Origin of the sequence: Clavibacter michiganensis (assembly GCF_002151125.1) — a bacterium.
GTDB lineage: Bacteria > Actinomycetota > Actinomycetes > Actinomycetales > Microbacteriaceae > Clavibacter > Clavibacter michiganensis_C.
Genome location: NZ_MDJZ01000016.1, coordinates 1 through 56406 on the forward strand (window position 1 = coordinate 1; position 56406 = coordinate 56406).

The following is a 56406-nucleotide window of genomic DNA, read 5'->3' on the forward strand; positions in this document are numbered from 1 at the left end:
CGGCGCGGCGGCGGCGGGCGCGGCGCGATGTCGGGGCATCAGGCCGGCCCGCCGGTGGTGCGGGCCGGGTCGGCGGGGGAGTCCGCGGCGGAGGCCTCGGCGGAGTCCGCCGCGACCTCGACCGGGCGCGGCGGACGACGCCAGATGACGGTCAGCAGCCAGATGGTGCCGGCCGCGCCGACGGCCGCGAACGCGACCATGCGCGTGACGGGGTCGCCGAGCCAGACGAACGGCCAGCCGAGGAGGGGGACGACGGAGGTCCGCTCCCACACGGCGTCGTCGCCGATGGTGACGATCCACGGATCGCCCGAGGGGTTGTTGTCGCCCTTGGTCTGCATGGCGAGGCGGTCGGGCGACCAGCCGTCGAGCCGCTCGGCGTCCTCCGGGCCGAAGACGTGGGTGACGCGGTGGATCACGCGCACGCGCGGGCCCATCGGGGCCGTGAAGACGACGACGTCGCCGGTCGCCACGTCCGTGCGGGGCGTCGGGGCGGTGATCGCCAGCGAGCCCACGGGCATCCCGGGCGCCATCGAGTTCGAGAGGACGGGGACGAAGCGGGTGACGCCGAGCGCGGAGAGGGCGATGACGGCCACGACGGCCAGCGCGACGGCGGCCGTCACGAGCCCGCCGAGGAGGCCGAGGGCGCGGCGGGCCGGGCTGCGACGGCTCGGCGCAAGGCGCCCGGGGGCGGTGTCGGCGGCGCGGGCCCGGGTCACGACGCGGTCCCGGGGGTCGCGGCGGCGGCGCGTCGGCGACGGCGGCGGCCGGCGAGGAGCAGGATCCCGCCGCCGAGGAGGGCGAGGAGGGCGCCGGCCAGGGCGGACGCGATGTCGCGGCCGGTGACGGGGAGCAGGTCGCGCGGGGCGTCGGCGGCCGGGGCGGATCCGGCGGGCGCGGATCCGGCGGGCGAGGTGCCGGCGCCGGGGGCCGTCCCGCTGCCGGGGGACGGATCCGGCCCGGTGCCCGCGTCGTCGACGAGGGCGAAGCCGATGCGGACCATGCCGGCGGTGGACTGCATCCTGTTGTCGGCGAGGGCGGGGAACCGGACGCGCACGGAGACGCCCACGGTCTCGCCCGCGCCCAGCGGGGTGCGCGTGACGACGCTGTCGAGGGTGGCGGCGGGGCCGGATCCGAGCGGCTCGACGGGACCGCGGCAACGGATGGGCGCCGTCAGCGTCTCGAAGCCGCCCTCGCAGAGCCGGACGCTCAGCTGGATGCCGCCCTCGGCATCCCCCGTGAGGGCCATCGAGCGCATGGAGTCGAGGCGGACGGAGAGCGGCGACGCGTCGCCGGAGACGTTGGTGACCTGGGCGGCCCAGTCGACGGTGTCGCCGGGGGCCAGGTCGTCGAGCGGGATGTCGGGGCCGGTGAGCTCGCGGATCTCGAGCGAGGTCGGATCGTCGACGGCGGCGCTGGCCGGGAGCGCCGCACCCGAGGCGGCCAGCGCCAGGCACAGCGCGGCGGCGGCGATGCTGCCGGTGCCGCGGTGTGCGCGCATGGTCGGGTCCTCCGGGGTCGGGACGGTGCTGGTCGGGGGGGCGTGCGGTGGTGCGGGGTGGTGCAGGCGACGCGCGGACGCGACGCCGGTCGACCGGGCCCCGGCGCGTGCCGGGGCCCGGTCGGGGCGATCAGCGCTGGACGCCGTCGCGCTGGATCGCGGCTGCGGTGAACGTCAGCGAGGCGGCCGCGTTCTCGTAGTCGTTGTCCGCGGTGTCGGGCAGCTGCAGGACCATCAGGGTGTTGAGCACCACGTCGGCGGTGTCGCTCGGGAAGGTGCCGTCCGCCGTCGGCGTGACGCCGAAGTCCGCCGGCGTCAGCGTGGTGGAGTTGCCGTCGCCGGTGATGGAGGCGAGGGTGCCCGCGCCGGTCTGCTGCACGGTGCCGGAGCACGTGTACGCACCCACGGGAGCGGTCGCCGAGGTCCACTCGCCGCCGACGCAGGTCTGCAGCGAGTAGGTGAGGCCGTCGGCCCCGGTGACGAGGGACTCGCCGTCACCCGCGAGCGCCGGGTCGTTCGTGCCCGCGGTCTCGGCCGTCACGGCGTAGGACAGCTGGACGGACTCGACGAGGTCGCCGTCGTTGGTGGCGTCCGGCAGCTCGAGCAGGATCGGCCGCTGGACGGTGTCCCCGGGCGCGATGTCCGAGACCGTGTAGTCGCCCGTGGCGATGATGTCGAGCTGACCCGCGTCGGCCTGGAGCGTCGCCGTGTCGGAGTCGGTGAAGATGGCGAACGCTCCGCCGGTGACGATCGTGCCCACGGCGAGGACCGCGCCGGTGGCGACGATCTTCTTCCAGGGGCGGCGACGCTGGGGTGCCTGGGTGGTGCTCATGGTGGTTCCTCTCGATGTGTGACGCGGTGCGCGGTGCGCGCGGGTGGTGCTGGTGCTGTTCCTGCTGGTGCGGTGATGGGCGTGCGGGCGGGGGTGGGGCGCCGCATCCGGGGGCGGATGCGGCCTGGGGGGTCTGGGGGCGGGCATCAGCAGCCCACCGCGGAGACGGCCGCCGGCTGGGCGACGGCGATGGAGGGCGCGCTCGCGACGCCGACCCAGCGGTGCAGGTCGGGACGGACGCGCCACTGGTAGGAGCGGGACTCGCCGACCCGGTCGTCCGAGAACGACGTGGCGGTGCCGGCGAGGCGGGCGACCGTGATCCACGCGCCGGGTGTCGTGCCCGCGACGCGACGCTCGACGAGCTGGTCGGTGGCGCCCGGGACCTGGGCCCAGGAGATCGCCGTGACGGGGCGGCCGGCGACGCAGCTCGCGGTCGCCGCGGTGACGGTCGTCGTGCTCGTCCAGCTGCCGGTCGAGGCGCCGAGGCCGGCGTCGTCCCGGTGCGTGAAGCCGCGGGGGACGAGCGGCGCGGGATCCAGGAACACCGTGACGGTGGAGGACGCCGCGATCCCGGTGCCGGGCGCGGCGGGGCGGTCGGTGATCGCGTAGGCGACGACGAAGGATCCCGTCGGGCCCGTGGCCGGCGGCCGGTAGGTGCAGAGCGCGGCCGCGCAGCTGAAGGACCCCGGCAGCCCGGCGGGCGGGGTGGCGCCCGTGACCGCGAGCGCGTCGCCGTCCACGTCGGTGTCGTTCGCGCGCGGGTCGATCGTGACCTCCGGGCCGCCGATCGTCGCGACCAGCCGGTCGGCCCGTGCCACGGCGGCGCGGTTGACGGGCGTGACCGTGACGGTGACGCGCACGTTCCACGTGCCCGCGCCGCTCTGCAGCGCGTAGTCGAAGACGTCGACCCCGGTGAACCCGGCGGCGGATCGGTAGGTGCAGCGGCCGCGGTCCGTGCCGCTCGCCGCGCACGTCGCGCTGCCGGAGGTCGGCGACGCGGGCACGGGACCCGCGGCGCCGCCGACGAGCGTCGGCGTCGCGGAGAGCTGGGCACGGCTGAGCGTCGCGCCCGTCGCGGCGGGCCCGTCGTTGGCGAGCACGTCGATCACCACGGGCACGCCCTGCGGCGTCGTCGCGGAGTCGGGCAGCGGATCCGGCACGGCCAGCACGGTCGCCGTCGCGGTGCGGCTGACGGGACCGGTCGGCGCGGTGGCTGTGGCCGTCGCGGTGTTCACGATGGATCCGGCCTGCACGTCCGCGGTCGTGGCCGTGTACGTGGCGGTGGCCGTCACGACCTGGCCGGGCGCGAGCGTGCCCGCGGTCCCCGGCCACGTGTACGCGAGGGCGGAGACGCCGGCCCGCGGATCCGCGATGGAGACGCCCGTGAGCGTGGTCGACCCGGTGTTCTGCAGCCGGAACGCGTACGTCACGATGCCGCCCGCCGCGGGCACGTTGCCCGGCGTCGCGGTCTTGGTGAAGGCCAGGGTCGCGGTGCGGTCGAGCGTCACGGTGCGGGTGGCGGTCGCCTGCGCCTGCACGCCGCCGGAGCTCGTGCCGCGCACGGTCGCCGTGTTCGCGATCTGCCCCGCGTCGACGTCGGCCTGCCGCACCGTGTAGCTGGCGGTGGCCGTCGCGGTCGCGCCGGGGGCGAGGGTGCCCGCGGTGCCCGGCCACGCGTAGGTCACGGCCGACAGCCCGGGGAGCGGATCCGTGAGCGCCACCCCGGTCAGCGGCACGGAGCCGGTGTTCCGGATGGAGAAGGAGTACTCGACCGTGGCGCCCGCCGTGGACCCGCCCGTGAGCGTGGCGCCCTTGGTGAGGCTGAGGGCCGCCGCCCCGTTGACGGGCGTGCTCGTGGAGGAGCTCGCGGTCGGCGCGGCCACCCCGGCGAGGGTCCGGCCGGAGACGGTGGCCGTGTTCACGAGCGGCGTCGCGGCATCGACGTCGGCCTGGGTGACGGTGTACGCGGTGGACGTGAAGGTCCGCGATGCGCCGGGCGCGAGGGTCGTGGAGGCGGGGCTGATGCCGGTGACGCGCGGATCGGCCACCGCCACCTGCTGCAGCGTCACGTTCCCGCTGTTGCGCGCCACGAACGAGTACGCGATCCGCTCGCCGACGTCCGCCCGGCCGTTGCCGTTCGTGTCCGTCAGCGCGCCGGTCTTCGTGAGCGCCAGCGCGGGAGCGGGCGTCGCGATCTGCGCGGTCGCCGTGCTCGAGTTGCTCGTCGTGGGGAAGAGCAGCGTGTTGAATCCCCGCGCGGACGCGGTGTTGACGAGCGTGCCGGACATCGCCTCCGTGGGCGTCACGACGTGCTCGCCCGTGCAGGTGACCGTCGCGCCGACGAGGAACACGCTGAGCCCGAGCAGGCCGCCGGGACAGGAGACGGAGGGCACCAGGGGATCGTTGACCGTCACGTTCGAGAGGGTCACCCCGCTGTTCGTGAGCACGAACTGGTACGGGATCGACTGCCCCTCGGCGTAGGCCGCCGGCTGCGGCTTCGTCCGGTCGATCTGCTTCACGAGATTGAGGGCGCTGAGGTCGTCGATGCTCGAGACGCTCACCTCGCGGATCAGGTGCGTGTCGGTGAAGCCGCCCGTGGAGGCGAGGTAGCCGAGCTTGTAGGAGGAGGGGGCGGGGGTCGTCATCGTGTACCGCAGGACCTGCGTGAGGGAGGAGGTGGCGGCGCCGGCCGTCGCGCCCACGTAGACGGTGACCACGGGGAGCCGCGCGGACGAGACCGTGATGCGGATCGTGCGGCCGAGGTCGGCGGTCGGCGTGCTCAGCGTGGTGGTGGCGCGCAGGCTCGACGCCGGCGATGCGCCCGTCAGGTAGCAGTAGCCGGTCGTGCCCTGGCCGGGTCCGCGCAGCGCGATCGTGTTCGGACGCTGGCCGACGCCCGCGTTCGCGCAGCCCGTGCCGCGGCCCTCGGTGGGGCTCGAGAAGTTGCCGAAGGCGTCGAGGCCGACGCCGAGGTAGCCGCCAGCGACGCCCGGCGAGCTGGTGGTCTGGGCGTAGCCGAGGGATCCGCCGGCCGGGCCCGCGGAGGTCAGCGGCACGGATCCGTCGGTGAGGAAGAAGCCGATGCCGTCGGCGCCGCCGGAGGACGTGCCGTACTGGTACTGGTCGAACTTGATGTCGAGCCCGCCGCTCGCCGGGATCGCGTTGTCGTAGACGACGCCGCCGACCGCGCTGGCCCGGTTGTCGGTGAGCTGGAGGGCACCGGGGTTCGCGCTCGCGGGCGGCGACTGGGTGCGGCTCGAGCACACGCCGAGCGTCGAGCCGCTGCTCGGGGTCGAGGTGGCGCGGGTCAGGCACGCGCTGCCGAGCGGCTTCCACGCGGCGTCGGCCACGCTCGTCCCGGTGAACGACTCGGTGATCAGCTGCGATGCCGCGGTCGCGGTCTGCGCGGGCAGCGCCACGAGGAGCGCGGCCCCGAGGGCGGTGGCGACGAGCGCGGAGAGACGGCGGATCCCGGGTCGGGATCGCGGACCGAGGGCGTCGCGGGACGGCTCGGCGGCATGGCGCGCACGCGTACCCACCACCTCGACCACCCCCTGGAGATCACGTCCCCGTCCGGGCCGCCGAGAGGCCCCCCGGCCTCGCGTCGGCAACGGTAGATCAGCAGATCACGCCGCCATAAGGGCCCCAGTAGCGATCTAGGTGTACCAGTAGCCCCCATCTCGGCCCTCCGGCCCCCCGGCCGGGGCACATCGGCCCCGCGGGCGCCGATCGCGGGCCGTGGATCCTGTGAGTTGAGCCGACATCGCTCAACTCCTGCGCTCGCGACTTGACGCTCGCCGAGGCTCCGTTAGAGTTGAGTCATCGCGGCTCAAGTAGCACGCCGCTGACGAAGCGGCACCGCGAGCGAGACTCCGCGGGACACCCGCGTCACCACACGAAGCGACCCCGTGATCCGGGCGCCGCGGCAACAGAAGGAGAACACCCCATGGCTCGTGCAGTAGGAATCGACCTGGGTACCACCAACTCGGTGGTCTCGGTCCTGGAGGGCGGGGAGCCCACCGTCATCGCCAACGCCGAGGGCGCGCGCACCACGCCGTCCGTCGTCGCGTTCACCAAGGACGGCGAGGTGCTGGTCGGCGAGACCGCCAAGCGCCAGAACGTCACCAACGTCGACCGCACCATCTCGTCGGTCAAGCGCCACATGGGCACCGACTGGACCGTCGGCATCGACGACAGGAAGTACACGTCGCAGGAGCTGTCCGCCCGCATCCTCGGCAAGCTCAAGCGCGACGCCGAGCAGTACCTGGGCGACTCGGTGACCGACGCGGTCATCACCGTCCCCGCGTACTTCAACGACGCCGAGCGCCAGGCCACGAAGGAGGCCGGCGAGATCGCGGGCCTCAACGTGCTCCGCATCATCAACGAGCCCACCGCGGCCGCCCTCGCCTACGGCCTCGACCGGGGCAAGGAGGACGAGCTCATCCTCGTCTTCGACCTCGGCGGCGGCACGTTCGACGTCTCCCTCCTCGAGGTGGGCAAGGACGACGACTTCAGCACCATCCAGGTCCGCTCCACCGCGGGCGACAACCGCCTCGGCGGCGACGACTGGGACCAGCGCATCGTCGACCACCTCGTCAAGCGCTTCAAGGAGTCGACGGGCGTCGACGTCTCGAACGACAAGATCGCCAAGCAGCGCCTCAAGGAGGCCGCGGAGCAGGCGAAGAAGGAGCTCAGCTCCTCCACCAGCACGAGCATCCAGCTGCCCTACCTCTCCCTCACGGAGAACGGCCCGGCGAACCTCGACGAGACGCTCACCCGCGCCAAGTTCGAGGAGCTCACGAACGACCTGCTCGAGCGCACCCGCAAGCCCTTCGAGGACGTCATCCGCGAGGCCGGCGTCTCGGTGGCGGACGTGGCCCACGTGGTCCTCGTCGGCGGATCCACCCGCATGCCCGCCGTCGTCGACCTCGTGAAGAAGCTCACGGGCGGCAAGGAGCCCAACAAGGGCGTCAACCCGGACGAGGTCGTCGCCGTCGGCGCCGCGCTCCAGGCCGGCGTGCTGAAGGGCGAGCGCAAGGACGTCCTGCTCATCGACGTCACCCCCCTGAGCCTCGGCATCGAGACCAAGGGCGGCATCATGACCAAGCTCATCGAGCGCAACACGGCCATCCCGACCAAGCGCAGCGAGACCTTCACCACCGCCGACGACAACCAGCCGTCCGTGGCCATCCAGGTCTTCCAGGGCGAGCGCGAGTTCACCCGCGACAACAAGAACCTCGGCACCTTCGAGCTCACCGGCATCGCGCCGGCGCCCCGCGGGATCCCGCAGGTCGAGGTCACCTTCGACATCGACGCCAACGGCATCGTGCACGTGTCCGCCAAGGACAAGGGCACCGGCAAGGAGCAGTCGATGACCATCACGGGCGGATCCTCGCTCGGCAAGGAGGACATCGAGCGCATGGTGCGCGAGGCCGAGGAGCACGCGGCGGAGGACAAGACGCGCCGCGAGCAGGCCGAGGTCCGCAACAACGCGGAGCAGCTCGCCTACTCGATCGACAAGCTCATCAAGGAGAACGACGACAAGCTCCCCGAGGACGTCAAGTCCGAGGTCCAGGGCGACGTCGACGGCCTGAAGAGCGCCCTCGCGGGCGACGACGAGACGGCCGTGAAGACCGCGTTCGACAAGCTCTCCGCGAGCCAGACCAAGCTCGGCGAGGCCATCTACGCGCAGGGCCAGCAGGAGCAGGCCGCGGGCGAGACCCCCGAGGGCGCGTCCGAGGCGAAGAAGGACGACGAGGACATCGTCGACGCCGAGGTCGTGGACGAGGACGACGAGGACAAGAAGACCGACCGATGACCGAGGACACCGCGAACGGCGAGGGCCGCGTGCCCGAGGACGAGGGAGCCGAGCAGTCGGCCCCCGCGTCCCCGGCCGGGCCTGACGCCACGGCGGACCAGGCGGCCGACGCGGCCTCGGTCCCCGGCGAGGACGGCGCGTTCGTCGAGGCCGAGGGCCCCGACGTCGAGACGACCGACCCGATGGACGAGGAGCTGCAGGACCTCATCGAGCAGACCCGGAACGAGCCCGTCGAGGGCGACTCCGAGCACCTCGCGGACCTGAAGCGCGTCACCGCCGAGTACGCCAACTACCGCAAGCGCACCGAGGCCAACCGCGAGATCGAGCGCCAGCGCGCGGTCGGCGACGTGGTCAAGGGCATCCTCCCGGTGCTCGACGACCTCGACCGCGCCGAGAAGCACGGCGACCTCGCGGAGGGCGGACCGCTCACCGCGATCGTGGCGAAGTTGCGGACGAACGTCGAGCGCATCGGGCTGGTCAAGGTCGGCGCCGTCGGCGACGCCTTCGACCCGCAGGTGCACGAGGCGATCTTCCAGAAGCCGAACCCCGAGGTCCAGGTGGACACCGTGGCGGACGTCGTCGAGAGTGGCTACTACATCGGCGAGACGCTGCTGCGGGCCGCGAAGGTCGTCGTCGACAAGCCGGAGTAGCGCCATCAACCGCAGCATCGATCCGGCTGCACCCACCCCGGTCCGGGCGTCCGCACGCGCGGGCGCCCGGACCGGGTCGTGCGGCCCCCACCACGAGAAGAAGAAGGGAGGCGTCTGATGGCCAGCCAGGACTGGTTCGACAAGGACTTCTACAAGGTCCTCGGAGTGTCCAAGGACGTCTCGGAGGCCGACCTCAAGAAGGCCTACCGCAAGCTCGCGCGGCAGTACCACCCGGACAGCAACCCGGATCCGTCGGCCGAGGCGCGCTTCAAGGAGATCAGCGAGGCGCACGCCGTGCTGGCCGACAAGGAGCAGCGCCGCGAGTACGACCAGATGCGCGCCATGGGATCCGGCGCGCGCTTCACCGCACCCGGCGCCGGCGGCGGCCAGGCGGGCGGGTTCGAGGACGTCTTCGGCGGCATGTTCGGCCAGCAGGCCGGCGGCCGCGGGCGGCGCGCAGCCGGGTTCGGATCCGGCCAGCCCCAGTACAGCCAGGGCGGGTTCGAGGACATCCTCGGCGGCATGTTCGGCAACGGCGGCTTCGGCCAGTCGTCCGGCGGCTACCGCGGGTACGGCGCGCCCACCAAGGGGCGCGACGTCACGGCGTCCACCACGATCGACTTCCTCACCGCGGTGCAGGGCGACGTCGTGCGCCTGCAGGACTCCGACGGGCGGCCCCTCACGGTGCGCGTGCCGGCCGGGGTCACCGACGGGCAGAAGATCCGCCTCGCCGGCAAGGGCGAGCCGTCGGGCGACGGCGGCGCGTCGGGCGACATCATCCTCACCGTGCACGTGCGGCCGCACCCCGTGTTCGAGCGCGACGGGCTGAACCTCCGGGTCAACGTGCCCGTCACGTTCCCCGAGGCCGCGCTCGGCGCGACCATCGAGGTGCCCACGCTCGGCGGCGACCCGGTGCGGCTGAAGGTCGCGCCCGGCACGTCCAGCGGCAAGGTGCTGCGCGTCAAGGGCCGCGGCGTCACGACCCCGAAGGGCACGGGCGACCTGCTCGCGCGCATCGAGGTCGCGGTGCCGTCGCGGCTCACCGACGCCCAGCGCGTGGCGCTCGACGCCTTCGCGAGCTCCGGCCCCGCCGAGGACCCGCGTCGCGAGCTCATCGAGCGGGCCAGGAGCTGACGTGGATCCCCGCGACGCGATGGACGAGGACGCCCCCGTCTTCGTGATCTCGGTGGCGGCCGAGCTGTCGGGCATGCACCCGCAGACGCTCCGGCAGTACGACCGCCTCGGGCTCGTGTCGCCCACCCGCACGGCCGGGCGCTCCCGCCGCTACTCGATGCGCGACATCGTGCAGCTGCGGGAGGTCGCCCGGCTGGGCGCCGAGGGCGTGAGCCTGGAGGGCATCGCGCGGATCCTCGAGCTCGAGAACCAGGTGACCGAGCTCCGCGGGCGCGTGCGCCAGCTCGAGTCGGCGCTCGCCGACGAGCTGCTCTCCCGGCCCGGCCGCCGCGTGTTCGCGGCCCGCGGCGACGGCGACGTGGTGTCGCTGCGCGCGGGCGTGCGGCCCTCGCGGCCCACCGAGGTCGTGCTGTACCGCGCGGCGCTCACGTCGCCGGGCGACGACGGCGGGCGCGACGCGCGGTGAGCGACGCGCCCGATCCGTCCGCGTCGCCCGTCACCGCCGAGGACCTCCTCGACCTCGGCGCGCTCCGCCGCCGGCCGGACGTCGAGGCCGAGAACCTCTTCGCCGTGGACGCGGCCGACCGCCTGCTCCTCGACGAGCTGGTCGCGCTGCTCGCCGCCGCGTCGGACGCGGACCGTCCCGTGCGGCCCGAGGAGCTCGTCGTCATCGGCGACCAGTACGGCGCGCTCGCGCTCGGCGCGGCCGCGGCCCTGCGTCGTGCCGGGGCGGCGGATGCCGTGCGCATCCGCGTGCACCAGGACGCCCTCTCCTCCGAGACCGCGCTCGACCTCAACGCGCAGCTCGTCGGCGAGACCGCGGAGCTGATCCACCACGGGCTCGCCGGCGCCCTCGCCTCGGGTGCGCGCATCGTGCTCGCGCGCCTGCCCCGCAGCCTCGACGCGCTCGACGAGTGGGCAGGCATGGTCGCGCGCGGAGCCGCCGACGACGTCACCGTGCTCGCCGTCGGCCGGGTGAAGCACATGACCCCCGCGATGACCGACGTGCTCCGCCGCCGCTTCGGACAGGTCCATGCGACGCTCGCGCGGCAGAAGTCCCGGATCCTCGTGGCGCGCGAGCCCCTGCGCGCGGCCCCCGACGACGGTGCCGACGACTACCCCCGCCGCGAGTCCCACCCCGACCTCGGCCTCGAGGTGCGCGCGCACGGCGCCGCCTTCGCGGGCGCCCGCGTCGACATCGGCACGCGCTTCCTCCTCTCCTTCCTGCCCCACCTGCCCGCCGACGCCGCCACGGCGGTCGACCTCGGCTGCGGCACGGGCGTCATCGCGTCGGCCGTCGCGCTCGCCCGGCCGGACATCCACGTGATCGCGACCGACCAGTCGTGGGCGGCCGTCGACTCGGCGCGCGCGACCGTCGCCGCGAACGGGCTCGCGGGGCGGGTGACCGTGGTGCGCGACGACGCCGGATCCACCGTGCCCGACGGATCCGCCGACGTCGTGCTCCTGAACCCGCCGTTCCACACCGGCGCGACGGTGCACGCGGGCCTCGCGCCGCGCCTGTTCGCCGCGGCCGCCCGCATGCTCCGCCCGGGCGGACAGCTCTGGACCGTCTACAACAGCCCGCTCGGCTACCGGCCGCAGCTGACGCGCATCGTGGGCCCGACGCGCGAGGCGGGGCGGAACGCGAAGTTCACGGTCGCCGTCTCGACGAAGCCGGAGTCGTAGGGCCGGCCCGCGTGCGGCGTCAGGCCGTCGGGGGATCCAGCACCAGCAGGTCGCCGATCTCGCACTCGAGGGCGCGGCAGACCGCGACGAGGGTCGAGTAGCGGATCGCCCGGGCGCGGTCGTTCTTCAGCACCGAGAGGTTCACCTGGCTGACGCCCACGATGGCGCTCAGCCGCGTCAGCGTCATGCCGCGCGCGGCGAGCAGCTCGTCGAGGCGGCAGTGCACGCCGGTGGGGCCGTCGTCCTCGGATCCCATCAGACGAGGCCGCGGGTGTCGCGCTGCAGGGTCTCGCCGTGCTCGACCACGAGGCCCACGATCATGAGGGCGAAGCCGAGCGCGATGGTCGACGCGTCGACCTCCGCGACCACCGGCCAGAACCCCTCGAGCCCCGCGGCCGGGTCGTTGAGCTCGCCGCCCACGAGCCAGGCCACTGCCGTGCGCGCCCCGAGCGAGAGCAGCGCGGCGATCATCACGGTGCCGCCCGCGAGCGTGACCACCAGGCTGAGGCGGCGGGCGAGCGGATCCGGCCGGAGCAGCCGGCGGGCGAGGATCGCGACCGTGCCCGCGAGGGCGATGCCGACGGAGGCGTCGAGCGCGATGCGGGCGACGTGCACCGCGACGATGCCGCCGGAGAGCTCGCCGACCGCGACCTCGGCCGTACGGTAGGCGCCCGAGCGGAGGTCGGCGGGGCCGGCGTCGGCCTCGGCGGGCAGCGATCCGCGCATCTCGAGCGACGTCTGCACCACCCCGGTCCGCACGGTCTCGACCGCGCTCGCGACCGCCGCGACGGCCACGGCCAGCAGGACGAGCACGGCGACCACGAGGGCCGTCCACAGGACGCCGCGCGTGAGGTGCGCGGCGGACCCGGTTCGGGCGAGGGGGGTGCGGCTCATGGTGCGTCCTATCGATCATCGTTACAACGAATATCGATATGTTCGCACGTGCTCGGGCTCGGTGTCGAGGCCCGCGCGGATCACGCCGGGTGGGTGCGGAACCACTCCAGCAGCCAGCGGGCGCGGGAGGGCGCGTCGGGGCGGGCGGCCGCGGACGCCGGGCGGTCGAGGAAGTCGTCGTAGCCCCGGAGCTGGCGGAGGGTCGCGTCGTCGACGGTGCGGAAGCCCATCGACCAGCCGGGGAACTGGCGGGCCGGGATCTCCTCGTCGAGCAGCAGGCGCACGTCGGTGTGCCGCGGATCCGCCTCGATGGTCGAGAACACGGCCTCCACCGCGTCGTGCGGGCCCTCGAGCACCTGCATGAAGCGCCCGTCGCGGTGCAGGAGCAGGCCCGTGAGGCCGGTCTCCTCGTTGTTGCGGATGCACTGGCCGAGGAGCTCGGCGAGATCCTCGTCGGTCATGTGCCGTGTGGCGTCGCTCGTGTAGACGGTCGTGCGCATGGATCCCCCTCAGGCCGTCCTCCCATCCTGGCGTCTCGCGGCCGCCAGCGGGAGACGGGATGCGCGCGGGCCTCCCGGGCCGGACATCGACGAGGCGTCCCGTGCGGGCGGACGCACAAGAGCCCGGCGCGACCTCGGGAACGGCGCGCGCCGGGCTCCTGCTGCTGCCGTGTCCGTTCGGGTCGGAGCACGCAGGGATCTGATGAGCTGCCCGCTGGGCGGGGGACGCGGCGGGGGCTCTTCGGGTATCCATTCGCGCGACGGCATCGGGGGAACCCGCCGCGCTGAGGAGACTCTACGACCCCGGTCCTCATTTTGGAGGACATGGATGCGCGAGGAGCGGGTGATCCGAGGGTGAGGGGAGGGTGAGAGGCCCGGCCTGCCGCGGATCCGGGCCCCTCCGGGGCTATGACGAGGACGTGGCCGGGTGTCCGTCGGACTATCCGGCCAGCGTTCCGAGGGTCCAGGTGCGCACGTGCTCCCACGTGAGCGTCGTCCACCAGCGGCCGGACCAGTCCGGGCTGGCGGTGCGGTACATGACGACCGTGTGACCCGTGAACCCGGCCGGGACGGGCTCGTCGAGCTCGCGGATGAAGGCGCCGACCTCGTCGTGCAGGTCGGGGCGCACGGCGAGGTCGTGCGAGGCGAGCGAGAGGTGCGCGCGGAAGCGCGCGGGGTCGAACACGTGCAGCTCGGGGGAGCTCATCGGCCGGCGGAAGGGCGCGACGACGCGGTCGATGTCGGCCGCGAGGGACAGGAGGTCGGCGTTCCGGGATCCGTCCGGCAGGCGGTCGACGTCGTACACGAAGCCCAGGCCCTGCTCGCGGACGCCGGCGTTGTGCACCGGGAACGCGGGGCGGTCGGCGAGCAGCTCCGTCACGGCGTCCACGACGCGGTCCTCGTCGCGGCCGAACGGCTGGCTGCCGACGAGGGTCGCGTGCGGCGGGAACGCGCCCGCCGACACGAGCCCGTACTGGGCGCGGATCTGGTCGCAGACGACCGTGACGGCGCGGCAGGTGCGGGGGTCGGGTCGCAGGAAGATCCCGTAGCGGAAGGGGTCGCTGTCGTCCCGGGGGAGGGCGGACGGGTGCGGGCGGACGTCGACCCGGCTCGCCGCCGCGGGCGCGGTGTCGGGGTCGGCGAGCGCGTCGGCGGTCGGGTCGTCGTGGTCCATGCGGGATCCTCCAGGGCGTCGAACGGGTGCAGGGAACGTTCCCTGCATCGCGACGACCACCGTGGCACACGCCGGATCCGCAGTGGCGGCCTCGACGTGAACGGCGGGTGGACGGGCGGTGCGGTGCTGCGCGTGCGTCGGCGGGACCGGGGTGTCGCGCCGGTAGCCGTCAGGCGCGGAGGGGGGCGGCCGTGCGGCCCGGGATCAGGTCGCCGTCGACCGCCGTGTGGAACGTGCCCGTGACGGTGCCGTCGATGCGGTCGACCACGGCGTCGACCGCGAGGGCGCCGATGACGGGGATCGGCTGGCGCCAGGTGGTGAAGCCGAGGAGCCCGCTCGTGAAGGGCGGCAGGCCGTCGTACCCGGTGATGGAGACGCCGTCCGGGGCCGTGATGCCGCGGCGGCCGAGGCCGTCGAGGATCGCGAGGGCCCAGGTGTCGCTCGGGGCCATGACCGCGGTCACGCCGCCCGCGTCGACGATCTCCCGGGCGATGCCGTCGGCGCCGTCGAGATGGCCGGCGGCGTGCTCCTCGGCGCGCACGTGGACGACTTCGAGGCTCAGCGCGCGGAGGCGGTCGAGCATCGCGAAGGTGCGGGCCGACATGGTGAGGGAGATGGCCGGGGCGAGCGTGACGACGGCGACGCGGCGGTGGCCGAGCGACGCCACGTGGTCGGCGAGGCCGCGTCCGCCCGTCGTCTCGTCGCAGTAGACGCTGCTGAGCGACGCGTCCACCTCGGGCCGGCCGGCGACGACGGTGGGGATCCGCCGGGCGGACGGGAGGATGTCGGCGACCGGAAGCGCTCCGCTGCACACGACGAGCCCCTCGACCTGCAGCGAGACGAGGGTCTCGAGCGCCTTGCGCTCCTCCGTGACGTCGAAGGCGCCGAACCCCGTCGTCGTCACGACCCGGTACCCGCGCTCCGACGCGCGCTGCTGCAGCGCCGTGAGCAGGTGCCCGTAGAAGGGGGTGGACGCGTCGCGGACGAGCACGCCGAGCGTGTGGGTGCGGTGCGCGGACATCCCCCGCGCGTGGGCATTGGCGACGTAGCCGAGCGCGGCGGCGGCGTCGTGGACCGCCTGCTGCGTGGCCGCCGCGACGCCCGGGGCGCCCGAGAGCGCGCGGGAGACGACGGACTTGGAGACGCCCGCGCGCGCGGCGACGTCGTGGATGGTGGGGGCGGCGCCGGGGCGGCTCATGCGCGGATCCGCGGGGAGGGCGGCCCCGGGTCGGCGGCGGGTCGCGGGATCGGCGCGGGGTGCGGGGCGGCGGGGGGCACGAGTCCACGGTAGCGAGGCGGGGGCGCCGTGCGGGGCGCGGTCAGGGGCGGGAGGTCGCGGGATCCTCGTCCGGCGGCGGATGCGGGGTGCGCCGCGGTAAAGGGGTGCGCTGCGGTTCGGGGGTGCGCGGCGGTCCGGCCGTGGACGGCCCCTCGGCCACGGGCGGCAGGGGCAGGCCGGCCGCGCTGGCGCCGAGGCGGCGGAGGATCGCGCGGCGCACCGTGCGGCACGCCGTGCGGACCGGGCCCGGCCGACGCGACGCGGCGTCCCGGTCGGGGTCCGGAGCGCCGACCGCGCGCCGGGTCGCGCGGAGCGGGTCGTCGTCGGCCGGATCCCCGGGCCACGCGTCGTGCAGCGCGCGCAGGCGCTCCTGGAGGAGGTCGTCGTCGCGGTCGGGGCTGCTCAGCACGCGCCGCCTCCCCGGGGGATGCGGCGTGCGCGTCCGCGGTGCGCCGGGCCGGCGCCCGACGGCGTGCGGTGGTGCGGTGCGTGCGGCATGGGACCTCGGGCTGCGGCGGGGACGGGAGGGCCACGAGGCTACGGGCCGTGCGGATCCGCCGGCGCGACCCCTGCACATGCCGCGGCGCCGGTCAGCGGTACCACTCCTCGTCGACGGTCGCGAGACGCGACGGGTGCACCTCGGCGGTCAGCCCGTAGAAGCGCTGGAAGACCATGATCAGCGGGCGCCAGCGGTCGGGGTCGATCCGGCCCGCCCGCTCCCCGAGGATCGACGGGTGGACGTGCACCCTCGTGATCCGCACCTCGTGCGTGGCCGCGCCGCCCTCGTCGAGGGGATGGGACGCGATCACGCGGCCCTCCAGCGCCACGGGGCACTCGCGGACGCGCGGCGGCGCGACGGTCTCGGACGCGTGCGGCGTCAGCCCCGCGTGGGCGAAGCGATCGGCGACGTGCCGGTAGCCGACCTCGGCCTTGGCGGCGGGCACGGGGTCGCGCCCGGTCGTGAGCGCGAGCCGGTCCACCGCGTCGACCTGGTCCGCGGACGGCAGGTTGATCACCACCTCGCCGGTGTCGCGCAGGTTCGCCGCGGTCTGCGAGCGCGTGCCCATGCCGAGGACCGCCGTGCTGCCGAGCCAGAACAGCGACGACATGGGCGCGAGGTTCACCCGTCCGTCCGCGCCGACCGTGCTGAGCAGGGCGACGGGCGTGCCGAAGTAGAGGATGGCGGGGTCGATGCGCACGTGGGCGGCGTCCATGGTGATCCGATCGTCGAGGTGGGTGAGGCGACGGCCGCCTCCCCCGGGTAGACGCCGCAGGGCGGGCGGACGTGAGGTCCCCGGCGCGCTAGGTTCGGCGGGACCCGAGGGAGGCGCATGGACGACGAGGATCCCGGCGCCCGACGCGACGCGTCCGGCGGCGCGTGGCGCGTGCGGGAGCTGCGGCTCGACAGGATCCACCGGGAGGCCGCCGTGCGGATCGCCGGCGGCCGCGTCACGCTCGCCGACCCCGCCGAGGAGGTGCTCAGTCGGCTCGACCTGAGCGTCAGCGACGGCGTGGTCGACCGGCACGTGCACCTCGGGCTCGTCGACCACGCGGCGCTCGCCGGGTCGCCCGTCACGGCGGTGGTCGACCTCGGCTGGGATCCGGCGGAGATCGCCCGCATCGCCGCCCGGCCGCCCTCCGGCGTGGAGGTCCGCTTCGCGGGTCCGTTCCACACCACCCCGGGCGGTTACCCCTCGGATCGCGCCTGGGCGCCGGCGGCCGCCGTGCGCGTGGTGGCACGCGCGGAGGACGCGGGGGCGGCCGTCGCGGAGGCGCGGGCGGGCGGATCCGCCGCGGTGAAGATCGTGCTGCACGACGGCGGGCCGCTGCTCGCCGACGACGTGCTGGCCGCCCTCGTCGACGCCGCGCACGACGCCGGGCTGCCCGCGGCCGTGCACGCGGAGGGCCAGGGGCAGGCGGCGCGCGCGATCCGAGCCGGTGCCGACGTGCTCGTGCACGTGCCGTGGACCGAGCGGCTCGACGACGCCCTGCTGCGGGAGTCGGCGGCGCGCGACGTGCTCTGGATCTCGACCCTGGCGATCCACGACGGCGCCGACCTCGCGACGGCCCTCGACAACGCCCGCCGGTACGTCGCGCTCGGCGGCCGCGTCGCGTACGGCACCGACCTCGGCAACGGCGACCTGCCCGTGGGGCTGAACGCGCGCGAGGTGGAGCTGCTGGGCGAGGTCGGGCTGCGTGGCCCGGCGCTGCTCGACGCCGTGCTGGGCGGCGCGCCGGGCGGGATCGCGCACGCGCTGGCGAGCGCGGATCCGCTGCCGTCCGCCGCCGACGCCACGGCCGGGCAGCTGGTCGCGTGGCTGCGCGGCGCGCACCGGCTGGGCGCGTCGGACCTGCCCGGCGACATCCGCTGAGCGATCGGTCGGGCCCGATCGGGCGCACGTGGGCGCGGGCACCCAGGGCGCGCGCCTACGCTGGGGCATCCCCTGGACCTCGGGCCGCGCGGAGCACCGCCCCGCGCGCACGACGGAGAGCCCGCTCTCCGCGACCTTCCCCGCCCCGTGCGGGCCACCCTGGCCGGCGTCCCGGACCGGAGCGCCGGATCCGCCCGCTGCCCCAGGACACCCATGCCCCGACTCCCCGCCCTCCTCCTCCCCGCCCTCGCGCTCCCCGGCGTCGCCGCACGTGTGGGGGAGTTCCTCTACCGCCGGGCCGACGCGTCCGGCGACATCCACCCGGACGATGCCGCGCACGGCACCGTCGCGGGCCCGGACGCCGACCGCATCGCGGTCCTCGGGGAGACCGGCATGATCAGCCTCGGCGTCCGCACCCACCAGATCTCGCTGCCCGCGTTCCTCGCGCGCCAGCACGCGCGGCGCGTCGGACGCGGCGTCGCGTGGTCGAGCTCGTCGCTGCCGGGCTCGCGCCTCCGCGAGGCGCCCGCGGTGATCGCCCGCGCCGGATCCGACCTCGCGCGGGTGGACGCGGTCGTGCTCCTCGCGGGGATCACCGACGTGCTGCGCGTCACGTCCACCCGCGCGTGGACCCGGGACATGCGGCGCGCGATCGAGGCGCTGCGGACGCATCTGCCGGAGGGCGCGTGGATCCTCGTGGCCGACATCCCGCCCCTCGACAACGCCGGGAGCCTCTCGAGGCCGGCGCGCCTGGCCGCGGGGCTCCACGCGCAGGCGCTCAACCGGCACACCCGCGAGGTGGTGGACGACCTGCCCTTCACCCGCGTGGTCACGTTCCCCGAGGAGCTGACGCGCTCGCTGTGGCGGCCGGAGTCGGAGGAGAGCCGGTACCAGGGGACGTACCGGGTCTGGGGCGCGCACCTCGCGGAGGCGCTCGTGGACTCCCGGGGCTGAGCCGGAGGCGATCGCGGGCGACCCGCGGGTTGTCCGCGGACGTGAGGTTAGGCTAACCTCACCTGCGTGACCTCCCCTGCCCCGACCGCCCCGATCGCGCGCGCCGTGGATCCGGATCCGTCGCGGGATCCCGCCGGAGCCCCCGCCGCCGCATGCGCCCTCGAGGCCCGCGAGATCACGGTCGCGTACGGCGACACGGAGGTCGTGCACGGGGCTGGCCTCGAGATCCGGCCGGGCTGCGTCACCGCGCTCGTCGGGCCGAACGGCAGCGGGAAGTCGACGCTGCTGCGCACGATGGCCCGGCTGCAGGCGGCCCGCTCCGGGTCGCTCGTGCTGCGCGGCGGCGGCGGCGACGGCGACGGCACGACCGCGGGTGACGCCGGCACGGAGACCGACGCCCTCGACCTCTCCCTCCGCCGCTTCGCCCGCCGCGTCGCCCTCCTCACGCAGGGCAGGCCCACGCCCGGCGGCCTCAGCGTCCGCGACGTCGTCGAGTTCGGCCGCTACCCGCACCGCGGCCGCTTCGGCGGGGCGGATCCCGAGGGCCGCGCCGCCGTCGACCGTGCGCTCGACCTCACCGGCCTCGTCGCCCTCGCCGACCGCGGCGTCGACCAGCTCTCCGGCGGCCAGCTCCAGCGCGTCTGGCTCGCCAGCTGCCTCGCCCAGGAGACCGGCGTGCTGCTCCTCGACGAGCCCACCACCTACCTCGACCTCCGCTACCAGGTGGAGCTCCTCGACCTGGTGCGCGACCTCGCCGACGACGGCATCGCCGTCGGCGTCGTCCTCCACGACCTCGATCAGGCCGCCGCGCTCGCCGACACCGTCGCGCTGCTCTCCGACGGCCGGATCGTGAAGACCGGCACCCCATCCGAGGTGCTGACCCCCGACCTCCTCACCGAGGTCTACGGCATCCCCGTCGAGGTCCACGCGGACCCGACGACGGGCAGCCTGCGCACCCGCGCGGTCGCCCGCCACCACCACAGGAACGAGAGGCTCCACCCGTGATCACGAGACGACGAACCCTGGCGATGACCGCCCTCGCCGCCGCGACAGCGCTCACGCTGACCGCATGCGGCACCACCGAGGAGGCATCGACGGGCTCCGGCACGACGCCGAGCGGCGAGCAGATCACGCTCACCGACGGCACCGGCGCGGAGGTCACGCTCGACGGGCCCGCGACCAAGGTCGTCGGCACCGAGTGGAACGTCGTGGAGAACCTCGTGTCGCTGGGCGTGGATCCCGTGGGCATCGCCGACGTCGAGGGCTACTCCGCGTGGTCGTCCGCCGTGCCGCTCGTGAACGAGCCCGCCGACATCGGCACGCGCGGCGAGCCGAGCGTGGAGGCCATCGCGTCGCTCGCGCCCGACCTCATCGTCGCGACCACCGACCTCCCGGCCGACGCCGTGGAGCAGCTCAAGGCGATCGCGCCGGTGCTGCAGATCAACTCGGCCGACGGCTCGAAGCAGATCCAGCAGAGCGAGGACAACCTCGAGCTCATCGCGAAGGCGACGGGCACCGAGGACCAGGCGAACGAGGTCATCGACGCCTACGACCAGGCCGTCACGGACGCGAAGGCGGAGCTCGACGCGGCCGGGCTCGCGGGATCCCGGTTCCTGTTCGCGGACGCGTACGTGGACGCCGGCGCGGTCACCATCCGCCCGTTCGGGAAGGGCTCGCTCATCGGCGACGTCACGACCGAGCTCGGCCTCGAGAACGCGTGGACGGGCGAGGTCGACCCCGCCTACGGCCTCGGATCCACCGACGTCGAGGGCCTCACCACCGTCGGCGACGTGCAGTTCCTCTACAACTCCAACTCCACGCAGGGCGACGACCCGTTCGCCACCACGCTCGCGGGCAACGCCGTCTGGCAGTCCCTGCCGTTCGTGACGGCCGGCGACGTGCACCGCATGCCCGACGGCATCTGGGCGTTCGGCGGCCCGGCCTCGATGACGGCGTACGCGAAGGCCGTCACCGACCTGCTCGTCGGCTGACCCGCACCCCGTCGATCCGATGACCGCTCCCGTCCGCACCGCGCCTCCGCCGGCCGACGCGCCTCCCGCGTCCGCCGGCCGGGCGTCGATCCCGGATCCCGTCCCGTCGCTCGCCGCCGTCGCGCGCGCCGACGGGGCCGGCCGGATCCCGGTGCGGGCGGTCGCGGTCGTCGGCCTGCTCGCGCTCCTCGTGGCGGTGCTCGCGGTGATCGACGTCACGCAGGGCACCGCCGCCGTGGGCCCGCGGGAGGTGTGGGAGGCGCTCACCGGGCGCGCGACGCCGGGCGACGCGTCCGTCGTGGTCGCGTCGCGGCTGCCGCGCATGGCCGCGGGGATCCTCGTGGGCCTCGCCCTCGGCGCGGCCGGCGCCGCCCTCCAGACGGTGAGCCGCAACGTGCTCGCCTCGCCCGACACCCTCGCCGTCAACGCCGGCGCCTACGCGGCCCTCGCGGTCGCGGCGGTCACCGGGCTCACGCTGCCGGTGCTCGCGGGCGCGGGCGTCGCGTTCGTCGGAGGGCTGGTCGCGGCGGCTGTCGTGCTCGCGGTCTCGGGCCTCGGATCCGGCACGGTGCGCCTCGTCCTCGCTGGCAGCGCGCTCGCGCTCGGGCTCGGATCCGTCACCAGCGCGCTCCTCCTCCTCTTCCCGCAGCAGACCTCGGGCCTCTACCGCTGGGGCCAGGGCGGCATCGGCCAGAACGGCTTCGACGCGGTCGCGCAGATGGCGCCCGTCGTGGTGGTCGCGCTCGGGATCCTGCTCCTCATCACCCGCCGGCTCGACGCGCTCGGGCTCGGCGACGACGCGGCCCGCAGCCTCGGCGTCCACGTGCGGGCGACCCGGGTGATCGCCGTGCTCGCCTCGGTGCTGCTCGCCGCCGCCGCGGTGACGGTCGCCGGGCCCATCGGCTTCGTCGGCCTGTACGCGCCCGCGTTCGCGCGGCCTCTCCGCCGGCTCGTGCCGGGCGTCCGCCGCTCGTGGGTCTTCATCCCGGTCGCCGGGCTCATGGGCGCCGCCGTCGTGCTCCTCGCCGACGTGCTGCTGCGCGCGGTCGTCGGCGCCGAGGCGTCGGTCGCCGTGCCGACCGGGCTCGTCACCTCCCTCATCGGCGCGATCGTGCTCGTGGTGCTCGCCGTGCGCACCCGCGACAGCGCGACGCCCGCGCCCACCGAGCGGCACGGCGTGATCACCCGTCGTCGCGCCGCGCTCGTGGTCGGCGCCCTCGTCGCGGTGCTGGTCGGCCTCCTCCTCGCCTCCGTGCTCCTCGGTGACGCGAAGCTGCTCCTCGGCGACCTCGTGAACGGGATCCGCGGCACCGCCGGCCCCGTCGTCAGCTACGTGCTCGACACCCGCGTGCCCCGCGTGCTCGCCGCCGTGCTCGCGGGCGCCGCGCTCGCCCTCGCCGGCGTGCTCGTGCAGGCCGTGACCCGGAACCCGCTCGCGGATCCCGCGATCCTCGGCGTCTCCGGCGGCGCGGGCCTCGGCGCCGTGCTGTTCGTGACCACCGCGCCGCTCGCATCCGGCTGGGGCATCGCGGGCGCGGCCGGGCTGGGCGCGCTCGCCGCGGCGGCCGTCGTGTTCGGCCTCGCGGCGCGCGGCGGCTTCCCGCAGAACCGGCTCGTGCTCATCGGCGTCGGCGTCTCCGCGGGCACGGCCGCGGCGATCAGCATGGTCATCGTGCTCACCGATCAGTTCAACGGGGCGAAGGCGCTCACCTGGCTGTCGGGATCCACCTACGGCCGCGGCTTCGACGACGCCCTGCCGGTGCTGGTCGCGCTCGTGCTCGCGGTGGCCGTCGCGGCGCCGCGGCATCGGATGCTGGATCTCGTCGCCCTCGACGACGACACCCCGCGCCTCCTCGGCGTCTCGCTCGGCCGCTCGCGCCTGCTCGCCCTCTCCGTCGCGGTCGTGCTGACGGCGACGGCGGTCGCGGCGGTCGGCGTGATCGGCTTCGTCGGCCTGGTCGCGCCGCACGCGGCCCGCGCGCTCGTCGGATCCCGCCACGCACGCGTGCTGCCCGTCGCGATCCTCCTGGGTGCCGCCCTCGTGACCCTCGCCGACCTGCTCGGCCGCACCGTGATCGCCCCGGGCCAGCTCGGCGCCGGCCTCGTGACCGCGCTCGTCGGCACGCCGTACTTCGTGTGGCTGCTGTGGCGGGGGCGGACGGCGCGGGGGCGCTAGCCGGCGGGATCGTGCAACGTGCCCGCCGCGCAGCGCCGGGCGAAGTTCGCCAGCGCGTGGTCGCGGAGGGCCGGATCCCCGGCCAGCTCCGCGGCCGCGGCCACCTGAAGGGGGAGGGACGCGCGGTGGGCCTTCGCCCGCGCGAGCACGTCCGCGGGCACGATCTGCGCTACGGCGGCAGCGCCGTAGGAGCCGACGAGGGGCGCGGCGTCCACCGCCGGATCCGCCGCCGCGGCGTGGTCGAGGTCGATGAGGCCGGGGTCGTCGCGTGCATCCCACACGACGTTGTGCGGCCCGAGGTCGCCGTGGACCAGGGAGCGGGGCGCGTCGTCGGAGGAGGTCACGACCTCGCGGACCACCGCCCGGGCCGTCGCGCGCAGGTCGGAGCCGGCCGTGATGCGGTCCACGACCTCCGGCCACGCGGATCCGCCGCACCACGTGCGCGCCGGCGGCAGCCCGGAGGTGGGCAGGGGTGCAGCCGCGAGGTCGGCCAGCACGTCGGCGAAGGGCCCGCGGACCTCGTGCCACGGTCGATCCGCGTCCACGGTCCCCTCGACGAAGGTGCAGGCCATCGCCGACCACGCGCCCCCGTCCACCGTGCCGATGAGCCGCGGGATGCGCGTCGCGAGCCCCAGGGCGCCCACCGTCCGCAGCACGTCGGCCTCGCGGAGGATCCGCGCGCGGTGGTCCGCCGCGGAGGACACGCGCACGACCCCGGTCCCGCCCAGCACCGCGACGTGGTGGAAGGCGCCGTGGCGGTGGACGGCGTCCGCCCACGCGAGGTCCGGCCACGTCCGCCGGAGGACGGGCCACGCCCGGGACGCGTCCTGCTCGAGGGTGCTCATCCCCCGCAGTCTCCCATCGCCGCGCACGCGGCAGGGATCCGGGGCGGCCCGACGGAGGGTCCACCCGGGCCGCCCGATGGTGGGGTCAACCCCACCCCCGATCCGGGAGCGGGCAGGATGGGTCCCGCGCCGGCGCCCCGCGAGGCTGGGTGACATGAACGAGACATCTCCCACCACCGAGGCCGAAACGAACCCCGTGCCACCTGGATCCCTCCCCGACGCCGCGTCCGCCGACGCCGACGCCGACGCCGACGCACGACCCGACGCCGCCCCGCCCGCCGCCCCTCCCTCCGCGCCCCGCCGCCGCTCCTTCTACGGCGACGCCTGGCGGCACCTCCCGCGGGACCTCGGGTACCTCGCGCTCACCGCGCTGCTGCTCGCCACCGTCTACTTCGCGCTCCCGGCCGTGGTCTACAGCCTCTTCGACTCGCTCCTGTGGTCGGCGTCGGGGCTGTTCGCGGCCGTCGCGCTGCTCGCCGCGCTCTTCGCGGCGCGCGGGCTGGGCGCGGTCGAGCGGGTGCGCATCGGGTGGGCCGAGCCCCGGCCGATCCGCCCCGTCGACTGGACGCCCAGGTGGCAGCAGAACCGCGCCATGCGGATCCTCTCGGCCGTCGCCAACCCGCATTACTGGCTGCACCTGCTGCACGCGGTCGTGGTCTACCCGCTGGTCGCCTTCGTGACGCTCGGCGCGGGCGCCCTGCTCGCCGCCGCCTTCCTCGGGCCGATCGCCGGCGGCATCGCGATCGCCGGCTACGGCTGGCGCTTCGAGCAGGTCCTCACCGACAACGGCTACGACGCGGGACGCTCCTTCGCCCTCGCGGCCGTCCTCGGCGTGGCGGCCATGATCCTGTCCGTGGTGCTGCTCCCGCTCTGGGCGCGCGGCGCGACCCTCGCCCACTACTGGACCGACCACGCCCTCCTCGGCGGGTTCAAGTCCGACGTCCTCGAGCGCCGCGTGCAGGGGCTCGAGCAGTCCCGCGCCGGCGCCGTGACGGCGGAGGGGCAGACGCTCCGCCAGATCGAGCGCGACCTCCACGACGGGCCGCAGCAGCGGCTCGTGCGACTCCGCATGGACCTCGCCGCCGCCGAGCGCGCCCTGGACGCGGATCCCGAGCGGGCCAGGACGCTGATCCAGGAGGCCTCCGAGCACGCGCACGACACCCTCGAGGAGCTGCGCGCGCTGTCCCGCGGGTTCGCCCCGCCGATCCTCCTCGACCGCGGGCTGGTGGCGGCCCTCGAGGCCCTCGCCTCCCGGTCGCCCGTCCCCGTGGCGCTCCACGTCCACCTGCCCGAGGCCCTGGTGCTCCCGACCGAGGTCGAGCGGAACGTCTACTTCACCGTCAGCGAGCTCCTCACCAACGTCGCGAAGCACTCCGGCGCGACCCGGGCGGACGTCACCCTGATGCTGATGCGCGACTTCGACGACAGCCGGGTGCTCGCCGCCCGGGTGACCGACGACGGCCAGGGCGGCGCGTCCGTGCAGGAGGGCCACGGCCTCGAGGGGCTCCTCGGCCGCATCGGCGCGCTCGACGGCGACGTGAGCATCTCCAGCCCGCAGGGCGGACCCACGCGGATCACCGCGCGTGTGCCCCTGCTCACGCTGAACGGGGTCCCGACCGAGGGGACAGACGGCACCGGCCCGGTCGGCGCCGCACCCGCCCCCGCGGCGTGAGCATCCCGCTCGCTACGCTCGGGACCATGGACGACGGCCGGGATGCAGCGCGCATCCGGGCCGTCGTGGTCGACGACGCCGTGCTGCTCCGCGAGGGGCTCGCGCGCGTGCTCGTCGAGGCGGGCATCGACGTGGTCGCGCAGCACAGGGACGCCGAGGGCTTCCTCGCCGCGCTGGCCGAGGACGCGCCCGACGTCGTGGTCATGGACGTCCGCATGCCGCCGACGTACTCCGACGAGGGGATCCGCGCCACCGTCGAGGCCAGGCGCCGCGTCCCCGGGATCGGCGTGCTGCTGCTCTCCCAGTACGTCGAGGCCGCCTACGCCGAGGAGGTCCTCCGGAGCGGGACCGCCGGCATCGGCTACCTGCTCAAGGACCGGGTGACCCGGCTCGAGGAGATCGACGACGCCGTGCGCCGCATCGCCTCCGGCGGCACCGTGCTCGACCCCGAGGTGGTGACGCAGCTCATGGCCCGACGACGCGATCCCCTCACCGCGCTCACCCCGCGCGAGCGCGAGGTGCTCGGGCTCATGGCCGAGGGCCGCACCAACGCGGCGATCGGCCGGGCCCTGGTGATCGGGACCGGCGCGATCGAGAAGCACGTGACGAGCATCTTCGCCAAGCTCGGCCTCGAGGACACGGGCGAGGACCACCGCCGGGTCCTCGCCGTGCTCGCCTACCTCGGGTGACCGGCCGGGCGACCCGCTCGCGTACGGTCGAGGCATGACCCGTCCCGCGGCCGACCCCGCCGCCCGCATCCGCGCGACCCGCCGGGTACTCGTCGTCGTGCACGCCGTCCTCGCTGTCAGCCAGGCGGTGGTCGGCGTCCTGGCCTCCACGCTGACGGACGCCTCCGACGGCATCCGGGCCCTCGGCGTCGTGATGTTCGTCAGCGCCGCCCTGTCCGCGGTCCTGTGCGCGCTGTTCGTCGTCGCCCTGCGGCGCTCGCGCTAGCCGCGGATCACGCGCCCAGCGGCTGCACGTACCGCCGGCACACGTGGACGCGCCGGAACCGCGCCCGCATCTCCGCCTCGCGTTCGATAGGTGCATGCAGGAACGCGAGCACCGGCCGGCCGAGGCCGTCGGGCGTCGTGAAGCCGGTCGTGTCGTCGCCCTCGCTCACGAAGACGTGCAGGTAGCGCGTCTCCTCGACGAAGCCGACCCGGCGGTACCAGGCGTTCGCGGCGGGATCCTCGCGGGTCCAGGCGTCGAGCTCGGTCGCGCCGGTGCCCGCGAGCAGCGGGAGCGCGACCTCGAGCAGCGCCGTCGCGACGCGGCGGCCCTGGTGGTCGGGGTGGACGGCGACGGTGTCGATGGTGGCGAGGCCGCCCTCGACGCCGATGTCGAGGATCCCGACGATCGTGCCGTCCGGATCCTCGGCGACGAGCGCGACGGACGGCTCGGCCGGATCCGGCCGGCGCGGCAGCACGTCGTCGAAGTACTGCGAGCCGAGGAAGGAGAGCGCGCGGCAGCGGATCCAGCCGGGCTCGTCGGCGGGGGAGTAGGCGCGGATGGTGGGCGCGGGGTGCGCGGGCATGCGGGGTCCTGTCGTCGAGGCACGCCGGACGGGATCGGCCGGGCGCGGGTGGAGGGGGAGCGAGGGCGGGCGCTCATCTCGACGACATGCGCCCACCCTGCCGGACCCGCGCGCCGCGCGCCAGGGCCGCGCGCAGGATCCGCCTCAGCCGATCGCGCGCCCCGCCGCGTCGAGGACCAGGTCGAGCAGGTCCACGAGCTCGGCGATGGCGGACTCCGCGGGCTCGTCGGGGAGGCTGCCGCGGCGCGGTGCGGATCCCGCGTCGAGGGCGGCCACGAGATCCGCTGCGAGCTTCCAGCGCAGCGCCATCGACGCGTCGAGGCCGCGGCGCACGACGTCCGTCGGCACGTGCGAGCCGGCCGAGCGGATCCCCCGCCCGTAGCGGTCGACGGCCTCGTCGCGCACGGCCGCCACGTCCGCGGCGGACGCGTCGCCTCGCCGCACGGACGAGCACAGCAGCGACGCGAGGTCGGCGCCCACCGGTCCCGGCCCCACGGACTCCCAGTCGATGAGGACGATCCCGTCCGCGTCGCGGAACACGTTGGCGCCGGTCGCGTCGTGGTGGCAGAGCGTCCGCGGCAGGTCCTCGAGCGCGGCGCGCACGCGGTCCTGTCCGGCGAGCAGCCGCGCGGCCGCAGGGACGCGCGCACCGAGCCGGGAGCGCGCGACGGGCCCGGCCGCCGCCAGGATCCGCGCGCCGTCGGCCGCCGCCTCGGGCTGCGCGTGCCGGTCGATCCAGCCGGTGAACAGCCACGGATCCTCCGGCGGCCGCCCCAGCCACCGCCCCGCGAGCGCACCGAGCGCCTCCGCGGCGGCGAGCAGGTCGGCGCGGTCGAGGGGCCGCGGCCCGAGGTGCCGCACCTCCTCGATCCAGACGGTGACGCCGCCGGAGGGATCCCGCAGCGTCCCGTGCGCACGCGGCGCGCGGATCCCCGCCGGCAGCGCGTCGAGCAGCCCCGACCGGTAGGCGGCCAGCTCCCGTGCGCCGTTCGCGACGAGGTACGGGACGGCCAGCGCGAGCCCCTCCGTGCGCTTCTCGACGAGCGTCCACGGCAGGGCGGCGCCGTCGTCGAGGCGGGCGAGGCCGCGGATCCGCGCCACCGTCCGGTGCGCGAGGAACGCGTCGTACTCGAGCGGCTCGCGGACGACGCCCTCGAGCGCCGCGACCGGCCGCCCGAGGAGGTCGGCGACGGCGGCCGTCAGCCCCGCGCGCCCCTCGTGATCCATGCTCCGACGCTACCGATCAGGCGCGCTGCCGATCAGGCGCGCTGCCGATCAGGCGCAGGGCATCCGCCGGTCCCGCCGGGTGCCCGGGCGTCACGCCGTCATCACGCGCTGTCCAGGCCCTCGGGCGAGTCGGGCGTCTGGCGCCGTAGCGCGTACCTCGCCGCGCCAGCCGACACGGCCGCGATCAGGACGGACACGACCGCCAGGGTCACGGCATCGATCACGACCTCGGGCGAGAGGGTCAGGCGCGGTCCTCCGACGGCGATGACGACGAGCAGGATGACGGCGAAGGTCCGACGGGACGAGCCGAAGAAGTACGCCACGAGCGGTCGTGAGGCGAAGGCGAGCGCCGGGATCGCGGCGCATCCCGCGACGACCGCCGCGCACGAGAGGGACGGCGCTGCCTCCATCCGGCCCTCGCGCCATGCCGTGACGGCGGCCCAGACACTCCCCCACGCACCACCGAGCAGAAGCGGATGCAGCCACCGTGCGAGAGCCCTCATCGGTTCGCCTTCCTCTCCCGACGGGTGCCGTGTCGAGGACGAGGGGCGCGTGCCGGGCTCAGCCCCGCACGCGCCCCTCCCCGTCTCGCGGGTCCTGCTAGTCGGCGTCCACCACGATGACCGTGACCACGGGCGTGCGGCGGTGGCGGCGCTGGAGCCAGCGCTGCAGGCCGTCGCTCATGGCGCGCTCGGCGGCGACGCCGTCGAGGTGGCGCTTGGCGGCCGCGTTCTTGAGCGCGGTGCTGATGGCGGCCTCGGCCTCCGGGATCCAGCCGTCGTGCTCGACGAAGCCGCGCGTGATGAGCTCGGCCGGGTGGATGAGCTTCTGCTCCTTCTCGTCGAAGATGCCGAGCACGGTGATCTGCCCCTCGGCGGCGAGCGTGCGGCGCTCCTCGAGCGCCTCCTCGGTCGCGACGCCGATGGTCATGCCGTCGACGAAGACGTAGGGCGCGGGCACGCGACCGGAGATCGACGCGCGGCCGTTCACGAGGTCGACGCTGACGCCGTCCTCGATGACGAGCGCGTTCTTCACGCCCGTGCTCTCGGCCAGGGCGGCGTTGGCGACGAGGTGGCGCCACTCGCCGTGCACGGGCAGCACGTTGCGGGGCTTGACGAGGTTGTAGCAGTAGACGAGCTCGCCGGCGCTGGCGTGGCCGGAGACGTGCACCTTGGCGTTGCCCTTGTGCACGACGTCGGCGCCCCAGCGGATCAGGCCGTTGATCACGCCGTAGATGGCGTTCTCGTTGCCGGGGATGAGGGAGCTGGCCAGGAGGATCGTGTCGCCCTCGCCCACCTCGATGATGTGCTCGCGGCGCGCCATGCGGCTGAGCGCGGCCATCGGCTCGCCCTGCGAGCCCGTGCAGATGAGCGTGACCTTGTCGTCCGGCAGCTTGTTCAGCGCCTTGAGGTCGACGACGAGGCCCTTGGGGATGCGCAGGTATCCGAGGTCGGAGGCGATCTTCATGTTCCGGACCATCGAGCGGCCCACGAACGAGACCTTGCGGCCGTACTGCTCGGCGGAGTCGAGCACCTGCTGGATCCGGTGCACGTGGCTCGCGAAGCTGGAGACGACGATGCGCTTCGGCGCCGTGCGGAACACCTTCTCGATGGCGGGCGTGAGGTCCTTCTCGGCGGTCGTGAAGCCGGGGACCTCCGCGTTCGTCGAGTCGGTGAGGAAGAGGTCCACGCCCTCCTCGCCGAGGCGCGCGAAGGCGCCGAGGTCGGTGAGGCGGCGGTCCATCGGGAACTGGTCCATCTTGAAGTCGCCCGTGTGCAGGACCATGCCGGCGCCGGTGCGGATCGCGACGGCGAGGCCGTCCGGGATGGAGTGGTTCACGGCGACGAACTCGAGGTCGAACTTGCCCGCGTCGATGCGGTCGCCCTCCTTCACCTGGCGCGTGACGGGCTTGATCTTGTGCTCCTCGAGCTTCGCGCTGATGAACGCGAGCGTGAGGCGGGATCCGATGACGGGGATGTCGGGCCGCTCCTGCAGGAGGTAGGGGACGCCGCCGATGTGGTCCTCGTGGCCGTGCGTGAGCACGATGCCGGTGATCTTGTCGAGGCGCCCGCGGAGGGTGCTGAAGTCGGGGAGGATCACGTTGATGCCGGGCTGGCTCTCCTCGGGGAAGAGGACGCCGCAGTCGACGATGAGCAGCTCGCCCTCGTACTCGAACAGCGTCATGTTGCGGCCGACGTCGCCGAGGCCGCCGAGGGGCGTGACGCGCAGGCCGCCGCGGGGCAGGCGCCCGGGCTTGGCGATGTCGAGGGCGTGGGCGTGGGGCGTGGGAGGCATGGTGCCTTTCTGGTCTGGTCGTGCGGGTGATGCCGAGGTGCGCGGATCGTGCTCGCGCGGTTCGTGCGTGGAGACGGTGCCTCCGGTGATGTTCAGGGGCCCGCCGGTGAGGACGGGTGGTGCCGCACCGAGTCGCGGACGACGAGGGCGCACGCGACGCGCGTCGCGCTGGTGCCGTCTCGCGCCCGGTCGAACAGGGATCGGCCGAGGGCGGCGAGGTCCAGTCTCACGGTGGTGAGCGGCGGCGCGCAGTGCGCGGACATGGGCGAGTCTCCCATGCCCACGACGCTGATGCGCTCAGGTGGCGGTTCTCCGGCGTCGCGGGCGGCGTGCAGGGCGCCCATCGCGGTCGCGTCGCTGGCCGCGAGGACGGCCGTGACGGCGCACCGGGAGATGAGCCGCCGGGTGGCCTCGTAGCCGGTGCGCTCGGACCAGCTGCCCTCCTCGATCGCGAAGACGGGCAGGCCGGCGGCCCGCATGGCGTCGCGCCATCCGGCGGCGCGGCGCCGGGCGATCCCCGAGCAGGCGGGCCCCGTGACGTGGCCGACGCGCGTGTGGCCGGCCGCGAGGAGGAGCTCGGTGGCGGCGCGCGCGGCGGCGCGCTGGGGGTCGGCGGCGGGATCCCCGGGCGCGTCGTCCGCGTGGACGAGCGGGGTGCCGGGGACGACCGCCTCGGCGGCCGCCCGCGACCACGGCGAGCTGCCGATGACGACGATCACGGCCGGCCGCTCGCCCGCGAGGTCCGCGAACGCCCGCTCGACGTCGTCGCGGCGCTCCCCGTCGGATCCCGCGACGACCGTGCGCACCCCGGCGGCGTCCGCCTCGTGCCGGAGCGCGTCGCGGACGGCCGCGTTCTCGTGGGCCGGGCGGCCGAGCACGAGGATCCCGATCGACTCCCGCCTGCCGGTGGCGAGGGCGCGCGCCGTCTCGTCGGGGCGGTAGCCGAGGTCGCGGATCACGGTGGCCACCCGGGCGCGCGTCTCCGGCCGCACGGACGCGCTGCCGTTCACCACCCGGGAGACGGTCTGCTTCGAGACTCCCGCGAGCGACGCCACGTCGGCGAGGGAGGGGCGTCGCAGCGCCGTGGGGGTCGCCGCAGCGGGCGGCGGGTCGGACGCGGTCGGCTCCTCTGCCCCCATGGTCGCGGCTCTCCTCTCGGCTGCCGACGCGACGGCAACCCTCCTCTTACGTTAGGGTAGCGTGCGGGAGCCCGGCTCCACCCCCTTCCCCCGCTGCCCCACGGCCACGTCGTCGTCACGGCCGCCCCCGATCCGCGCATCGACGCGCCCAGTCCTCATCAGAGCGGGCGCGAAGCCCGCGACAGAACGGAGCACCCCCATGCCCTCTCGCACCGCGACCCTCACGCCGGTCCGGCACCGACCACCCGCCGGCCCCACCGTCCTCCAGGCGCTGAAGGACCCGCGCATGCTCAGCCGCGAGGTCCTCGCCGGGCTCGTGGTCGCCCTCGCGCTCATCCCCGAGGCGATCTCGTTCTCGATCATCGCGGGCGTGGATCCGCGGGTCGGCCTGTTCTCGTCGTTCGTGATGGCCGTCTCGATCGCGTTCCTCGGCGGCCGGCCCGCCATGATCACCGCGGCCACCGGCGCCATCGCGCTCGTGATCGCGCCGGTCGCCCGCGAACACGGCCTCGACTACTTCATCGCCACCGTGATCCTCGCCGGCGTCTTCCAGGTGCTGTTCGCCGTGATCGGCGTGGCCAAGCTCATGCGCTTCATCCCGCGCTCGGTCATGGTCGGGTTCGTCAACGCGCTCGCGATCCTCATCTTCACGTCGCAGCTTCCGCAGCTCGTCGGCGTCCCGTGGGCCGTCTACCCGCTGGTCGCGGTCGGGCTCCTGATCATCGTGTCCATGCCCCGGCTCACCAAGGTCGTCCCGGCGCCGCTGGTCGCGATCGTGCTGCTCACCGCGGCCGTCATCGTGCTGGGCATCGGCGTGCCCCGCGTCGGCGACGAGGGCGAGCTGCCGCGCAGCCTCCCGTCGCTGTTCCTCCCGGACGTGCCGCTCACCTTCGAGACGTTCCGGATCATCGCGCCGTACGCCGCCGCGATGGCCGTGGTCGGGATCCTCGAGTCGCTGATGACCGCCAAGCTCGTCGACGACATCACCGACTCCCCGAGCCACAAGACCCGCGAGGCGTGGGGCCAGGGCGCCGCGAACGTGCTCTCCGGCTTCTTCGGCGGCATGGGCGGCTGCGCGATGATCGGCCAGACCCTCATCAACGTGAAGGCGTCCGGTGCGCGCACCCGCATCTCGACGTTCCTCGCCGGGGTCTTCGTCCTCGTCCTCGTCGTCGGGCTCGGCGACGTCGTCGCGATCATCCCCATGGCCGCCCTCGTCGCGGTGATGATCATCGTGTCCGTCGGCACCTTCGACTGGCACAGCATCCGCCCGTCGACGCTGAAGCGCATGCCGGTCGGGGAGACCGCCGTCATGGTGCTCACCGTCGTGATCGTCGTGGCCACCCACAACCTCGCGATCGGCGTGGTCGCGGGCGTGGTCGTCGCGATGATCGTCTTCGCCCGCCGGGTCGCGCGCTTCGCCACGGTGGACCGCCGCGTCAGCACCGACTCCACGGGCGCCGAGACCGCGCACTACGAGGTCGACGGCGAGCTGTTCTTCGCCTCCAGCAACGACCTCACCACGCAGTTCGACTACAAGGGCGACCCCGACCGGATCCTCATCGACATGAGCGGATCCCACGTCTGGGACGCCTCCACGGTCGCCGCGCTCGACGCCATCACGACCAAGTACCACCAGCACGGCAAGGAGGTCGAGATCGTCGGCATGAACGCCGCGTCCACCGCCATGCACACCCGCCTCGCGGGCAAACTCGGCTCCGGCCACTGAGCGGATCCGCACCCGCGCCCGCGCCCGAAGCTCAGCGCCGGCGGAGCATCCCGAGGAACTCGTCCGCCTGCGCGAGCTGGTCGACCAGCTTCGCGCGGCGCTGCTCCGCCTCGGCGATGAACGCGGCCAGCGCGTCGCGGCGGTCCGCCATCACGGCGGCGGGGGCGTCCGCGTCGGCGAGGCCCTCGACCACCCGCAGGAGGTCCTGCATCTCCTCGAGGGAGAAGCCGAGCGGCTTCATCCGCCGGATGAGCATGAGGGTGTCGAGGTCCTCCTGCGTGTAGAGGCGGAAGCCGCCCTCCGTGCGTCCCGAGGCGGGGAGGAGGCCGATCTCGTCGTAGTGGCGGATCGTCCGATGGGACAGCCCGGTGCGCTCGGCGATCTCGCCGATGTGCATGGTGGTGACGTTCTCCGACGCGGTCATCGCCCGTCCTCCCGGTCGCTTCGACCCTACCCTCACGTCAGGATAGGGTGTTCGGTGCGGCCTGACGGCCGACGCCATCCTCCCAGCCAGCCGCACCGGGACGCGCCTCACGAGGGCGCCCGGGCCAGCTCCCTCCTCTTCCTCCCTCGGAGTCGACATGACCGCCACGCCCGCGCCCGCCGTCCGCACGCCCGCGGTCCGCCATCCCAGCCCCACCGTCCTCGAGGCGCTGAGGAGCCCGCGACTGCTGAGCCGCGAGGTGCTCGCCGGCCTCGTCGTCGCGCTGGCGCTCATCCCCGAGGCGATCTCGTTCTCGATCATCGCCGGGGTCGACCCGCGCGTCGGCCTGTTCTCGTCGTTCGTGATGGCCGTCGCCATCTCGTTCCTCGGCGGCCGGCCCGCCATGATCACCGCGGCCACCGGCGCCATCGCGCTCGTCGTCGCCCCGCTCGTCCGCGACCACGGCCTCGACCACCTCATCGCCACCGTCATCCTCGGCGGGCTCCTGCAGATCGTCCTCGGCCTGCTCGGCGTCGCGAAGCTCATGCGCTTCATCCCGCGCAGCGTCATGGTCGGGTTCGTCAACGCGCTCGCCATCCTCATCTTCTCCGCGCAGATCCCGAACCTGGTGGGCGTGCCGTGGCTCGTCTACCCGCTGGTCGCCGTCGGCATCGTGATCATGGTCGTCATGCCGCGCCTCACGAAGGCCGTGCCCGCGCCGCTCATCGCGATCGTGGTGATCACCGTCGCCGTCGTCGTCACCGCGCTCGCCGTGCCGACCGTGGGCGACGAGGGCGCGCTGCCCGACAGCCTGCCGACGCTGTTCATCCCGGACGTGCCGCTCACCCTCGAGACGCTGCAGATCATCGCGCCGTACGCCCTCGCCGTCGCGCTCGTCGGCATCCTCGAGTCGCTGATGACCGCCAAGCTCGTCGACGACATCACCGACACCCCGTCGCGCAAGACCCGCGAGACGCTCGGCCAGGGCGGCGCGAACATCCTCTCGGGCCTCTTCGGCGGCATGGGCGGCTGCGCGATGATCGGCCAGACGATGATCAACGTGAAGGCGTCCGGCGCCCGCACCCGCATCTCCACGTTCCTCGCGGGCGTGTTCCTGCTGATCCTCGTGGTGGGCCTCGGCGACGTCGTCGCGATCATCCCGATGGCCGCGCTCGTGGCCGTGATGATCATGGTCTCGGTCGGCACCTTCGACTGGCACAGCATCCGGCCGTCGACGCTGCGCCGCATGCCGCTCGGCGAGACGCTCGTCATGGTGCTGACGGTGGTCGTCGTGGTCCTCACCGACAACCTCGCCATCGGCGTGATCATCGGCGTGATCGCCGCGATGATCGTGTTCGCGCGCCGCGTCGCCCACTTCGCCACGGTCGAGCGCACGGAGCGCACGGGCGAGGACGGCGTCCCGGTCGCGCACTACGCCGTCGTCGGCGAGCTGTTCTTCGCCTCCAGCAACGACCTCACCACCCAGTTCGACTACGCGGGCGACCCGGAGGACGTCGTCATCGACATGACCGGATCCCACGTGTGGGACGCCTCCACGGTCGCCGCGCTCGACGCCATCACCTACAAGTACGAGCGCCACGGCAAGCGGGCCGTCATCAGCGGGATGAACGCGTCCTCCGCGGCCATGCACGGCCGCCTCGCGGGGGAGCTCGGCGCGGGTCACTAGGGAGGACGGCGCCGGCGCCGGCCCCTGACCGAGGCCGGGGCCGCGGTCGACGGCGGATCGGCCGATCGGCCGATCCGCGGACGCTCAGCGCGCGGTGTCCGAGACGACGCGCCCGTCCTCCAGGCGCAGCACGCGGTCGGCGTCGCCGATCACCGCGCGGTCGTGCGAGACGCACACCACGGCGACGCCGCGGGCCGCCTCGGAGCGCATGATCGCGCGGATCCGCTCCGCGCTCGCGGTGTCGAGGCCGGTGGTCGGCTCGTCGAGGAGCAGGAGGCCGGCGCCGCGGGCCAGCCCCTGCGCGAGCAGCGTGCGCTGCCGCTGCCCGCCCGAGAGCGCGGCGAATCCCTGCGACGCGAGGGGGATCAGGCCGAGGCGGTCGAGCGCGTCGTCGACGGCGCGGCGCGCGGCGGGGTCGAGGCGGCGCCAGCGGTGCGCGCGCCCCCACGCCCCGACCGTCACGACGTCGCGGACGGTGACGGGGAGCCGGTCGGAGACGGCCGTCCGCTGCGGGACGAAGGCCGCCGCATCGGCGGCGGTGCGCGTGCCGGCGCTGGGCGGACGGGTCCCGGCGACCACCTCCAGCAGGGTCGACTTGCCGGCCCCGTTCGGTCCGGCGATCACCGTCAGCGCGCCCGGCATGAGGTCGAGGTCGACGCCGTCGAGGGCGCGATGGCCGCCGAGGTCGACGCGGATCCCCCGCAGGACGGCGGCGGGCGCGGTGGTCGTCGACGAGGGCATGCGTCCGATACTACGCATTTGATAAGCGTTCTCATTCTCGACTAGGGTCGGCGATCGTGTCGTTCCTCACCCGCGGAATCCTCGAGCCGTTCGCGCTCGACTTCCTCCAGCGCGCCCTCCTCGGCGGCGCCCTGGTCGCGATCCTCTGCGGGGTCGTCGGCACGTGGGTCGTCATCCGCGGCATGGCCTTCCTGGGGGAGGCGCTCGCCCACGGGATGCTCCCCGGGGTGGCGCTCGCCACGGTCCTCGGGCTGCCCGTGCTCGTGGGCGGCGCGCTGAGCGCGGTCGCGATGAGCCTCGGGATCGCCGCCCTGCAGCGCCGCGGCCGGCTGTCCTACGACACGAGCATCGGCCTGCTGTTCGTCGCGATGCTCGCGCTCGGCGTCGTGGTGATCTCCCACTCCGGCAGCTTCGCCACGGACGCGACCGCGATCCTCTTCGGCGACATCCTCGCCATCGCGCCCGTCGACATCGCCCTGCTCGCCGGCGCGGCCGTCGTGGGCCTCGCCGTGGCGTGGGCGTTCCACCGGCCGCTCGTGGCGCTCGCGCTGGATCCGCGCATCGCGTCGGTGCTCGGCCTCGGCCCCCGCTCGGCGCAGGCGGCGCTCGTGGGGCTCGTGACGCTCGCGGTCGTCGCGTCGTACCAGGCCGTCGGATCCCTGCTGGTCGTCGGCCTGCTGCTCGCGCCGGCCGTCGCGGCCGGTCACTGGACCGCGCGGATCCCGACCCGCATGGCGCTCGCGGCGGCGCTCGGCGTCGCGGCCGTGTTCGTGGGGCTCCTCGTCTCCTGGCACGCGGCGACGGCGGCCGGCGCGTCGGTGGCGGCCACCGCGATCGCCCTCGCCGCCCTCTCGGGGATCGCGCGGGCAGGACTCACGGCCCTGCGTGCGCGGGGCCGGGGGAGCGCGCGCGGTGCGGCCGACCGCGACGGCACCGACCGCGCCGCCGACCGCGATCCCGTCGTCGCGGGCCCGACCGCCGGATCCGTGGCCCCCACCCCCTGACCTCCGCGGCGGACGACCGCCGCGACCCGCCCATCCATCCCCACCGAGAGGACCCCGTGCGCTCCCGCACCACCGCTCCCGCACTCCTGGCCGCCCTCGCGCTCGCCCTCACCGCCTGCTCGACCGCTCCCGCCGACGCGCCGCCCGCGGATCCGACCGCCGACGAGCAGGGGGAGGGCCACGGCGCCGTCGCGGGCGCCGCCGAGCTCTCCGAGCCGCGCCTCGGCCTGACGTCGATCGACCCCGCCGGCGCCGTCACGCACCTCGACCTGCTCGACGAGTCGGTCGCCGACCTCGGCTCCATCGGCGCACCGACCGCCATGACCACGGACGGCCGCTACCTCCTCGCCCAGACCGCCGCGGGCGTCGAGATCGTCGACAGCGGCGTCTGGACCTGGGACCACGTCGACCACTTCCACTACTACCGCAAGGATCCGCGCCTCCTCGGCACCGTCGAGGGCGCGGGCACCGCGACGGTCGCCACCACCAACCTGTCGACCACGGGCGGCACGGGCCTCTTCTTCCCCGACTCCGGCGAGGCCGTGCTGCTCGACACGGAGGCGCTGTCGAAGGGCGAGGTCGAGGAGTCGTTCCGCCTCGACGGCGAGCCCGGCCCCGGCATGGTCGTGCCCCTCGGATCCGCCGCGCTCGTCACCGAGGGGCAGGGCACGGACGCCACCGTCGCCGGGTACACGGCCGAGGGCGAGCGCACCGGCCTCGTCGAGCCGTGCCCGGATCCCGCGGGCACCATCACGACGCGCGTCGGCGCCGTCGTCGGCTGCGGGGACGGCGCGCTCCTCGCCTCCGTGACGGACGACGAGCTCGCGGTCGAGCGGATCCCCTACCCCGAGGGCGCCACCGCGCCGCCCGCCACGGACTTCGACAACCGCGAGGGCCGGCCGACGGTCGCGGGCCTCGCGGGCGACCAGGGCATCTGGCTGCTCGACACCCGCGAGCGCGCCTGGACGCTGCTGCCGGCTCCCGCTCCGCTCGTGCACGTGACGGCCGTCGACGACGCCGACGACCACCTGCTCGCCCTCACGACGGACGGCCGCGTGCTCGTGATGTCCGCGGTCGACGGCGCCGTGCTCGCCGACACCGGGCCCCTCGTGGCCGACTCGCTGGCCGCCGGCCGGATCCCGACCCTCGTGGCCGACCAGCAGCGCGCCTACCTCGCGGGCCCGGTCGAGCGGCGCCTGCACGAGATCGACTTCGCCGACGGCGCCCGCGTCTCCCGCACCTTCGACACCGCGACCGAGCCGGCGTTCACCGCGGAGACCGGCCGATGAGCGCGCGCGGGATCCGCACGGCGCTCGCCGCGACGGCCGCCGCGGCCGCCACCGCCCTCGGGCTCACGGGCTGCACGGCCGCGGGCGAGGACCGGCCGACCGTCTACGTCTCGACGAACATCCTCGGCGACGTGGTGGAGGAGCTCGTCGGCGAGGAGGCGGAGGTCGTGACGCTGATGAAGCCGAACGCGGATCCGCACTCCTTCGAGATCTCCGCGCAGCAGGCCGCCGGCCTCCGCTCCGCCGACCTCGTCGTCTCCAACGGCCTCGGCCTCGAGGAGGGCCTGCAGCAGCACCTCGACTCCGCCTCCGCCTCCGACGTGCCGACCTTCGTGGCGGGCGACGCCATCGAGGTCCTCGACTACGGCGAGGGCGACGCCGCGGGCATGCCGGACTCCCACTTCTGGACGGATCCCGCCCGCATGGTCGACGTGGTCGACGCGCTCGAGCCCGCGCTCGCAGGCGTCGACGGGGTGGATCCCGAGAGCCTCGCCGAACGCACGGCCGCCTACCGCGGCGAGCTCGAGGCGCTCGACGCGGAGATGACCGACGCCTTCGCCGCGATCCCCGCGGAGCGCCGCGCGCTCGTCACCAACCACCACGTCTTCGGGTACCTCGCCGACCGCTTCGACTTCGAGGTCGTCGGCGCCGTGATCCCCGGCGGCACCACCCTCGCCGCACCCTCCGCCAGCGACCTCGCCGACCTCGTGTCGGCGGTCGAGGAGACCGGCGTCCCCACGATCTTCGCGGAGTCCTCGTCGCCCGACCGCCTCGTGCAGGCGCTGGCGAGCGAGGCCGACATCCGCGTGGAGGTGGTCGAGCTGTTCACGGAGTCCCTCACGGGGCCCGAGGGCGGCGCCCCCGACTACCTCTCCATGATGCGCGTCAACACGCAGCGCATCGCCACCGGGCTCTCCCCTTGAGCGCCTGCGATCCATCACACAGAGAAGGAACCACCATGCGCACCCCACGCCTCCGACGGACCGGCGTCGCCGCCGTCGCCCTGGGACTCGCCGCGACGCTCGCGGCCTGCTCCACCCCCGCCCCGGAGGGCTCCCCCTCCTCCGGAGCCGCGGCCGGATCCGGTGAGGCAGCCGGACCCCGCCTCGCCGTCTCCTACGAGGGCGGCATCCTCGTCCTCGACGGCGAGACCCTCGAGACCGTGTCGGACTTCGACTCCGAGGAGTTCACCCGCCTCAACCCCGCGGGCGACGACCGTCACGTCATGGTCACGATGGGCGACGGCTTCCAGGTGCTCGACACCGCGGCCGGCAGCGCCGACGAGGCCGAGCTGACCGACACCGTCTTCGAGGCCGACACCCCCGGCCACGTCGTCCGCCACGCGGGCAAGACGATCCTCTACGCCGACGGCACGAGCGACACCACGATCTTCGACACCGCAGCGCTCGCGTCCACCGACGGCATGCCCGAGACGGAGACCATCGAGGGCGTCGAGGCGCACCACGGCGTCTCGATCGTGCTCGAGGACGGCACCTTCCTCACCACCGTCGGGAACGCCGACGGCCGGAACGGCATCGAGGCGAGGGACGCGTCCGGCGCGGTCATCGCGCAGAGCGACCAGTGCCCCGGCGTCCACGGCGAGGGCACGGCGGCCGGCGAGGTCGTCGTCTTCGGCTGCGAGGACGGCGCGCTGCTCTACGACGACGGCGAGATCACGAAGCTCACCGCACCGGACCAGCCGTACGGCCGCATGGGCAACGCCTACGTGAGCGAGACCAGCCCGATCATCGTCGGCGACTACAAGTCCGACCGCGACGCCGAGGGCTACCTGCTCGAGGCCCTGACCCTCATCGACACCGAGGCGAAGACCTACGAGGTCGTGGACATGCCCGAGGGCGTGGGATACACCTTCCGCGACGTCGCGCGCGGCCCGGACGAGAAGGCGTACATCATCGCCTCCGACGGGCAGATCCACGTGCTCGACCCCGCGACCGGCGAGCTGACCGACGCGTTCCCCGTCATGGACGCGTGGGAGGGCCCCGCCGAGTGGCAGGATCCGCACCCCTCCATCGTCGTCGCCGACGGCATCGGCTACGTGAGCGAGCCGTCCGCGGACGCCGTCCACGCGGTCGACCTGACCACCGGCGAGGTGCTCTCGAGCGCCACGCTCGAGGTCACGCCGAACGAGATGGCGGTCGCCGCGGGCTAGTCCGCAGCCGATCGCGAGGGGCGCGGGACCGTGGGTCCCGCGCCCCTCGTCGTCATCTCCCGGACCGGCACGCGCGCAGGCACGCGCGCTAGCCTGGTCGCATGCTCCAGCGGGACCCGATCGTCCATGTGACCCGACGCGCCCGCGTCGGCCAGCAGGCGTTCCCGAACCGGCTCCTCCTCACCAAGCGCACCTCCGGCACGAACGGCTGGATGAGCCTGTGGGGCAGCAACGCGCACGGCGAGATCGCCGGCTGCCCGCCGCCTGCCGCCTAGGCCCGCTCCCGTCGACCCCGACACCGGAGCGGGATCGCATCCCCGCTCACGCTCGTCGACGGAAGACCCCATGACCTCCTCTGCACCCCTGCCCGCCCCTCCCCACGCGCCGGCCCCGTCCGGTCGCGGCGCCCGCCTCTCGCGGTTCCTCAGCCGCGACACCACCGGCGGGATCCTGCTGCTCATCGCGACCGTGCTCGCGCTCGTCATCGCCAACAGCCCCGCGGTGGACCTCTACGACCGGGTCCGCGACTTCTCCTTCGGCCCCGAGTCCCTCCATCTGAACCTGAGCGTGGGCGCGTGGGCCGCCGACGGCCTGCTCGCGATCTTCTTCTTCGTGGTCGGCCTCGAGCTCAAGCAGGAGTTCGTCGCCGGATCCCTCCGCGACCCCCGCGTCGCGGCCCTGCCCATCGCGGCGGCGGTCGGCGGCGTGATCGTGCCCGCCGGCATCTTCGCGCTCATCAACCGCGACGCCGGCGCGGAGGCGCTGCAGGGCTGGGCGATCCCGGCCGCGACCGACATCGCGTTCGCGGTGGCCGTGATCGCCGTCGTCGGCAAGCGCCTGCCGCCGGCGCTACGGACCTTCCTGCTCACGCTCGCCGTGGTCGACGACCTGCTGGCGATCACGATCATCGCCGTCTTCTACACGGCCAGCATCGCGTTCGTGCCGCTGCTGCTCGCCCTCGTGCCGCTCGCCGCGTTCGGGTTCCTCGTGCAGCGCGGGGTCCGCGCCTGGTACCTGCTCATCCCGCTCGGGTTCGCCGCGTGGGCGCTCGTGCACGCGTCCGGGATCCACGCCACCATCGCCGGCGTCGCGCTCGGCCTGCTCGTCCCGGCCATCGCTACCAAGCGCGCCGGCGTCACGCACCGCGACGCGTCCGGCCACGAGGAGCGCCACCCGCTCACACACCACTTCGCCGAGCGGTGGAGCCCCGTCTCCGCGGGCGTCGCCGTGCCGGTCTTCGCGTTCTTCTCCGCGGGCGTCGCCGTCGGCGGCCTCGAGGGGCTCACCGCGTCGCTCGCCGACAGCGTCGCCCTCGGCATCATCGTCGCGCTCGTGGTCGGCAAGGCCGTCGGCATCACGGGGGCGGCGCTCCTCGTGACGCGCCTGCCGGGGATCCGCCTCGACCCGACCCTCAGGTGGATCGACGTGCTCGGCCTGTCGTTCGTCGCCGGCATCGGCTTCACGGTCTCGCTCCTCGTGGGCGAGCTCGCCTACGGATCCGGCAGCCCGCAGGACGACGTCGTGAAGGTCGGCGTGCTCGTCGGGTCGCTCGTCGCCGCGATCGTCGGCGGCACGATCCTCGGGATCCGCAACCGGCAGCACGGGCGCGCCCGCGCCTGATGCCCCGGTGATCGGCGGACGGGACACGCGCGCGGACGGCTCTCGCGGGCCGTTCCCCGTCAGGCTGTCCTCCGGGAGCCTCCTCCGCCGGTCACCCGCCCTCGTCGCGCTCGGGATCTTCCTGCTCGCCGTCGTCGTGTTCGCGGTGCTGCTGAGCCTGCCCGCCGCGACGGCCGACGGATCCCGCACGCCCCTGGTCGACGCCGTGTTCACGGCCGTCTCCGCGATGACCGTCACGGGGCTGGTCACCGTGGACACGGCGACCCACTGGTCGTTCCTCGGGCAGGTCGTCATCCTGGCCGGGGTGCAGGTCGGGGGCCTCGGCATCGTCACCATCGCGCTGCTGCTGTCCCGCGCGGTCACGCACAAGCTCGGGGTGCGCGGGCGGATCATGGCGCAGCAGGGCATCGGCACCGACCGGCTCGGCGAGGTGCAGTCGCTGCTGAAGATCGTCGTGCTCACGACGTTCGGCGTGGAGGCCGTGCTCGCCGCGGCGCTCGTGCCGGCGTTCATCGTGCGCGACGGCGACGTCCTGTCGGGGATCTGGCACGGGGTCTTCTACGCGGTCTCCGCCTTCAACAACGCGGGCTTCGTCACGCACGCCGGCGGTCTCGCGCAGTTCGGCACGGATCCCTTCATCATCGTGCCGCTCATGGTCGGCGTCTTCATCGGGAGCCTCGGCTTCCCGGTGTTCCTGGTGCTCATCGCCAAGCGCGCCCGGTTCCGGGCGTGGAACCTGCACGCGAAGCTGACGGTGACCGTGACCTCCGGCCTGCTGCTCCTCGGCGCCGTGCTGTGGACCGCGCTCGAGTGGTCGAACGCCGCCACCATCGGCGACCTGCCCGCGGGCGAGAAGCTCGTCCACGGCCTCTTCGCGTCGACCATGATGCGCAGCGGTGGGTTCGCCATCTCCGACACCGCCGCGTCGAACCCGGTGACGCTCCTGGCCACCGACGCCCTCATGTTCGTCGGCGGCGGATCCGCGTCCACCGCGGGCGGCATCAAGGTCACCACCATCGCGCTGCTGTTCCTCGCGATCGCCGCGGAGGGCAAGGGCGACAAGCACGTGCGCGTGTTCCGCCGTACGGTGCCCGACGCCGCCCTGCGCGTGGCGATCAGCGTGATCTTCCTCGGTGCGACCCTGGTGCTCATCGCGACGGCCCTGATCATGACCGTCAGCGACGCGCCGCTCGACCGCATCCTGTTCGAGGTCATCTCCGCCTTCGCGACCTGCGGGCTGAGCGTCGGGCTCAGCGAGGAGCTGGATCCGTTCGGGAAGTACGTGCTCGCCGCCCTCATGTTCGCGGGGCGGGTCGGCCCGATCGGGCTCGCGTCGGCCCTCGCCATCCGCCGCCGCACGCTCCTCTACGAGTACCCGGAGGACCGGCCGGTCATCGGCTGACGACGGGTACCGGGCCGGGCCATCGAGGACGACCGCGACCCCGGCGGATGGCGACCGCTCGATATCGTGGGCGCACCCGCGTGACCCGCGCGGCGTTCGAGGAGGAGCCCCCATGAGCAGCTACGCCGTCACCGATCCCACCACCGGCGAGAGGATCGCCGAGCACCCCGAGATCACCGACGCCGAGCTGCAGGAGGCGATCGCCGCCGCCGAGGGCGCGTACCGCGGCTGGTCGCGCCGCACCACGATCGCCGAGCGCGTCGCCCTCGTCGCCCGCGTCGCCGAGCTGCACGTGGAGCGCCGGGACGAGCTCGCGCGGATCATCGTGCGCGAGATGGGCAAGCCGCTCGACCAGGCGCTCGGCGAGGTCGACTTCGCCGCGGACATCCACGCGTACTACGCCCGGAACGCCGAGGAGTTCCTCGCCGACGAGCCCATCGAGCTCTCCGACGGCACCGGATCCGCGTTCGTGCGCCGCACCGGGCTCGGCGTGCTGCTGGGCATCATGCCGTGGAACTTCCCGTACTACCAGGTGGCCCGGTTCGCCGCTCCCGCCATCGTCACCGGCAACGCGATCCTGCTCAAGCACGCGCCGCAGTGCCCGGAGTCGGCCGAGGCGATCCAGCGCATGCACCGCGATGCCGCCGCCGAGCTCGGCGCCGACCCGGGTGTGTACGTGAGCGTGCTCGCCGCGAACGCGCAGATCGAGGGCGTCATCGCCGACCCGCGCGTGCAGGGCGTCTCCGTCACGGGATCCGAGCGGGCCGGTGCCGCCGTCGCGGAGATCGCGGGCCGGCATCTGAAGAAGGTCGTGCTGGAGCTCGGCGGATCCGATCCCTTCATCCTGCTGTCGACGGACGACCTCGACGCCGTCGTCCAGGACGCGGTCGCCGCGCGCCTCGACAACAACGGCCAGAGCTGCAACGGCGCCAAGCGCTTCCTCGTGATCGACCACCTCTACGACGACTTCGCCGCGCGCTTCACGGCGGCGCTGACGGCGGCCCAGCCCGCGGATCCGATGGCCGACGGCACCCTGCTCGGCCCGCTCTCCTCGCGCGCCGCGACCGAGCGCCTCACCGAGCAGCTCTCCCGGGCGGTCGCGCAGGGCGCGACCTTCCTCGCGAGCGGCGAGCCCGACGGCAACCTCTTCCCGCCCGCCGTGCTCGCCGACGTGACCCCCGACATGGACGCCTACCGCGAGGAGTTCTTCGGCCCCGTCGCCGCGCTCTACCGCGTGGCCGACGAGGAGGAGGCGGTGCGCATCGCCAACGACACCCCGTTCGGCCTCGGCTCGTACGTCTACACGACGGATCCGGAGCAGGCCATGCGGGTGGCCGACGGCATCGACGCCGGGATGGTCTGGGTCAACCTCGTGCTGGGCGACGCGGCCGAGCTCCCCTTCGGCGGCGTGAAGCGCTCGGGATCCGGCCGCGAGCTCGGCCGGCACGCGGTGGACGAGTTCGCGAACCGGAAGCTGATCCGCATCGCGTGACGTGAGACCTGCGCGCCCCTGCGCAGTGCGACGGGGGCGCGCAGCCGTCTGCGAGGCGCGGCTGGCGAATACCCTGCACCCATGACGGATCCGCACGACACCGCCCTCCGCCCGCGATCCCGCGCATGGCTGCTCGGCTGGCTGAGCCTCATCGGCCCGGTGGGCGTCGTCGCGTCGATCGTGCTCGTGCAGCTGCTCGGGGAGGTGCAGCTCTACAGCGGGGTGATCCTGTTCTCGGCGGTGTCGATCGTCACGTGCATCCTCGGCATCGCGGCCGTCCGGCGCGGGATCCGCGACGCGAAGCGGCATGCGGCGGAGCGCCCGCGGCTGATCGGCGGAGGGATCGCGGTGGGCGCGCTCGGCGCGCTCGCGTCCGGTGCCGTGGTGCTCGTCGTCGGCGGGCTCCTCTTCGCGCTCTCGCAGTACCGCCCGTACTAGCGGCGCACGCGGACCACCCCGCCCGGCGGAGCGACGCGCGGATCGCCGCGCCGTCCGCCAGGGTGGATGCGGGCGCGGCGACTCGAGGCCGTCCGCCTCCGACCGCATCCGTCCGCCCGTCCCGAGGAGCCCGCATGACCGACCGCATCCTGACCACGCACGCCGGCAGCCTCCCGCGCTCGCCGGAGCTGACCCGCCTGCTCGTCGCCCGCGACCAGGGCCGCCCGTTCGACACGGCCGAGCTGGCGGAGGTGACCGCGTCCGCCGTCGCCGACACCGTGCGCCGCCAGCTCGAGACCGGCCTCGACGTCGTCAACGACGGCGAGGTGCCGCGCGTCGGCTTCTCGACCTACGTGCTCGAGCGGATCGACGGCTTCGGCGGCGCCGGGCACCGGAAGCCCACCCTCGACTCGCTCAAGTTCCCCGAGTACGCCGCGTTCCAGGCGAAGCAGATCGTGGAGGGCGCCGACGTCGCGCGGGTCTGGGATCCGCCGGTCGCGCAGGGCCTGCTCGCGTACGACCCGACGCTCGCCGGGATCACGGAGGACCTCGACGGCTTCGACCGCGAGCTCGCCGCGCAGGCCGACCAGGGCCTCCGCCCCGCCGGCACGTTCTTCTCCGCGGCGACCCCGGGGATCGTCTCGACGACCCTCCTGCTCGACGCCGCGAACCCGCACTACGGCGACGACCGCGCCTACGTCTTCGCGCTCGCCGACCAGCTCAAGCTCGAGTACGACGCGATCGTCGCGCGCGGCCACGTCCTGCAGCTCGACGCGCCCGACCTCGCGATGGAGCGGGTGATCCAGTTCGGCGACGCCACGCTCGAGGAGTTCCTCGCCGCGGTCGACCTGCACGTCGACGCGCTCAACCACGCGATCCGCGACATCCCGCGCGAGATGGTGCGCCTCCACGTGTGCTGGGGCAACTGGCAGGGCCCGCACCAGGACGACGTGCCCGTCGACGTGCTGCTCCCGCACCTCTATCGGGCGGACGTGGGCGCGTTCAGCATCCCGCTCGGCAACCCCGCGCACCAGCACGAGGCGCCGGCGTTCCGCGCCCACCCGCTGCCGGACGGCGCCGTGCTCATCCCCGGCGTCGTGGACGTGACCACCAACTACCTGGAGCACCCGCAGGTGATCGCGAACCGGATCCTCGAGGTCGTCGACGCCGTCGGGGACCCGACCCGCGTGATCGCCGGCACCGACTGCGGCCTCTCGACCTTCGCGAGCTACGAGTTCGTCGCGACCGACGTGGCGTGGGCGAAGCTCCGTGCGCTGGTCGCGGGCGCCGAGATCGCGTCGCGGCGCGCGTTCGGCTGAGGGGCGCCGTCAGCTTCAGCGACGCTGGAGCTGACGGGACCGCCTGGAGGTGATCGTCGCTTCAGGCAGCGCCCGTGCCCGCGATGTCGCGGAGCCGGCGGCGCACCGCGGCGTACGACGCGACGAGGGTGGCGTCGAGGCCGGCCGTGCGCGCATCCGCCCACTCGTCGAAGGCCGCGCGCACCGCGACGCCCGCGAGCTCGGTGACGAGCCGCGCCTCCTGGGCGGTGATGCGGCCGCCGAACGCCGTCGTCATCCGCCCGGCCAGCTCCCACGAGCGGGCCGCGTCGATCGACACCGCGGTCGACCGCAGCTGCGGCTCGTCGGCCATGAGCCGGCGCACGCGGAGCTGCTGGTGGGCGATGGCGGAGAGGTCGCCGTCGAGGGTCGCGAGCACGCGCGCGTAGACGGCCTCGAGCTGGGGGAGCGGCGCGGATCCGCGGTCGACGTCCGCGAGCCAGGCGTCGAGCGGCGCGTCGAACACGGGGTGCAGCGTGAGGACCGACTCCTCCTTGCTCGGGAAGTAGCGGAAGCACGTGCGATCGGAGACGCCCGCAGCCTGCGCGATGTCGTGGATCGTCGTGGCCGCCATGCCGCGCTGCTCGAAGAGGGCGAGCGCGGCCTCGCTGATCTCGGTGGTGGTCGCCATGCGGCGCCGCTCGCGGAGGCCGGCCGCGCCGCCCGCGCTCGTGCCCGCGCCGCCCGCGCTCGCGGCCTCCGCCGTGTCCGTCGTCTCGCTCACCGTGCCCATGCCGTCATCCGCCTCCCGCGGATCCAACCTGCCGGATCCGCCGTTCGTGTCATAGACTGCCACATGGTCCGAGTCTGACATCCGGATCGTCCCCCGCTCCGCAGCGTCGCGCGCGCCCCGCCATCCACTCCCCGGAGACATCCCATGACCACGCCGCCTTCCGCCGACACCCGGCGCGACGCCACCCCGCCCGAAGACGCGACCCTGCCGAGCTCCGGACGCGCCGCCGCCGACCGCGCCGTCGCCCCCGAGGACGAGCGCCTGCCGCAGGGCGCCCCGCTCGTCATCGGCCTGCTCGTCGTCGCCGCCTTCGTCGTGATCCTCAACGAGACGATCATGAGCGTGGCGCTGCCGAGCCTCATGGCCGACCTCGACATCACCACCGCCACCGCGCAGTGGCTCACCACCGGCTTCATGCTGACGATGGCCGTCGTGATCCCCGCGACGGGCTTCATCCTGCAGCGCTTCTCCACCCGCCAGGTGTTCGGCGCCGCCATGACGCTGTTCTCCGTCGGCACGCTCATCGCCGCGATCGCCCCCGGGTTCGGGATCCTGCTGATGGGCCGCATCGTGCAGGCCAGCGGCACGGCGATCATGATGCCGCTGCTGTTCACGACCGTCCTCAACCTGGTGCCCGCCGCCCGCCGCGGCCGGCTGATGGGCGTCATCTCCATCGTCATCGCGGTCGCCCCGGCGATCGGCCCGACCGTGTCCGGCCTCATCCTCAGCTCGCTCTCGTGGCGCTGGATGTTCTGGATCGTGCTGCCCATCGCGCTCATCGCGCTGACGCTCGGCCTCTGGAAGATCACGAACCTCACGACCCCGCGGAAGCTGCCGTTCGACATCCTCTCCGTGGTGCTCTCCACGCTCGCGTTCGGCGGACTGATCTTCGGACTCTCGAGCCTGGGCGAGTCCGCCGAGGGCGACGCGCCCCTGCCGCTGTGGATCCCCATCACGGTCGGCGTGCTCGCGCTCGCCGCGTTCATCACCCGCCAGGTCTCGCTGCAGCGCGAGGACCGGGCCCTCATGGACCTCCGCACCTTCCGCAGCCGCCCGTTCGTGGTCGCCATCATCATGGTCAGCGTCAGCATGATGGCGCTGTTCGGCAGCCTCATCGTCCTGCCGCTCTACCTGCAGAACGTGCTCCAGCTCGGCACGCTCGAGACCGGCCTGCTGCTGCTCCCCGGCGGCGCGCTCATGGCGATCCTGTCGCCCATCGTCGGCCGCCTCTTCGACCGCGTCGGCCCGCGCCCGCTCGTCATCCCCGGCGCCATCGTCGTGAGCATCGCCCTCTGGGGCATGACCACGATGCTGCACGAGGGCACGTCGATCGGCTGGGTCATCGCGGTGCACCTGGTGCTCAACGCCGGCCTCGCGTTCATGTTCACGCCGCTGCTCACCTCGGCGCTCGGATCCCTGCCGCCGCGCCTCTACTCGCACGGCAGCGCGACCGTCTCCACGATGCAGCAGCTCGCGGGCGCGGCCGGCACGGCCCTGTTCGTCACGGTGCTCACCACCACGACGGTCGCGGGCCTCGCCGACGGCCGGTCCGAGGTCACCGCGACCGCGGCCGGCGTGCAGGCGGCCTTCATGATCGGCGGCTTCATCTCGCTCGCCGCGATCGTGGCGTCGTTCTTCGTCCGTCGCCCGGCGGAGCCGCTGCCGGAGGGCGTGGCGGCGCACTAGCGCCGCGCGGCCTCCGGCCGTCGCCACCAGCGGAGCAGCGCGGGCGCGGTGGCCACCACCAGGATCGCGAACAGCGTCTGGTCCACCGCGCCCCAGGCGGGGATGCCGCCGACGGTGGCGAGCACCGTCCAGTTGACGGCGATGTCCGCGAGGATCACCGCGATGCCGAGCGCGACCCCGGCGCGGCGGCGCCGGGCCAGCAGCAGGATCACGAGCGGATCCAGCACCGTGAGCGAGATCCAGAAGGCCCGGAGCGCAGCGGGGAAGCCCGCGTAGACGTCCGCCCCGCCGATCGCGAGGTCGAGGACGTGGGTGGCGGTGCCGATGCCGATGCCGAAGCCCGCGATCCAGAGGACGCGGACCACCCGCGGAGCGCGCTCGGGATCCCGGCGGCGCTGGGCGCCCACGTCAGTCCCAGGACGCGGATCCGGGCGGGACCGCGGCCCGCGTCCCCCCGCGCCAGCGCGCGATCAACTGCTCCACGTACTCGCCGACGAGGGCCGGCAGGTCCAAGGACGAGTTGTGGATCCACTGGATCTCGAGGCCGTCCAGGATCGCGAGGAAGCACGCGGCCTCGTAGTCGAGCGTCGCGTCGTCCATCGGCGGCACCTGCCCGAGCGCGATCGCCTCGCCCATGACGCGGCGGATCGACGAGATCGTGCGCGCGTACCGGCCGCGCATGTACTCGTGCGCCGGATGCGTCGCGTCGCTGGTCTCGGTCGCGAACGTGAGGTACAGCTCCAGGAAGCCGCGGTGCTCCACGTGGTACCGCATCAGGTCGACGAAGGCGCGCAGCGCGGGGAGGCCCGGGGCGGCCTCGGAGACGAACGGCTGCTGGCGGTCCCACTGCCGGAGCACCTCGGTGAGCAGCTCCTCCTTGCGGTAGTAGCGGAGCACTGCCGCGGGGGAGACGCCCACCTCGTCGGCGATCTCCTTGATCGTCGCTGCGCCGTAGCCGCGGACGCCGAACACGCGCACGGCTGCCGCCACGATCTCCGCGCGCCGCCGCACGCCGGTCGAGTACGGTCCGCGCGCGCTCGCGCCGCCGCCCGCGCCCGGGGCCGTGCCCGCGCTCTCATCCCCGGCATCGCGCGGAAGACCCTCGGCGGCGCTGGCGGACGCACCGCGCGTCGTCGCCGTGCTTCGCATCTCGGTCACGATGTCGATCCTCCCCCTTGTGCGCCCGTGGGCCGGGACGTACAGTGACTCAACCGTAAACGCTGCATCAGTTTTCGATGCGCGTAGGGCATTGCTAGGGACGAGGGCGTCGTGGGCGAAGAGGTGTTCGGTGTGGGCCTGATCGGGGCCGGACCGGTAGGGCAGGCCATCCACCTGCCGACCCTGGCGCGCCTGGCGGACCGCTTCCTGGTCGTCCACGTGATGGACGTCGACGCGGACGTCGCCGAGCGCGTCGCCGCCCGGGCCGGTGCCCGGCACTCGACCGACGCGGACGCGCTCATCCGGGATCCGGCCGTCGACGTCGTCGTCATCGGCAGCCCGAACCGCTTCCACGCCGAGCAGGTCATCGCCGCGTGCCGTGCCGGCAAGCGCGCCGTGCTCTGCGAGAAGCCGCTGGCCGTCTCCGCCGAGGAGGGCCGCGCCATCGCCCGCGCCTCCGCCGAGCACGGGGTGCCCGTCGTGGTGGGGACGATGCACGCGTTCGACCCCGCGTGGATCGACGCCATCGCCGCGTGGGACGCCTCCGGCCGCGCGCCGCACACCGTCCGCATCTCGGCCGTCATCCCGCCGAACCCCGACTCCGAGGACTCCGCCACCGAGATCGTCGGCCGACCCGCGCGCCGCGAGGCGGGCGAGCCGGACCTCGAGGAGCAGGCGTCCGCGGTCTCCGGCGGCGTGCTCGGCCTCGCGATCCACGACCTCCCGCTCGCGCGCCGCCTCCTCCCCGACGCCCGGCCGCGCGTGCTCAGCGCGCGCGCCCTCAAGCCGTGGGGCTACGAGATCGTCGCCATGGTGGGCGAGAGCGTGCTCGAGGTGCACGGCATCGGCGGCGCCTCGTGGGATCCCGAGTGGACGCTCGACGCCGTCGCGCGCGACCGCTCCCTCCACGTCGACTTCTCGCTCTCCTACGTGCACGCGGGATCCAGCACCGCCACGCTCACGGACGCCCGCGGCACCACCGGCTGGGGCCCCTACGCGGACAACGGCTACGTCGCCGAGTGGGAGCACGTGCACGCCGTGATCACCGGCGCCGTCGAGCCCCTCTCGATGGAGGCGCTGCTCGCCGACCTCGACCTCGCGACCGACATCGCCGAGCAGAGCGCGGCGCTCGTCCGGGCCGGCGGCGGTACCCCCGCGGCGGCCGACGCCGGATCCGCGGCCCGCGCACCCCGGACCGAGGTCGCGGCATGAGCGCCCTCACCCTCCGCATCGATCCCGTGGCGACGGCGACCCGCCAGGCGGCGGCCGTCGCGGCCCTCGCCTCGCTGCCCGAGTCCTTCCGCCGCACCGACGACGCGGGCGAGGTGGTCGTGGTGGACGGCGGCGACGGCTGGGTCGGCCGGGCCACGGCCGCGGCCCGATCCGGGGCCCGTGCCCTCCTCGTGCTCGACCCCGGTCCGGCGGTCGACGCCGACCTGGCCGAGCTCGCGGCCGCGGGCGCGCCCGTGGTCCTCGACGTGCCGTGGCGCCACGACGAGGCCGTCCGCCGGGTGGCCCCGCGGATCCACCGCCTCGCCGCCCCCGGCGCTCTGTTCGAGGCGCGCGCCACGGTCGCGGACACCGCCGACCTCGCCGACGCGACCCGCGCCCTCGCGCTCACGACGCAGGCGCTCGTCGGCTCGCCGCTGACGGAGCTGGCGCCGCTCGCCGGGACGCCCGACCACCTGATGCTCACCGGCAGCACCGCCTCGGGCGTCCACGTGGTCGTCAGCGCGGTCGTCACGGCGCAGGGCCACGGGTGCGCGACCTTCCGGCTCGTCGTCGGCGATCGCGCCGCGCACGTCACGCTGCCGGCGCCCGGCACGGCCGCCCCCGGACGCGCGAGCGTCACGGACGCCGCCGGCCGCGAGGACCTCCCCGTCGTCTTCGAGTCCGGCCACCGCACCGCGATGCGCCTCGCCCGCGACGCCGCCCACGGCCGATGCGTCCCCGACGACGTCGCCGACCTCCGCTCGCTCCTCGCGGCCGCGCCCGCGCTGGCCGCTGACGCGCACCCCTAGACCCAGCCCCTTCCCTCCCACCACACACAGCACCACCGGACAATGGAGTCAGAAATGCCACAGCAGTCATCCAGCGCCTTCGGCAAAGGCCTCACCCGACGATCCCTCCTCGGCGCCGGCGTCGGCGCCGCGGCGGTCGGCCTCCTCGCCGCCTGCAGCGGCGGAGGCGGAGGCGCATCCGGCGCCGCCGCACCCCTGAAGTTCTGGAACATGCCCTGGGGCGCGCCCGCCTTCCTCACCGAGGACAAGGCGATCGCCGCGGCCTACGAGCCCGCCGAGGGCATGGGCGCCGTGAGCTACCAGCAGGTCCAGTGGGCCAACTTCACGCAGACCTTCTCCACCGCGGTCGCCGCGAACAACGGTCCGGCGGTGAGCTCGGGCGGAGGCACGACCGCGTTCCTGTTCGAGTCGCAGGGCAAGATCGCGTACGCCGACGACCTCATCGAGTCGTGGAAGTCGAACGGCATCTACGACGACTTCCTCCCGGGCCTCGTCGACACCCTGAAGACGGACAACGGCTACGCGGCCGTCCCGTACAACCTCGACATGCGCATGTACTGGTACCGCAAGGACCTCCTCGAGGAGGCCGGCGCCGAGCCGCCCACCGACTGGGACTCCTACGAGGCCATGTGCGCCGCGCTGAAGAAGAACGGCGTCTACGGCTACGGCACCCGCTCGGGCGCCGGCGCCTTCACCGGCTTCCACCAGATCGTGGCCCACATGATCAACAACGGCGGCGGCCTCTTCGACCCGGACCAGAACCCGGACGTCGTGACCGATGCGAACATCCAGGCCGTCGAGTGGGTGCTCGGCATGGTGAAGAACGGCTACGTGGATCCCCGCAGCGCCACCTACACCTCCGACAACGCGTACCAGCAGATGGACGCCGGCACCTTCGGCGCCCTCTGGGACGGCGCGGGCGCCACGGCGAACGTGACGCCGGAGACCGCGGCGCAGATGGTGGTCGGCGACCCGCTCGTGGGTCCCAGCGGCGAGAAGGGCGCGCTCTACTTCCCGAACAACATCATGATGTACAAGTCGACGCCCAGCCAGGAGAACAGCGAGGCGTTCCTCACGTACTACTACCAGAACATGAAGTCGCTCTGGACGAAGCAGACCGGCATCGGCCTGCCGCCGCTGAAGTCCATCGCCGACGAGGCCTACGCGGACGACCCGAACACGCTGAAGATCCTCAACGACTGGCAGCCGATCTCGAAGACGTGGGGTGCCCCGGGCACGAACACCGTCTTCCAGAACGTGACCAAGGTCGACGGCACGCAGCCGACGATCTCGTTCGCGCAGGCCGTGCTCGCCGGCACGGTGACGGCACGCGAGGCGCTCGAGACCCTGCAGAAGGAACTGGACTCGGCGGCATGATCCGGGTGCCTTCGGAGGTCATGACATGGACGGGGTGAGCTGATGGCCGTCGACACCCGCGTCTCGGCGAAGCTGAGCCAGGCTCGCCGCGGCGTCGGCGTCTCGGGCGGCGGCCGGCCGCCCGGCGCGCCGCGCAAGGACCGCGGGAAGACGCCGCTCGGCCGGGCCGGGAAGACGCTGGCGCTGTTCGCGCTGCCGTCGCTGATCCTGCTCGTGCTGCTCAACGTCTACCCGGTCATCTACTCGTTCCTGCAGTCCCTCCAGCAGGGCACGCCGTCGACGCTGCCGTGGCAGACGCCGTTCGTCGGGCTCGAGAACTACGTCAACGTGCTCACGTCGGACTCGTTCCGGAACGCGACCACGTTCACGATCGTGTTCACGATCGTGGGCGTGTTCGGGTCGTGGATCGTGGGGCTCGCGCTGGCGCTGCTGCTGCGCACCCGGATCCCCGGCAACGGGCTCTTCAAGGTGCTGCTGCTCCTGCCGTGGATCGTCCCGGTGGTCGTCTCGGCGACCTCGTGGAACTGGCTGGTGGCGACGCCGCAGAGCCCGATCCCGATCCTCCTGGAGACGCTCGGGATCCCCGACGCGAACTTCCTCGGCGATCCCGTCCTGGCGCAGATCGTGGTCTGCGTGTTCAAGGTCTGGATCAGCTTCCCGTTCATGCTGATGATGATGTCGTCGGCGCTCGCGTCGGTGGACACCAACGTCTACGAGGCGGCGAAGATGGACGGCGCGAGCGCGTGGCAGGCGTTCCGCGGGGTGACCCTGCCGATCATCTCCAGGACCACCTACATCAGCTGGGTGCTCATGACGATCTTTTGCGTCAACGACTTCCCGACGATCTTCCTGCTCACGCAGGGCGGTCCCGTGAACGCCACGACGTCGCTGATCGTGCTCGCGTACCAGCAGGCGTTCCAGAACCTGCAGACCGGTCCGGCGACGGCGGTGGCGTTCATGATGACCGCCGTGCTCGTCCTCGTCTCGACCCTCCTGTACCGGCAGATCAAGAAGGCGGACATCGAATGAGCCAGACAGTCGCCGTCGGAGGCGCGACCTCGGCCACCCTCGGCCAGGTGAAGCGCACCTCCGCGAAGCAGCGGGAGCAGAAGGGCCAGTGGTGGCGCTTCCTGTTCATCGCGATCATCACCCTGGTGGTGATCACGCCGATCCTCGCGGTGCTGTTCCTCTCCACCCAGCCGGGGCAGAACTCGACGGCCACCGGGTTCACGCTGGAGAACTTCCAGCGCGTGCTCGGCGGCACCGACGTGATGACCTGGCTCGGCAACAGCCTGCTCGTCGCGCTGGTGACCGTGGTGGTCTCCGTCGTGATCGCGGCGCCCGCCGGGTACGTGCTCAGCCGCTCGCGGTCGAAGCTCGTCTCCGGGTACTCGCTCGTGCTGTTCGTGGTGCAGGCCCTGCCGGTGGTGACCGCGGCGATCCCGCTGTTCATCACGTTCTCGGCGCTCGGGCTCATCAACACGCTGCAGGGCGTGGCGATCATCTACATCGGCTCGACCATGTCGGTCGCGATCTGGATGATGGCGGCGTACATCGACTCCATCCCGATCACCCTCGAGGAGGCGGCGTGGATGGACGGCGCGAGCGTGTTCAGCGGGTTCGTGCACGTGGTGCTGCGGAACTCCCTGCCTGGCATCCTCTCGACCGCGATCTTCTCGTTCCTGCTGGCGTGGAACGACTACCTGATCGCGCTCCTGTTCCTGCAGGACTTCACGAAGTACACCCTCCCCATCGGCCTCAACACGTTCTTCCAGCAGAACGCGGCGGACTGGGGATCGGTCATGGCGGTCGCGGTCATCATGATGCTGCCGCCCGTGCTGATCTTCGCCTTCCTGAACAAGTACTTCAGCGTCGGCGGGATCGGCGGGTCGCTCGCCGGACGGTGAGGCGACCCGGGCGCGGGTGAAGCCGCGCCCGACACGAGAGCCCGCCCGCGGGATCCATCCGGATCCTGCGGGCGGGCTCTCGTCGTGCGGGGCCGCCGACGCTTCGTCCGCGAACGGATGGGTCCTAGGCTGAGCGGCGCGTCACGCACGCCGAGGTGCGTGTCGTCGACCCCAGGAGCGCGATGAGCACCGCACAGCACCCCGCCGACCGCCACGACGTCATCCGCGTGCAGGGTGCGCGCGAGAACAACCTCAAGGACGTCTCGCTCGACATCCCGAAGCGGCGCCTCACGGTGTTCACGGGCGTGTCGGGCTCCGGCAAGTCGTCGCTCGTCTTCGGCACGATCGCGGCGGAGTCCAAGCGCATGATCGACGAGACCTACTCCGCGTTCGTGCAGGGCTTCATGCCCTCCCTCGCCCGGCCGGAGGTGGATCGCCTCGAGGGCCTGACGACGGCGATCATCGTCGACCAGGAGCGGCTGGGCGCGAACCCCCGCTCGACGGTCGGCACCGCGACC

General features: G+C 74.0%; 54 protein-coding genes (1 of these 54 only partly in view). 32 read left to right on the forward strand and 22 right to left on the reverse strand.

The genetic code is table 11. The features are described 5' to 3' along the window. Positions 1–38 precede the first annotated feature (38 nt). The 4 genes from BFL37_RS09390 to BFL37_RS09405 all read right to left on the reverse strand — a co-directional run bounded on the left by BFL37_RS09390 (position 39) and on the right by BFL37_RS09405 (position 5872). A complete protein-coding gene (locus BFL37_RS09390; protein ID WP_241533937.1) occupies positions 39–716 on the reverse strand; it encodes a signal peptidase I in 678 nt (225 codons plus the stop codon). Next, a complete protein-coding gene (locus BFL37_RS09395) occupies positions 713–1498 on the reverse strand; it encodes a sortase (RefSeq protein WP_086514871.1) in 786 nt (261 codons plus the stop codon). The genes BFL37_RS09390 and BFL37_RS09395 overlap by 4 nt, the downstream gene beginning before the upstream one ends. A gap of 130 nt (positions 1499–1628) precedes the next feature. Continuing rightward, complete coding sequence (locus BFL37_RS09400; RefSeq protein ID WP_086514872.1) at positions 1629–2330, reverse strand: TasA family protein; 702 nt, start codon at positions 2328–2330, stop codon at positions 1629–1631. 146 nt (positions 2331–2476) lie between these two features. Then, entirely contained in the window at positions 2477–5872 is a 3396-nt protein-coding gene (locus BFL37_RS09405; protein WP_086515288.1) for a DUF7507 domain-containing protein, read from the reverse strand. 404 nt (positions 5873–6276) lie between these two features. On the opposite strand from BFL37_RS09405, the gene dnaK reads away from it, so the two are divergent. The 5 genes from dnaK (at position 6277) to BFL37_RS09430 (ending at position 11618) form a co-directional block, all read left to right on the forward strand. Continuing rightward, on the forward strand, positions 6277–8148 hold the full coding sequence (dnaK, locus tag BFL37_RS09410) for a molecular chaperone DnaK (RefSeq protein ID WP_086514873.1): 1872 nt from the start codon (positions 6277–6279) through the stop codon (positions 8146–8148). Then, positions 8145–8798 (forward strand): nucleotide exchange factor GrpE, encoded by a 654-nt coding sequence (locus tag BFL37_RS09415; RefSeq protein ID WP_086514874.1) that lies wholly within the window; start codon positions 8145–8147, stop codon positions 8796–8798. The genes dnaK and BFL37_RS09415 overlap by 4 nt, the downstream gene beginning before the upstream one ends. Before the next feature lie 117 nt (positions 8799–8915). After that, positions 8916–9932 (forward strand): DnaJ C-terminal domain-containing protein, encoded by a 1017-nt coding sequence (locus BFL37_RS09420; protein ID WP_086514875.1) that lies wholly within the window; start codon positions 8916–8918, stop codon positions 9930–9932. A 19-nt stretch (positions 9933–9951) separates the two neighbouring features. Next, a complete protein-coding gene (locus BFL37_RS09425) occupies positions 9952–10398 on the forward strand; it encodes a heat shock protein transcriptional repressor HspR (protein WP_172403806.1) in 447 nt (148 codons plus the stop codon). Further along, on the forward strand, positions 10395–11618 hold the full coding sequence (locus tag BFL37_RS09430) for a class I SAM-dependent methyltransferase (RefSeq protein WP_086514877.1): 1224 nt from the start codon (positions 10395–10397) through the stop codon (positions 11616–11618). The genes BFL37_RS09425 and BFL37_RS09430 overlap by 4 nt, the downstream gene beginning before the upstream one ends. A 19-nt stretch (positions 11619–11637) precedes the next feature. On the opposite strand, the gene BFL37_RS09435 is transcribed toward BFL37_RS09430, so the two are convergent. The 7 genes from BFL37_RS09435 to BFL37_RS09465 all read right to left on the reverse strand — a co-directional run bounded on the left by BFL37_RS09435 (position 11638) and on the right by BFL37_RS09465 (position 16679). Next, the gene (locus tag BFL37_RS09435; RefSeq protein ID WP_172403782.1) at positions 11638–11874 is read right to left on the reverse strand and encodes a helix-turn-helix domain-containing protein; all 237 of its coding nucleotides are present in this window, start codon (positions 11872–11874) and stop codon (positions 11638–11640) included. Beyond that, positions 11874–12512 carry a hypothetical protein gene (locus BFL37_RS09440; protein ID WP_086514878.1) on the reverse strand — a complete coding sequence of 213 codons (639 nt, stop codon included), beginning with the start codon at positions 12510–12512 and terminating at the stop codon, positions 11874–11876. Before BFL37_RS09440 ends, BFL37_RS09435 begins: the two co-directional genes overlap by 1 nt. Before the next feature lie 80 nt (positions 12513–12592). Next, the gene (locus tag BFL37_RS09445) at positions 12593–13012 is read right to left on the reverse strand and encodes a BLUF domain-containing protein (protein WP_086514879.1); all 420 of its coding nucleotides are present in this window, start codon (positions 13010–13012) and stop codon (positions 12593–12595) included. Positions 13013–13451: 439 nt separating this feature from the next. Next, positions 13452–14186: a 2'-5' RNA ligase family protein gene (locus BFL37_RS09450; RefSeq protein ID WP_086514880.1), complete on the reverse strand. Its 735-nt coding sequence runs from the start codon at positions 14184–14186 to the stop codon at positions 13452–13454. 169 nt (positions 14187–14355) lie between these two features. Beyond that, positions 14356–15384: a LacI family DNA-binding transcriptional regulator gene (locus BFL37_RS09455; RefSeq protein WP_086514881.1), complete on the reverse strand. Its 1029-nt coding sequence runs from the start codon at positions 15382–15384 to the stop codon at positions 14356–14358. Between the two features lie 121 nt (positions 15385–15505). Next, the gene (locus tag BFL37_RS09460) at positions 15506–15874 is read right to left on the reverse strand and encodes a hypothetical protein (protein WP_241533938.1); all 369 of its coding nucleotides are present in this window, start codon (positions 15872–15874) and stop codon (positions 15506–15508) included. 181 nt (positions 15875–16055) lie between these two features. Further along, positions 16056–16679 (reverse strand): flavin reductase family protein, encoded by a 624-nt coding sequence (locus BFL37_RS09465; protein ID WP_086514882.1) that lies wholly within the window; start codon positions 16677–16679, stop codon positions 16056–16058. Between the two features lie 117 nt (positions 16680–16796). Between BFL37_RS09465 and BFL37_RS09470 the strand changes: the two genes are divergently transcribed. The 5 genes from BFL37_RS09470 (at position 16797) to BFL37_RS09490 (ending at position 22958) form a co-directional block, all read left to right on the forward strand. Further along, on the forward strand, positions 16797–17837 hold the full coding sequence (locus tag BFL37_RS09470) for a hydrolase (protein WP_086514883.1): 1041 nt from the start codon (positions 16797–16799) through the stop codon (positions 17835–17837). 213 nt (positions 17838–18050) lie between these two features. Further along, positions 18051–18791, forward strand: coding sequence for a GDSL-type esterase/lipase family protein (locus tag BFL37_RS09475; RefSeq protein WP_086514884.1), 741 nt, complete (start codon positions 18051–18053; stop codon positions 18789–18791). A gap of 66 nt (positions 18792–18857) precedes the next feature. Further along, positions 18858–19796, forward strand: coding sequence for an ABC transporter ATP-binding protein (locus BFL37_RS09480; RefSeq protein ID WP_086514885.1), 939 nt, complete (start codon positions 18858–18860; stop codon positions 19794–19796). Continuing rightward, the gene (locus tag BFL37_RS09485) at positions 19793–20782 is read left to right on the forward strand and encodes an iron-siderophore ABC transporter substrate-binding protein (RefSeq protein WP_086514886.1); all 990 of its coding nucleotides are present in this window, start codon (positions 19793–19795) and stop codon (positions 20780–20782) included. Before BFL37_RS09480 ends, BFL37_RS09485 begins: the two co-directional genes overlap by 4 nt. Positions 20783–20801: 19 nt before the next feature. Beyond that, positions 20802–22958, forward strand: a complete 2157-nt coding sequence (locus tag BFL37_RS09490; RefSeq protein ID WP_086514887.1) for an iron ABC transporter permease — start codon at positions 20802–20804, stop codon at positions 22956–22958. On the opposite strand, the gene BFL37_RS09495 is transcribed toward BFL37_RS09490, so the two are convergent. Beyond that, positions 22955–23803 carry a phosphotransferase gene (locus BFL37_RS09495; protein WP_172403783.1) on the reverse strand — a complete coding sequence of 283 codons (849 nt, stop codon included), beginning with the start codon at positions 23801–23803 and terminating at the stop codon, positions 22955–22957. The two genes, BFL37_RS09490 and BFL37_RS09495, sit on opposite strands and share 4 nt — an antisense overlap. A 154-nt stretch (positions 23804–23957) precedes the next feature. Between BFL37_RS09495 and BFL37_RS09500 the strand changes: the two genes are divergently transcribed. The 3 genes from BFL37_RS09500 to BFL37_RS09510 are packed head-to-tail and all read left to right on the forward strand — an operon-like array spanning position 23958 to position 26429. Beyond that, positions 23958–25475, forward strand: a complete 1518-nt coding sequence (locus BFL37_RS09500) for a sensor histidine kinase (protein WP_086514889.1) — start codon at positions 23958–23960, stop codon at positions 25473–25475. 26 nt (positions 25476–25501) lie between these two features. Beyond that, complete coding sequence (locus tag BFL37_RS09505) at positions 25502–26164, forward strand: response regulator transcription factor (RefSeq protein WP_086514890.1); 663 nt, start codon at positions 25502–25504, stop codon at positions 26162–26164. Positions 26165–26198: 34 nt separating this feature from the next. Beyond that, positions 26199–26429, forward strand: a complete 231-nt coding sequence (locus BFL37_RS09510) for a hypothetical protein (RefSeq protein ID WP_086514891.1) — start codon at positions 26199–26201, stop codon at positions 26427–26429. Positions 26430–26436: 7 nt separating this feature from the next. Here the strand turns inward: BFL37_RS09510 and BFL37_RS09515 are convergent, their stop codons facing one another. The 5 genes from BFL37_RS09515 to BFL37_RS09535 form a co-directional block, all read right to left on the reverse strand. Next, the gene (locus tag BFL37_RS09515; RefSeq protein WP_172403784.1) at positions 26437–27012 is read right to left on the reverse strand and encodes a GNAT family N-acetyltransferase; all 576 of its coding nucleotides are present in this window, start codon (positions 27010–27012) and stop codon (positions 26437–26439) included. 144 nt (positions 27013–27156) lie between these two features. Next, entirely contained in the window at positions 27157–28239 is a 1083-nt protein-coding gene (locus BFL37_RS09520; protein WP_086514892.1) for a phosphotransferase family protein, read from the reverse strand. 101 nt (positions 28240–28340) lie between these two features. After that, complete coding sequence (locus BFL37_RS09525) at positions 28341–28649, reverse strand: hypothetical protein (RefSeq protein ID WP_086514893.1); 309 nt, start codon at positions 28647–28649, stop codon at positions 28341–28343. Positions 28650–28839: 190 nt separating this feature from the next. Next, complete coding sequence (locus BFL37_RS09530; RefSeq protein WP_086514894.1) at positions 28840–30534, reverse strand: ribonuclease J; 1695 nt, start codon at positions 30532–30534, stop codon at positions 28840–28842. 92 nt (positions 30535–30626) lie between these two features. Then, positions 30627–31673, reverse strand: coding sequence for a LacI family DNA-binding transcriptional regulator (locus BFL37_RS09535; protein WP_086514895.1), 1047 nt, complete (start codon positions 31671–31673; stop codon positions 30627–30629). A gap of 199 nt (positions 31674–31872) precedes the next feature. Here BFL37_RS09535 and BFL37_RS09540 point away from each other — a divergent pair, with 199 nt between their 5' ends. Then, positions 31873–33402 carry a SulP family inorganic anion transporter gene (locus BFL37_RS09540; protein ID WP_086514896.1) on the forward strand — a complete coding sequence of 510 codons (1530 nt, stop codon included), beginning with the start codon at positions 31873–31875 and terminating at the stop codon, positions 33400–33402. Between the two features lie 31 nt (positions 33403–33433). Here BFL37_RS09540 and BFL37_RS09545 read toward each other — a convergent pair whose 3' ends face one another. Then, entirely contained in the window at positions 33434–33826 is a 393-nt protein-coding gene (locus BFL37_RS09545) for a MerR family transcriptional regulator (RefSeq protein WP_086514897.1), read from the reverse strand. A gap of 157 nt (positions 33827–33983) precedes the next feature. Between BFL37_RS09545 and BFL37_RS09550 the strand changes: the two genes are divergently transcribed. Next, positions 33984–35513 (forward strand): SulP family inorganic anion transporter, encoded by a 1530-nt coding sequence (locus BFL37_RS09550; RefSeq protein WP_086514898.1) that lies wholly within the window; start codon positions 33984–33986, stop codon positions 35511–35513. Positions 35514–35597: 84 nt separating this feature from the next. Here the strand turns inward: BFL37_RS09550 and aztA are convergent, their stop codons facing one another. Further along, the gene (aztA, locus tag BFL37_RS09555) at positions 35598–36254 is read right to left on the reverse strand and encodes a zinc ABC transporter ATP-binding protein AztA (protein WP_086514899.1); all 657 of its coding nucleotides are present in this window, start codon (positions 36252–36254) and stop codon (positions 35598–35600) included. 56 nt (positions 36255–36310) lie between these two features. On the opposite strand from aztA, the gene aztB reads away from it, so the two are divergent. The 10 genes from aztB to BFL37_RS09600 all read left to right on the forward strand — a co-directional run bounded on the left by aztB (position 36311) and on the right by BFL37_RS09600 (position 46988). Beyond that, positions 36311–37258: a zinc ABC transporter permease AztB gene (gene aztB, locus BFL37_RS09560; RefSeq protein ID WP_241533939.1), complete on the forward strand. Its 948-nt coding sequence runs from the start codon at positions 36311–36313 to the stop codon at positions 37256–37258. A gap of 56 nt (positions 37259–37314) precedes the next feature. Beyond that, positions 37315–38547 (forward strand): ABC transporter, encoded by a 1233-nt coding sequence (locus BFL37_RS09565; RefSeq protein ID WP_086514900.1) that lies wholly within the window; start codon positions 37315–37317, stop codon positions 38545–38547. Continuing rightward, positions 38544–39470 (forward strand): zinc ABC transporter substrate-binding protein AztC, encoded by a 927-nt coding sequence (gene aztC / locus BFL37_RS09570; protein WP_172403785.1) that lies wholly within the window; start codon positions 38544–38546, stop codon positions 39468–39470. The genes BFL37_RS09565 and aztC overlap by 4 nt, the downstream gene beginning before the upstream one ends. A gap of 35 nt (positions 39471–39505) precedes the next feature. Further along, positions 39506–40717, forward strand: a complete 1212-nt coding sequence (gene aztD, locus BFL37_RS09575; RefSeq protein ID WP_086514901.1) for a zinc metallochaperone AztD — start codon at positions 39506–39508, stop codon at positions 40715–40717. A gap of 101 nt (positions 40718–40818) precedes the next feature. Next, the gene (locus BFL37_RS14595; protein ID WP_172403781.1) at positions 40819–40992 is read left to right on the forward strand and encodes a hypothetical protein; all 174 of its coding nucleotides are present in this window, start codon (positions 40819–40821) and stop codon (positions 40990–40992) included. Positions 40993–41062: 70 nt separating this feature from the next. Beyond that, a complete protein-coding gene (gene nhaA / locus BFL37_RS09580; RefSeq protein WP_086514902.1) occupies positions 41063–42337 on the forward strand; it encodes a Na+/H+ antiporter NhaA in 1275 nt (424 codons plus the stop codon). 7 nt (positions 42338–42344) lie between these two features. After that, positions 42345–43739 carry a TrkH family potassium uptake protein gene (locus BFL37_RS09585; protein ID WP_241533940.1) on the forward strand — a complete coding sequence of 465 codons (1395 nt, stop codon included), beginning with the start codon at positions 42345–42347 and terminating at the stop codon, positions 43737–43739. Positions 43740–43851: 112 nt separating this feature from the next. Then, positions 43852–45231, forward strand: a complete 1380-nt coding sequence (locus BFL37_RS09590) for an NAD-dependent succinate-semialdehyde dehydrogenase (protein WP_086514903.1) — start codon at positions 43852–43854, stop codon at positions 45229–45231. A gap of 81 nt (positions 45232–45312) precedes the next feature. Next, positions 45313–45669, forward strand: a complete 357-nt coding sequence (locus BFL37_RS09595; protein ID WP_086514904.1) for a hypothetical protein — start codon at positions 45313–45315, stop codon at positions 45667–45669. 134 nt (positions 45670–45803) lie between these two features. Then, entirely contained in the window at positions 45804–46988 is a 1185-nt protein-coding gene (locus BFL37_RS09600) for a cobalamin-independent methionine synthase II family protein (protein ID WP_086514905.1), read from the forward strand. Positions 46989–47049: 61 nt separating this feature from the next. Here the strand turns inward: BFL37_RS09600 and BFL37_RS09605 are convergent, their stop codons facing one another. Next, positions 47050–47802 (reverse strand): TetR/AcrR family transcriptional regulator, encoded by a 753-nt coding sequence (locus BFL37_RS09605; RefSeq protein WP_241533941.1) that lies wholly within the window; start codon positions 47800–47802, stop codon positions 47050–47052. Positions 47803–47883: 81 nt separating this feature from the next. On the opposite strand from BFL37_RS09605, the gene BFL37_RS09610 reads away from it, so the two are divergent. Beyond that, positions 47884–49425 (forward strand): DHA2 family efflux MFS transporter permease subunit, encoded by a 1542-nt coding sequence (locus tag BFL37_RS09610; protein ID WP_172403786.1) that lies wholly within the window; start codon positions 47884–47886, stop codon positions 49423–49425. Here BFL37_RS09610 and BFL37_RS09615 read toward each other — a convergent pair. After that, complete coding sequence (locus tag BFL37_RS09615) at positions 49422–49832, reverse strand: hypothetical protein (RefSeq protein WP_086514907.1); 411 nt, start codon at positions 49830–49832, stop codon at positions 49422–49424. The genes BFL37_RS09610 and BFL37_RS09615 overlap by 4 nt on opposite strands. A gap of 1 nt (position 49833) precedes the next feature. Further along, positions 49834–50574 (reverse strand): TetR/AcrR family transcriptional regulator, encoded by a 741-nt coding sequence (locus BFL37_RS09620; protein ID WP_241534032.1) that lies wholly within the window; start codon positions 50572–50574, stop codon positions 49834–49836. A gap of 120 nt (positions 50575–50694) precedes the next feature. On the opposite strand from BFL37_RS09620, the gene BFL37_RS09625 reads away from it, so the two are divergent. From BFL37_RS09625 to BFL37_RS09650, 6 genes are all read left to right on the forward strand, one after another. Further along, on the forward strand, positions 50695–51795 hold the full coding sequence (locus BFL37_RS09625; protein WP_086514908.1) for a Gfo/Idh/MocA family protein: 1101 nt from the start codon (positions 50695–50697) through the stop codon (positions 51793–51795). Beyond that, on the forward strand, positions 51792–52604 hold the full coding sequence (locus tag BFL37_RS09630) for a hypothetical protein (RefSeq protein WP_086514909.1): 813 nt from the start codon (positions 51792–51794) through the stop codon (positions 52602–52604). Before BFL37_RS09625 ends, BFL37_RS09630 begins: the two co-directional genes overlap by 4 nt. A 54-nt stretch (positions 52605–52658) precedes the next feature. After that, positions 52659–53981, forward strand: coding sequence for an ABC transporter substrate-binding protein (locus tag BFL37_RS09635; RefSeq protein WP_086514910.1), 1323 nt, complete (start codon positions 52659–52661; stop codon positions 53979–53981). Between the two features lie 42 nt (positions 53982–54023). Next, positions 54024–55010: a carbohydrate ABC transporter permease gene (locus BFL37_RS09640; protein ID WP_086514911.1), complete on the forward strand. Its 987-nt coding sequence runs from the start codon at positions 54024–54026 to the stop codon at positions 55008–55010. After that, complete coding sequence (locus BFL37_RS09645; RefSeq protein ID WP_086514912.1) at positions 55007–55888, forward strand: carbohydrate ABC transporter permease; 882 nt, start codon at positions 55007–55009, stop codon at positions 55886–55888. Before BFL37_RS09640 ends, BFL37_RS09645 begins: the two co-directional genes overlap by 4 nt. 182 nt (positions 55889–56070) lie before the next feature. Continuing rightward, on the forward strand, positions 56071–56406 hold the start of the coding sequence (locus tag BFL37_RS09650; protein WP_086514913.1) for an ATP-binding cassette domain-containing protein. It continues 2031 nt past the right edge of the window; only the first 336 of its 2367 coding nucleotides appear in the window; the start codon lies at positions 56071–56073; its stop codon lies off the right edge, out of view.

Bases quoted from the DNA above. Each gene is read 5' to 3' on its own strand.
- BFL37_RS09395 (WP_086514871.1), bottom strand. From the start codon at position 1,498: ATGCGCGCACACCGCGGCACCGGCAGCATCGCCGCCGCCGCGCTGTGC.
- BFL37_RS09400 (WP_086514872.1), bottom strand. From the start codon at position 2,330: ATGAGCACCACCCAGGCACCCCAGCGTCGCCGCCCCTGGAAGAAGATC.
- dnaK (WP_086514873.1), top strand. From the start codon at position 6,277: ATGGCTCGTGCAGTAGGAATCGACCTGGGTACCACCAACTCGGTGGTC.
- BFL37_RS09415 (WP_086514874.1), top strand. From the start codon at position 8,145: ATGACCGAGGACACCGCGAACGGCGAGGGCCGCGTGCCCGAGGACGAG.
- BFL37_RS09420 (WP_086514875.1), top strand. From the start codon at position 8,916: ATGGCCAGCCAGGACTGGTTCGACAAGGACTTCTACAAGGTCCTCGGA.
- BFL37_RS09425 (WP_172403806.1), top strand. From the start codon at position 9,952: ATGGACGAGGACGCCCCCGTCTTCGTGATCTCGGTGGCGGCCGAGCTG.
- BFL37_RS09435 (WP_172403782.1), bottom strand. From the start codon at position 11,874: ATGGGATCCGAGGACGACGGCCCCACCGGCGTGCACTGCCGCCTCGAC.
- BFL37_RS09440 (WP_086514878.1), bottom strand. From the start codon at position 12,512: ATGAGCCGCACCCCCCTCGCCCGAACCGGGTCCGCCGCGCACCTCACG.
- BFL37_RS09445 (WP_086514879.1), bottom strand. From the start codon at position 13,012: ATGCGCACGACCGTCTACACGAGCGACGCCACACGGCACATGACCGAC.
- BFL37_RS09450 (WP_086514880.1), bottom strand. From the start codon at position 14,186: ATGGACCACGACGACCCGACCGCCGACGCGCTCGCCGACCCCGACACC.
- BFL37_RS09455 (WP_086514881.1), bottom strand. From the start codon at position 15,384: ATGAGCCGCCCCGGCGCCGCCCCCACCATCCACGACGTCGCCGCGCGC.
- BFL37_RS09465 (WP_086514882.1), bottom strand. From the start codon at position 16,679: ATGGACGCCGCCCACGTGCGCATCGACCCCGCCATCCTCTACTTCGGC.
- BFL37_RS09470 (WP_086514883.1), top strand. From the start codon at position 16,797: ATGGACGACGAGGATCCCGGCGCCCGACGCGACGCGTCCGGCGGCGCG.
- BFL37_RS09475 (WP_086514884.1), top strand. From the start codon at position 18,051: ATGCCCCGACTCCCCGCCCTCCTCCTCCCCGCCCTCGCGCTCCCCGGC.
- BFL37_RS09490 (WP_086514887.1), top strand. From the start codon at position 20,802: ATGACCGCTCCCGTCCGCACCGCGCCTCCGCCGGCCGACGCGCCTCCC.
- BFL37_RS09495 (WP_172403783.1), bottom strand. From the start codon at position 23,803: ATGAGCACCCTCGAGCAGGACGCGTCCCGGGCGTGGCCCGTCCTCCGG.
- BFL37_RS09500 (WP_086514889.1), top strand. From the start codon at position 23,958: ATGAACGAGACATCTCCCACCACCGAGGCCGAAACGAACCCCGTGCCA.
- BFL37_RS09505 (WP_086514890.1), top strand. From the start codon at position 25,502: ATGGACGACGGCCGGGATGCAGCGCGCATCCGGGCCGTCGTGGTCGAC.
- BFL37_RS09510 (WP_086514891.1), top strand. From the start codon at position 26,199: ATGACCCGTCCCGCGGCCGACCCCGCCGCCCGCATCCGCGCGACCCGC.
- BFL37_RS09515 (WP_172403784.1), bottom strand. From the start codon at position 27,012: ATGCCCGCGCACCCCGCGCCCACCATCCGCGCCTACTCCCCCGCCGAC.
- BFL37_RS09520 (WP_086514892.1), bottom strand. From the start codon at position 28,239: ATGGATCACGAGGGGCGCGCGGGGCTGACGGCCGCCGTCGCCGACCTC.
- BFL37_RS09525 (WP_086514893.1), bottom strand. From the start codon at position 28,649: ATGGAGGCAGCGCCGTCCCTCTCGTGCGCGGCGGTCGTCGCGGGATGC.
- BFL37_RS09530 (WP_086514894.1), bottom strand. From the start codon at position 30,534: ATGCCTCCCACGCCCCACGCCCACGCCCTCGACATCGCCAAGCCCGGG.
- BFL37_RS09535 (WP_086514895.1), bottom strand. From the start codon at position 31,673: ATGGGGGCAGAGGAGCCGACCGCGTCCGACCCGCCGCCCGCTGCGGCG.
- BFL37_RS09540 (WP_086514896.1), top strand. From the start codon at position 31,873: ATGCCCTCTCGCACCGCGACCCTCACGCCGGTCCGGCACCGACCACCC.
- BFL37_RS09545 (WP_086514897.1), bottom strand. From the start codon at position 33,826: ATGACCGCGTCGGAGAACGTCACCACCATGCACATCGGCGAGATCGCC.
- BFL37_RS09550 (WP_086514898.1), top strand. From the start codon at position 33,984: ATGACCGCCACGCCCGCGCCCGCCGTCCGCACGCCCGCGGTCCGCCAT.
- aztA (WP_086514899.1), bottom strand. From the start codon at position 36,254: ATGCCCTCGTCGACGACCACCGCGCCCGCCGCCGTCCTGCGGGGGATC.
- aztC (WP_172403785.1), top strand. From the start codon at position 38,544: ATGAGCGCGCGCGGGATCCGCACGGCGCTCGCCGCGACGGCCGCCGCG.
- aztD (WP_086514901.1), top strand. From the start codon at position 39,506: ATGCGCACCCCACGCCTCCGACGGACCGGCGTCGCCGCCGTCGCCCTG.
- BFL37_RS14595 (WP_172403781.1), top strand. From the start codon at position 40,819: ATGCTCCAGCGGGACCCGATCGTCCATGTGACCCGACGCGCCCGCGTC.
- nhaA (WP_086514902.1), top strand. From the start codon at position 41,063: ATGACCTCCTCTGCACCCCTGCCCGCCCCTCCCCACGCGCCGGCCCCG.
- BFL37_RS09590 (WP_086514903.1), top strand. From the start codon at position 43,852: ATGAGCAGCTACGCCGTCACCGATCCCACCACCGGCGAGAGGATCGCC.
- BFL37_RS09595 (WP_086514904.1), top strand. From the start codon at position 45,313: ATGACGGATCCGCACGACACCGCCCTCCGCCCGCGATCCCGCGCATGG.
- BFL37_RS09600 (WP_086514905.1), top strand. From the start codon at position 45,804: ATGACCGACCGCATCCTGACCACGCACGCCGGCAGCCTCCCGCGCTCG.
- BFL37_RS09610 (WP_172403786.1), top strand. From the start codon at position 47,884: ATGACCACGCCGCCTTCCGCCGACACCCGGCGCGACGCCACCCCGCCC.
- BFL37_RS09620 (WP_241534032.1), bottom strand. From the start codon at position 50,574: ATGCGAAGCACGGCGACGACGCGCGGTGCGTCCGCCAGCGCCGCCGAG.
- BFL37_RS09630 (WP_086514909.1), top strand. From the start codon at position 51,792: ATGAGCGCCCTCACCCTCCGCATCGATCCCGTGGCGACGGCGACCCGC.
- BFL37_RS09635 (WP_086514910.1), top strand. From the start codon at position 52,659: ATGCCACAGCAGTCATCCAGCGCCTTCGGCAAAGGCCTCACCCGACGA.
- BFL37_RS09640 (WP_086514911.1), top strand. From the start codon at position 54,024: ATGGCCGTCGACACCCGCGTCTCGGCGAAGCTGAGCCAGGCTCGCCGC.
- BFL37_RS09645 (WP_086514912.1), top strand. From the start codon at position 55,007: ATGAGCCAGACAGTCGCCGTCGGAGGCGCGACCTCGGCCACCCTCGGC.